Raw genomic sequence first — 51593 nt, forward strand, 5'->3', positions numbered from 1 at the left:
CCACCGTGGCGCATTGACGCCTCGGCTGGGGCGAGTCCATCCAATTACAAGGGATGGGTTAGTAGCCGTTGGAGCCGTAATCGACCTGAAAGTCGAACCCGGTCAGGCGTTCCACACCGGTTTCCAGCCGCCCATCCGGCAACAACCGCAACCAGCGATACCCCGGCGCCTGCTCCCCGACCTTGAAGTCTTCGCTGCCCGGTTCGAACTGAATGCAGGTCGATGGCGAGGCGATCAGACGCACTCCGTTACTCAATTGATCGATTTCCTGATGCACATGCCCCCACAGCACGGCACGCACCTGTGGAAAACGATCCAGGACTTCAAAAAACGCTTCAGGATTGCGCAGACCGATCGGCTCCATCCACGCACAGCCGATCGATACCGGGTGATGGTGCAGGCACACCAGATGGTGCCGCTCTGGCGCTTCGCTCAAGGAACGGGCCAACAACTGCAACTGTTCATCCTGCAAATACCCCGGTACCGAGCCCGGCACGGCCGAATCGAGCAGGGTGACCCGCCAGTTGCCAACATCCACCACCGACTCCAGCAAGGCGCTCTGCACCGCGGCCTCGGCCATTATCCGCGGCTCGTCGTGATTGCCGGGAATCCAGCGCGCCGGCGCGTCGAGCTGTCGGGTCAACTCGCGAAACTGCTGGTATGACTCGAGCGTGCCGTCCTGTGACAAATCGCCGGTGGCCAGGATCAGATCGATCCGAGGCTGCTGCTCGCGTACCAAGTCGATGACTTTTTGCAGGCTGTCACGGGTATTCATGCCCAGCAGCATCCCGTCCGCTTCGGCGAACAGGTGACTGTCGGAGAGTTGCACCAGCAACGCCGGATCGGCGGTGGTCAAGTTGGATACGCTCGGCAAGGCGTTCTCCCAGGGCGTGATCGCGGGGTTGGAGGATGGCGCAATTATGCTGGGGGATGATCGAAAAGGGGAATCCGCGAACCTGACGCAGTTCACAAGAACGTCAACGGACCACTTCGTACTCGTGCCCCAACGCCAGGCAATGACTCAACCACTCGCCAAGAAACATGTTCAGCTGGGCCTTTTCGTCGGGCTGATGCATCGAGGCGTTCGGGTAAGGATAGATGCCGCGAAAGCGCCGCGCATGTTCGGCGCTGACCACTTCGGCCATGCACGCGTCGTGATAGACCTGCACTTCCAGTTGCGGCACCGGCAGCCAGGGCAGACTGTGCTCCTGGCGCACCTGCAGGGTCGTGGTGTAGGGACAGACCTGCAGCACCTCCAGCGCCAGCACGCCCAGCATCTGGTCGCCATGGGTCACGGCGATCCGCCGCGCCGCCGGCTCGCTGCGCATGTCCGGCAACAATCGCATCAGGCGCGCGTAGTTCGCCTCGCAGGATGCCTGTAGCCCCACGAGGTCCACCCGATAGCGATCGCGCAGCTTGTTTACGACCATAGCCCCCTCACTTCAACGCGGTTCAGTGCCAGCCATTGCAAGGCAATGATGCTGGCCGCGTTGGCAATACGTCCGTCGCGTACGGCTTGCAGGGCATCTTCGAACGCCCACACCGTGACGCGGATATCTTCAGCCTCTTCCTCCAGCCCATGCAGGCCGCCTACCCCACTACTATCGCAACGTCCCAGGTACAAATGCACGAATTCGTTGCTGCCGCCCGGCGATGGAAAATATTGGGTCATCGGCCACAGCGCCCCGATGACAAGCCCAGCTTCCTCCTGCGCTTCGCGGTGAGCAACTTCTTCCGGTTGCTCATCCTTGTCGATCAGACCAGCGACCAGTTCGATCAGCCATGGATTGTCGATCTTGCCCAGGGCGCCGACGCGAAACTGCTCGATCAGCACCACTTCGTCGCGTTGTGGGTCGTAGGGCAGCATGCACACCGCATCGTGGCGCACGAACAGTTCACGGCTGATTTCGCGGCTCATGCCGCCGGCGAACAGTTCGTGGCGCAAGTGCACGCGATCGAGCTTGTAGAAACCCTCGAAGCACTTTTCGCGCCGAACGATATCCACGGCGGTCGGAATGGCTTTGGCAAAATCAGTCATGACTATCCTCGTATCTGACACCGAGGCTCCAACCTCGACTTCGCGCCATCCTAACGCGCCCGTGAGGTTTGATGCAGCCCCTTTACCTTCATCGAGATGGACGGTGAGGGCGAAACCCACTCTAATTAGCTTAGTGGCGAACTGACTGCTCCGTTGACAGTCGAAGCGGGTAACTTTTCGCCTTTCCCTGTTTTATGAAGGACGCCCATGTCGCTTTTTAAAATTGCCTCCGTGGCCGCTCTCGCCCTGACCCTGGGCGCTTGCCAGAGCCTGTTCCAGCCCAACTATCGCGCGCCGCTGGAAACTACCCGCGACGCCACCGAGCAACTCAAGCCAGGCTGTACGGACCAGGACTGTCCGCTGGTGAACATCGATACCCTGCACTTCCCCGCCGAGCCTGAACTGGACGGCATCATCGAAAAACGCCTGCTGCAAATGACCCGCACCTCACCCGACGCCCCGGTGGCGCCGACGCTGGCGGCCTATCGCGAACAGTTTTTGCGCACCGCAGGTCCGCGCAACAGCATTTACCTGCAGGCCAAGGTACGTGAGCAGCATGACGGACTGGTGATCATCGAGTTGTCCAGCTACCTGGACACCGGCGGCGCCCATGGCACGCCGGGTCGGGGGTTCATCAACTACTCGCGTCAGCAGCATAAAGTGCTGACACTGTCGGACATGCTGGTGCCCGGGCAGGAAGAGGCGTTCTGGAAAGCCGCGCAGGTGGCGCATAACAGCTGGTTGATCAGCACCAAGCTCGATCAGGAACCGGAGTTCGTCAAGAGCTGGCCGTTCCAGAAAACCCAGAACGTGGCGCTGACCTACGGCGGGGTGATCCTCAAGTACGAAACAAGCAGCATCGCGCCTTACGCGCTGGGCCATGTCGAACTGAAGATCCCCTACCCTCGCCTGAATGGCATCATCAAGCCCGAGCTGTTTCCCGGCCGTAACTGAAGGCCCGGCCCAGCACCAGTTGCAGCAGCCCTGCCAGGATCAACGCCGGCAGGGTTGCGCCGATGTCCGGATACAGATTGGCCAGCAAGTGATAGGTGCTCACCCCGCCCAACCAGGCGAGCAGCGCCGGCCAGCGCAATGCGGCTGACGCCACTTGGCCACTGCGTTTGCGCAGGATGAAGTGATCCACCAGCACCACGCCGAACAGCGGCGCAAACACCGATCCGATCAACAGCAGGAAGTTCTGGTACTGGGCCAGTGGCGCCAGCAAGGCGATCAGGGTGCAGATCACGCCAATGGCCAGGGCCAGGTGCTCGACTTTCAGGCGCAACAGGATCCCGCTGGAAACGGCTGCCGAGTGAATGTCGGCAAAGGCGTTTTCCGACTCATCGAGCAGGATCAGCAGCAGCGGAATGCCCAGGCCCGCACCCGCCAATGCCAGCAGCAAGGCATTGACTTCACCGCTCGGCGCGAATGCCAGGGTGTAGGCCACGCCCAGGCTCATCAGCCAGAAATTACCGATGAAGAAGCCAATCGCCGTCCCGCCGAAGACATTCTTCGCACGCTTGCCGAAACGCGAATAGTCGGCAATCAGTGGCAGCCACGACAGCGGCATCGCGATAGCGATGTCGAAGCCCACCGCGAACGGCATCGAACCGTCACCGGCCTGCGCCCACAAGGCAGCCAGGTCGGCTTTGGCGAACAGGTTCCAGGTCAGCCAGATGCACGCTGCCAGCAACAGCCAGATGCCCCATTTACGCAGGATCTGGCGCACGAAGGTCAACGGACCGCTGACGGCCAACAGGGTCGCCAGTGCGCCGAAGAACAGGGTCCACAGCACTGGATTGGACAGTACGCTACCCTCGCTGAAGGCCTTGGCGCCCAACAGACTGGCGGCATCGCGCATGACGATGATCTCGAACGAGCCCCAACCGATCAGTTGCAGCAGGTTCAGCACCGCCGGCAGGCTGGCGCCTTTGCTGCCGAGGCTGAGTTTGAGCGCGGCCATGGATGACAGGCCGGTGTCGCTGCCGATCACGCCGACGGCAGCCAGCAGTAGAACGCCGACCAGCGTGCCGAGGAAAATCGCCAGCAGCGAGCCGGACAGGCCCAGGCCTGGCGCGAGCAGTGCGCCGGTCTGCAGGACCATCAGGCCGATGCCGAGGGAGAACCACAGGGAAAACAGATCGCGGCCGCCGAACACACGTTTGTCGGTCGGCACCGCGATGTCGGGGGAATAAGTACTCGGTTGAATGCTCAAGGGTGTTATCTCAGAGGGACATTTGTTGTTGTGTTGATCGCTATCGCCAGCAGGCTGGCTCCCACAGGGGACTTGTGAAACTCACAGATCCAATGTGGGAGCCAGCCTGCTGGCGATGGGGCCTGTGCAGGCCCCACCCTTTCAGGTCAGATCAAACTTTCTGATACAGCTGACTGCCTTCCTGCTTGAAGCGCTCAGCCTGTTCGGCCATGCCCTGGGCAACATCCACGTCGACCGCCTCGATCCGTTGGTTGGCCGCATACTCGCGGACTTCCTGGGTAATTTTCATCGAGCAGAATTTCGGCCCGCACATGGAGCAGAAGTGCGCGACCTTGGCCGAATCCTTCGGCAGCGTCTCATCGTGATACGAACGGGCGGTATCCGGATCAAGGCCCAGGTTGAACTGGTCTTCCCAACGGAATTCGAAACGCGCCTTGCTCAAGGCATTGTCGCGGATCTGTGCGCCCGGATGCCCCTTCGCCAGATCGGCGGCATGCGCGGCGATCTTGTAGGTGATGATCCCGGTCTTGACGTCATCCTTGTTTGGCAGGCCCAGGTGCTCCTTGGGCGTGACGTAGCAGAGCATGGCGCAACCGAACCAGCCGATCATCGCCGCGCCGATACCGGAAGTGATGTGGTCGTAGCCCGGCGCGATGTCGGTGGTCAGCGGGCCGAGGGTGTAGAACGGCGCCTCGTCGCAGCATTCCAGCTGCTTGTCCATGTTCTCCTTGATCAACTGCATCGGCACGTGGCCGGGACCTTCGATCATGCACTGCACGTCGTGCTTCCAGGCGATCTTGGTCAACTCGCCGAGGGTCTCCAGCTCGCCGAACTGCGCTTCGTCGTTGGCATCGGCAATCGAGCCAGGACGCAGGCCATCACCCAGCGAGAAGCTGACGTCGTAGGCCTTCATGATTTCGCAGATGTCTTCGAAATGGGTGTAGAGGAAGTTTTCCTTGTGGTGCGCCAGGCACCACTTGGCCATGATCGAACCGCCACGGGAGACGATGCCGGTCACGCGCTTGGCGGTCATTGGCACGTAGCGCAGCAACACGCCGGCATGGATGGTGAAGTAGTCGACGCCCTGCTCGGCCTGCTCGATCAGGGTGTCGCGGAACAGCTCCCAGGTCAGGTCTTCGGCGACGCCGCCGACTTTTTCCAGGGCCTGGTAGATCGGCACGGTACCGATCGGCACCGGCGAGTTGCGGATGATCCACTCGCGGGTTTCGTGAATGTGTTTGCCGGTGGACAGGTCCATGACCGTGTCCGAACCCCAGCGAATGCCCCAGGTCAGTTTCGCCACTTCTTCTTCGATGGACGAACCCAGGGCGCTGTTGCCGATGTTGCCGTTGATCTTCACCAGGAAGTTACGGCCGATGATCATCGGTTCCAGTTCGGTGTGGTTGATGTTGGCCGGAATGATCGCGCGGCCGCGGGCGATTTCGTCACGGACGAATTCCGGGGTGATGATTTTCGGCACGCTGGCGCCGAAGCTGTGGCCGGCGTGTTGCTGGTCCAGCAGGCCGGCGGCGCGGGCCACTTCAAGCTTCATGTTTTCGCGGATGGCGACGTATTCCATCTCGGCGGTGATGATGCCCTGGCGCGCGTAGTGCATCTGGCTGACGTTGGCACCCGGCTTGGCGCGACGCGGGTTGTTCACGTGGGCAAAACGCAGCTTGGTCAGCTCCGGGTCGGCGAGGCGTTCCTGGCCGAAGTTGGAGCTCAGGCCGCTCAGGCGCTCGGTGTCGCCGCGGGATTCGATCCAGGGCGAGCGCACATCGGCCAGGCCTTTGCGCACGTCGATGATGACGTTGGGGTCGGTGTACGGGCCGGATGTGTCATAGACCACGACCGGCGCGTTGACCTCGCCACCGAAGTCGGTTGGCGTCACGTCGAGGCTGATTTCGCGCATCGGCACGAGGATGTCCGGGCGAGTGCCCTGGACATAGATTTTTTGCGAGCGGGTAAACGGCTGCACCGATTGTTGATCGACCTTGGCCGAGTCACTCAGGTTGGTGGCGATTTTTGCTTTTGTAGTCATCACGGGCTCTCCAGACAGCATCCAGGCAGTGGAATTTTGTCGGAGCGAACCTGTAAACGAATGGACGCACGGGCGCTGAAAAACCAGCTGTGCTGTGCTCAGTGCTCGAGGGGTGTTCGATTGTCGAACAACATCCCGGACGAAGCACAAGAGGACTCGCCGGGTGACGAGAAATCTTGTTCCCTACGCAGGCGCTAACCTGATCAGGTTCAACGGGATCCGAAATTATTCGATCTCAGCCTCATAGCAAGGCACCCCGACAAGAACCCGGCCAGTCTAGACACAACTGGCAGAGAACGCCAACTCCGTTGCAAACACCGTGATGAATGGCGCAATTAGCGCGATCGCCAGGATTGTTGCCGCTCCAATGCACAACTACACTCGCTACGCCAAGCTGCGCATTGACGTTGCACAGGCAGCGCCTTAGCCTTGGCGCTCAAATTACTTGTGTAATATTTTTACTAGGGAACGCCTATGCTGCGCAAACTCTCACTGGCCCTTGCCGTGTCTTGTGCGTCCAATGGAATGGCCTGGGCAGCAGAAGCGCCCTTATCGACCAGGACCGATCTGGTCAGCGTCTACCAGGAAGCGGTGAACAACAACGCCGACCTCGCCGCTGCCATCGCCCAATATGGCGCCCAGAAGGAAGTCGTGCCCCAGGCCCGTGCCGGACTGCTGCCCAATCTGTCGGGCGGTGCCGATGTTGCCAACGTACGCACGGCGATCGATCAGCCGTCGGCCACGGCCAACCGTAATGCCCATTCGTACCAGGCGACCCTGGCGCAACCGCTGTTTCGCGCCGATCGCTGGTTCCAGTTCCAGGCCGCCAAGGACGTCAACGAACAGGCCGCATTGCAGCTTTCCGCGACCCAGCAGAACCTGATCCTGCAGACGGCCGACAGTTACTTCAACGTGTTGCGCAGCCAGGACAACCTGGCCTCGACCAAGGCCGAGGAAGCCGCGTTCAAGCGTCAGCTCGACCAGTCCAACGAACGCTTCGATGTCGGTCTCTCGGACAAGACCGACGTACTGAACTCGCAAGCCAGCTACGACACCGCACGCGCCAACCGCATCGTTGCCCAGCGCCAGGTGGATGATGCCTTCGAAGCCTTGGTCACCCTGACCAACCGTCAGTACAACTCGATCCAGGGCATCAGCCACAACCTGCCGATCCTGCCGCCCGCGCCGAACGACGCCAAGGCCTGGGTCGAAACGGCGGCCAGGCAGAACCTCAACCTGCTGGCCAGCAACTACGCCGTCAGCGCCGCCGAGCAAACCGTCAAGCAGCGCAAGTCCGGCCATGCGCCGACACTCGACGCCGTGGCGCAATACCAGAAAGGCGACAACGATGCACTGGGTTTCAGCAACCCGAGCGCCTTCGGCCAACCGTACAAGGGCGACGTCGAGCAGACCTCGGTTGGCCTGCAACTGAACATCCCGATCTACAGCGGTGGCCTGATCAATTCCCAGGTGCGCCAATCCTATGCGCAGCTGGACCAGACCGAGCAGCAACGCGAATCCCTGCGTCGACAAATCGTCGAAAACACCCGTGACCTGCACCGCGCGGTGAATACCGATGTCGAGCAGGTGCAGGCGCGCAAGCAATCGATCATCTCCAACCAGAGCGCGGTGGAAGCGACCGAAATCGGCTATCAGGTGGGCACGCGAAACATCGTCGACGTGCTGGATGCACAGCGCTCGCTCTACACGTCGGTGCGTGACTACAACAACACCCGCTACGACTACATCCTCGACAACCTGCGCTTGAAGCAGCAGGCCGGTACGTTGAACCCGGGGGACTTGCAGGATCTGGCACGCTGGCTCAATCCCAACTACAACCCGGACAAGGACTTCCTGCCGCCGGATCTGGCGAAGGCCGCGGCTGAGCAACTCAAGGCAAGGCCTTAAAAGCAAAAGATCGCAGCCTTCGGCAGCTCCTACATTGGAATGCATCCCCCTGTAGGAGCTGCCGCAGGCTGCGATCTTTTTGTTTCTAACGGTCGATCAACCGCCCCAACCCATCCAATAACCGCTGCAGCGCCCCCTGATTGGCGCGCATCACCTTCAACCCCGCTTCCGACATCCGCTGCGCATCGCGCGGCAATTCGAACAGGCGCTGCACCGCCACCGCCAGACCTTGCGCATCCTCAACCTCCTGCAACGCCCCGGCACTGCGCAACTGCGCTGCGATTTCAAGGAAGTTGAACAGATGAGGGCCGCTCAGCACTGGCTTGGAGAGTGCCGCCGGCTCAAGCAGGTTATGCCCGCCATTGGGCACCAGGCTACCGCCGACGAACGCGCTGTCAGCCAGGGCATAGAGAAACAGCAACTCGCCCATGGTGTCACCCAGCAGCACCGAAGTCTTTGCGGTTACGGGTTCGCCCGTGGAGCGACGGACTGTTTCGAAACCCTGCTGACGGCACAATTCGAAAACCGGGTTAAAGCGCTCAGGATGGCGCGGCACCAGAATCAGCAAGGCATCGGGATGGCTCGCGAGCAACTGGCGATGGGCTGCCAGGACCACCTCGTCTTCGCCATCGTGGGTACTGGCGGCAATCCACACCGGGCGTTCCTGCGCCTGCCATTGCCCGCGCAACTCGGCGGCACGCTGCAACAGTTGCGGGTCGATGGTCAGGTCGAACTTGATCGAGCCGGTGACTTCGACGGTTTCCCCCCGCGCGCCCAACTCACGAAAACGCTGGGCCTCGGCTTCGGTCTGCACCGCAAACAGGCTCATCTCGGCGAGCATCGGAGCGGTCAGTTTTCTGAAGCGACCATAGCCCCTGGCCGAACGCTCGGACAGCCGCGCATTGGCCAGCGCCACGGGAATCCCGCGCTTGGCGCATTGATGGATATGGTTGGGCCAGAGTTCGGTTTCCATGATCACCGCCAGTTTTGGCTGGACGCGATCAAGAAAACGCTTGGCGGCGCACGGCAAGTCGTACGGCAGATAGCAGTGCTGGATGCGCGGCTCGTTGGCGAACAACGCCTGGATGCGCTCCGAACCGGTGGGGGTCATGCAGGTCACGGTGATCGGCAGCTGTGGATAACGTTGCAGCAAGGCGCGAATCATCGGCGCGGCGGCAATGCTTTCGCCTACGGACACCGCGTGCACCCAGATTCCTCCGGGTTTCATCGTCGGCATCCCGTAGGAGAAACGCTCGCCGATGCGCTTGGCATAGGCCGGCGCCTTGCGCGAGCGCAGCCACAGCCGAATCGCCACCAATGGCAGCCCCAGGTAAAACAGCACGGTGTAGAGAGTTCTATTCATGGCGGCGGAGTTTATCGGTTTTTTCACCGATCGCCTGCAGATGCACGGCAAAACGTTCCGCCAACCAGCGAGCCGCCGGACCCAGCGGCTCATCGCGCCGCCAGACCAGTTCCACCACCAGGGCCGGCGGGGTCCATTCGCTGACCAGTTCGACCATCAAATCCTGATACGCCGGGTACTGAACTACGTGCCGTGGCAGCCAGGCCCAGCCAAGACCGCGCACCAACCATTCAGCCATCACATAAAAGCTGTCGGCCCGCCAGACCTGCGGGCTGGCCGGTTCGCTGCCGGGGTAGACGCTGGACTGCGTGGACATCAGCAACTGGCGATGCTGCGCCAGTTCCTGGCAGTTCACTTCAGCCTTTGCCGCCAATGGATGCCCGACGCCGCATACCGTGACCATCTCGACACTGCCCAGCACCCGCCGCTCCAGGGCTTCAGGAATTTGATCGTGGTAAAACAGCAAACCCAGATCGGCCCGACGCTCCACCAGTTTGCGCGCCACATCGCCTTGGGCAGCGCTGGTCAGCTGCACTTCAATGCTGGGAAATTTTTCCGCCAGGGCTTCGAAGCTTTCGATGATCGGCTGGTACGGCATCGCCTCATCCTGGGCCAGGCGCAGACGGGCCTCCTGGCCGCGCATCATCGCCAGCGCCCGGCCATTGAGACGCTCACACTGGCGCAGCACCTCCCGCGCCTCTTCCAGCAAGGCGTTGCCGGCCTCGGTGAGTTTCGGCTGGCGGCCGCTGCTGCGGTCGAACAGGCTCACGCCCAGGTCTTCCTCCAACAGCGCAATTGCACTACTGACCGCCGACTGGGCTTTGCGCTGGTCCCGTGCCACGGCAGAAAACGAGCGTTGCTCCGCCACGCCGACAAACAGGCGCAGTTGTTCAAGGTTCCATTGCATCGACAAACCCATCTTCAGAACAGATAGGTAATGACTTTACCGCATCTGGAGAATCTCTAGAATGCCGAACTCAACAAGCAACACTTCATACGAGGATTGACCCATGACCGCTTACTACTACCTGGCCATTGCCATCTGCGCCGAAGTGATTGCCACTGTTTCGATGAAAGCGGTCAAAGGCTTCAGCACCCCGCTGCCGCTGCTGCTGGTGATCGTCGGCTACGGCATCGCCTTCTGGATGCTGACCCTCGTGGTGCGCAGCGTACCGGTGGGCGTGGCATACGCGGTATGGGCCGGCATGGGCATCGTGATGGTCAGCGTCGCGGCGCTGTTTATCTACGGGCAGAAGCTGGATGTGCCGGCGATGCTGGGGATGGCGCTAATCGTCCTGGGTGTCGTGGTGATTCAGTTGTTCTCCAAAACCGCCGGACACTAAGACTCACGCACAATCCAATGTGGGAGCGGGCTTGCTCGCGAATGCGGTGTGTCATCCAGCGTTGAAGCCGACTGACACGACGCCTTCGCGAGCAAGCCCGCTCCCACAATTGATCACCAACAAATCCACGCTTCTTCGAGTCTGTATACTGCGCCCTCGTCTTGAACACTGAGGTCGCCGCATGCCATCCGTTATTTCCACCGACGTTCTCATTGTCGGCGCTGGTGTCGCCGGCCTCTGGCTGAATGCGCGCCTGCGCCGCCAGGGTTTTTCGACCGTGCTGGTGGAAAGCGCCAGCCTAGGCGGCGGGCAGAGCGTGAAGTCCCAGGGCATCATCCATGGCGGAGCCAAATATGCTCTGCATGGCGCACTGACCGGCGCCTCGGAAGCCATTGCCGACATGCCGCGGCGCTGGCGTGAAGCCCTCGCTGGCGACGGCGAACTGGACCTGTCGGGCGTGCGTCTGCTGTCCGAGGCCCACTATCTCTGGTCACCGGGGACCATTGCCGGCAACCTCACCAGCTTCTTCGCCAGCAAGGCCGTGCGCGGTCGCGTCGATCAGGTCAAGGGCGACCAATTGCCACCGGCCCTGCAAGACAAACGCTTCAAGGGCAAAGTCTATCGCCTCGCGGAACTGGTGATCGATGTACCGAGCCTGATCCAGCGCCTGGCAGACCTCGCGGGCGACGGCCTGCTCGCCGGCCAGAAGATCGAGCCGTTGCTCGAGGGTGGCGTGCTGGTCGGCCTGAAGGTGGATGAACGCGAGATCCGCGCCCAACGCATCGTATTGAGCGCCGGTGGCGGAACGGCGGCGTTGCTCGAAGCGCTGGGGTTGACCCAGCCCGCCATGCAACGTCGCCCGCTGCACATGATCATCGCCAAAGGCCCAAGCCTCAAACCGCTGTACGCCCATTGCCTGGGCGGCGGAACCAAGCCGCGCATTACCGTGACCACACACCCGGCGGCCGATGGCCAGTGGGTCTGGTACCTGGGCGGCGACATTGCCGAAGCCGAAGGCGTGGCCCGTGAACCCGCCGAACAGATCGCCACCGCGCAAAAAGAACTCGGCCAGTTGTTGCCATGGATCGACCTCAGCACGGTGCAATGGGCAACCCTGCGCGTGGACCGCGCGGAGCCATTGCAATCGGGGCTGACCCGCCCCGACAACGCCTTTGTGGCCGAGGAAGGTCGCCTGCTGGTGGGCTGGCCAACCAAACTGGCACTGGCGCCGGACTTCGCCGACCGGGTGATCGCCAGCCTCGCCCGCGATGGCATTCAACCGGGCCCCGCCAGCGCATTGCCGCCGCTGCCAAAACCGCCGATGGGCGTCCCGGCCTGGGAGCAACTGCTGCCATGAGCCAACCGACTTTGCACGACCTTCACCGCCCCTTGGGCAGCACTGGCCTGACAGTATCGCCACTAGGCCTGGGCACGGTAAAACTCGGCCGCGATCAAGGGGTGAAGTACCCCAACGGTTTCCAGATTCCCGATGATGACGAAGCGCGCATGCTGCTCAAACTCGCGCGTGATATGGGCATCAACCTGATCGACACCGCGCCGGCCTATGGTCGCAGCGAAGAGCGCCTCGGCCCGCTGCTGCGGGGTCAGCGTCAGGATTGGGTGATCGTCAGCAAGGTCGGCGAAGAGTTTGCCGACGGGCAGTCCCGCCATGATTTCAGCGCCGCCCACACCCGCCTCTCGGTGGAGCGCAGCCTGCAACGCCTTGAAACTGATTTTATCGACCTGGTGCTGGTGCACTCCGACGGCAACGACCTGGCGATCCTCAACGACTGCGAAGTCTACGCAACCCTTGCCGCACTCAAGGCCGAAGGCAAGATTCGCGGCTTCGGCTTTTCCGGCAAAACCGTCGAAGGCGGCTTGAAGGCGCTGGAGCAAGGTGATTGCGCCATGGTCACCTACAATCTGAACGAGCAAAGCGAAAAGGCCGTGATTGACTATGCTGCTGCTCACGGCAAAGCCATTCTGGTCAAGAAAGCCCTCGCCAGCGGTCATGTGTGCCTGAGCCCAGGCGTGGACCCTGTGCGCGCCAGTTTCGAGTTGTTGTTCGAACATCCCGGCGTGGCCAGTGCTATTGTCGGAACGATCAACCCGCTGCACCTCGCCCATAACGTGGCGACCGTTGCCCAGGTCCTACGTAGCCACTGATGCCGCCCCACGCGGCCTAAAGCAGGAGCCGACATGCCGCGTACGCTCATTAGAAAGAACCCGAGCAACTTCAAGACCCTGCCGTTATTCGTCGAAGCGACTCCCGAAGGCCTGAGTTATCAGAGCGTCGGGAGGCCGCTGAATTTCTCCCAGATCCTGCAACGTCGGCGCCCGGTGACCGTCGCCGATACGCAACGCTTTTCCCTGGAATTGGCCAACCTCGGGGTTTCGGTTCGCCTGACACTGCATTGGCAGAATCGCGATTACTGGGTACTGGTGCGCCAACGGCGGCAGGACCGCGGCGACGTGGTGCTCAAGCTGATTTCCGGCTACGTGCCGGCCCATGAGCTGAACCTGCCGTTGCACACGGCCATCCAGGAAATTGCCGAGGAATGCCTGCTGGAAACCCCGGAAGGCTGGCTCGGCGGACGCTTCAACGACACCTGGCTACCCGCGCCCTACTCCAGCGCCCTGCACTACCGCGAAGCCCTGCCGTTTCGCCTGTCGCCGCTGTCCGGCTCGGCACGTCCGGTACGTTGCGCCAACCTGCCATTGATCGAACGGCCACGGGCCTACGTGCACTTGCCGACCGCATCGCTGCAGTTGATCTACGACTTGCGCCTGGAGGTGCCCAAGGAAGCCAAGTCCCTGAGCCTGTTTCACGTCGACGAACGCCTGGAAGGCGATCAATTGGTCGCCCGCCTGGATCGCAAGCGTCCCGACCTGTACCTGATGCCTTTGCAGGATGGCCACCCCCTGGCCGAGCTCTACACCTTGAAAAAGGATCAATTGCACCCGGCGAGCACGCGTGGGCTGTACCTGGCCGAAAGTTTCGCCCGGCAGGAAGGCTGGCTGGTGAAAGATGAGCGGATTCGCTGGAAGGACTGGGTGCGGCAGCAGGGTTTGACGCCGCCGGGGAAGGCTTCGGGATTGGCGCGATTGCGTGGCAAGGCCAGGCAACTGCTGAAGAAGATTGTGCCGCGTAAAAAGGTCAACTCTTAAAAGCAAATGATCGCAGCCTGCGGCAGCTCCTACAGGGTCACGTGCCGCAAGTTGCGATTTTTTTTGGGTTTATTCGGACTTGCGGATCTTCTCGACAATGGCGGTCGTTGAGCTGTTTTCCACCAGCCCCAGCACTTTCACGGTCCCGCCGTAAGCGGTCACGATGTCCGCACCGACCACTTGGTCAATCCCGTAGTCCCCACCCTTGACCAGCACGTCCGGCTTGACCTCGCGCAGCAGGTTCTCCGGTGTGCCTTCAGCGAAACTGATCACCCAATCGACCGCGCCCAGACCTGCCAGCACCGCCATGCGCCGGTCGACACTGTTGATCGGACGGCCGGGCCCTTTCAGGCGGCTGACCGACGCATCGTCGTTGACCGCGACGATCAGGCGATCGCCTTGCGCCCGCGCCTGCTCCAGGTACGTCACGTGCCCGGCATGCAGGATGTCGAAGCAGCCGTTGGTGAAGACGATCTTCTCTTTATGCGCACGCGCATCATCGACTGCCAGCAACAGCTGCTCCAGGCCCAACACGCCGCGCTCGGAGCCTTCTTCACGCTGGATAGCCCGACGCAGTTCCGGCGCGCTGATGGCCGCCGTACCAAGCTTGCCGACCACGATGCCGGCCGCCAGATTGGCCAGGCCCACCGCGTGCGGCAGCTCTTCACCCGCAGCAATCGCCGCTGCCAGGGTGGAAATCACCGTATCGCCAGCACCGGTCACGTCGAACACTTCACGGGCGCGTGCCGGCAGGTGCAATGCCGGATGATCAGGCCGCAGCAGGGTCATGCCGTGCTCACCACGGGTCACCAGCAAGGCGCCAAGGTCCAGGTCGTGCATCAGCTGCGCGCCTTTGCTGACCAATTCGTGCTCATCGGCGCAACCACCGACGATGGTTTCGAATTCGCTGAGGTTCGGCGTGATCAGGCTCGCTCCGCGATAAATGGAGAAATCCTTGCCCTTGGGATCGGCCAGCACCGGAATGCCACGGGCGCGGGCGGCCTGGATCAACACCTGATGGTTTTTCAGTGCGCCCTTGCCGTAGTCGGACAGCACCAGCACCTTGATGCCTTCGAGCAGTTCGTCGACTTGCACGGACAACGCCAGGGAGTCGGTGGCGAACGGTTCTTCGAAGTCGATTCGCAGCAGTTGCTGGTGACGACTCATGACCCGCAGTTTGACGATGGTCGGCTGGTGCGCGATGCGCTGGAACAACGCGCGCACACCGGCCCCCTTGAGGCTATTGACCAGGCTGTCGGCGGCTTCATCGTCGCCGGTGACGCCGACCAGCGAGGCCGGCGCGCCAAGGGCGGCAATGTTCAACGCAACGTTGGCGGCACCGCCCGGGCGGTCCTCGATGTGTTCGACCTTGACTACCGGTACTGGCGCCTCAGGGGAAATCCGTGAGGTACCACCATGCCAGTAACGGTCGAGCATGACATCGCCGACCACCAAGACAGGGGCTTGATCGAATCGCGGCATGGACAACTTCATGGAGCAACCCACATACAAAATGAACAGGGGCGCGATATTAACACAGGGTGGGCACAGGCTTGTGTGACGGCTGCAACGGGATCTTGCGTCAAGGCTTTTTGATCAATTATTGAGCAAGAATCGCGCATGGATTCACTCGAGCGGCGCATTGCACGCCGGCTGAGCTTCAGGGTGAGCCAGGCTCACCCTGAAGTCGGTGTCAGGCGATGTCTTCGGCCGGCGTATCGAGCCCCATCGCATGCAGGCGCGAATAGTAGCCATTTTGCGCCAGCAATTGCGTGTGGGTGCCACGCTCGACGATTTCACCCTGATCCATCACCAGAATCAGGTCGGCCTTTTCGATAGTCGACAACCGGTGAGCGATGACCAGCGTGGTACGACCTTTCATGACTTGATCCAGGGCTGCCTGAATGTGCCGCTCGGACTCGGTATCGAGCGCCGAGGTGGCTTCGTCTAGAATCAGCAACGGGGCATTTTTCAGCAAGGCCCGGGCAATCGCCAGGCGCTGGCGCTGGCCGCCGGACAGCAGTACGCCGTTTTCCCCGACCTGGGTATCCAGGCCTTGCGGCATCTGCGCGATGAAGTCCATGGCATAGGCGTCCGCAGCAGCCTTTTCAATGTCTGCACGAGGTGCGCCAGCCAGGTCACCGTAGGCGATATTGTTGGCGATAGTGTCGTTGAACAGGGTCACATGTTGTGTGACTTGTGCTACGTGCCGACGCAGGTTGCGCAGGCGGTAGTCTTCGATTTCGACATCATCGAGCAGGATCTCGCCGACTTCATGATGGTAGAAGCGCGGTATCAGGCTGGCGAGTGTCGACTTGCCGCTGCCAGAGCGACCAACCAGTGCGATCATCTGCCCTGGCGCCGCAGTGAAGCTGATGTTCTTCAGCACTTCACGCTCTGTCCCGGGATAGGTAAAGCTCAGGTTGCGCACTTCCAGGTAGCCATTGACGCGGTCGCGCTCAACGGTACCGTGGTCGACTTCCGGCTCGACGTCCAGTTGCTCGAAAATGCTTTCGGCACCGGCGACACCTTTCTGAATGGTCGAACTGACTTCCGACAGCTGCCGGATCGGCTTGGGCAGCAGACCCGCCGCCGTGATGTAGGCCACCAGGTCACCGGCGGTGGCATCACCGCGCAGGAACAGCACCAGGAACATCAGCACGGCCATGGCGGTGTAGATCACCAACTGCAACATCGGCGTGTAGACCGCCCCGGTCTTGGTCATGCGCAGTTGCTTGTCGGTATTGCCCTGGCTGGCTTCGGCAAAGCGCCGCTCTTCATAGCTCTCGCCACCGAAGCTGCGCACCACGCGATAACCCTGGATGGTCTCGGACGCCACATGGGTCACATCGCCCATGGCCACCTGGATCTTCTTGCTCTGCTTGCGGAATTTCTTGCTGGTGTTACCCACCATGAGTGCAATCAGCGGCAGGATGGCCAGCATCACGATGGTCAGTTTCCAGTTCATCCACAGCAGGTAGGCAAACAGGAAGACCACGGTAAGGCCTTCGCGAATCACCACCTTGATTGCATCGGTAGCGGCACCGGTCACCATGGTCACGTTGAACGTGATGCGCGAGATCAGATGCCCGGAATTATGCGTATCGAAATAGCGGTTTGGCAGAACCAGCAACTTGTTGAACAACTCGACCCGCAGGTCATGCACCAGCCCCAGCGAAACCTTCGCCAGGTAATAGTTGCCAAGGAAGGAGCCCAGGCCTTGCCACGCCGCGATCAGGATGATCAGCAATGGCACGGCCATCAGCAGCTGCAAGTCCTTCAGATAAGGGACGTTGGGGAAGAGCACCGCTTCAGGATTGCTCAGGCCATCGACGAAATATTTGAGAATCCCCGCCAGCATCGGCTGTGTGGAGGCAAAGATCACGAAGCCCACGATACTCAGCAAGAAAAGGCCGAGATAAGGTTTTACATACCCCAATAGCCGAAAATAGATTTTCAGGCTGGAGTCCTGTCCCGCTTTGGGCGGTGCGTCACTCATCGTAGAGCTCACTGGTTAGGAAGAACGCGAAATTTTATCACAAGCGTCGGGATTGGCCCGCGCCCATACCAAAACACTGGCCAGGCCAATGGGTAACCAGCTGATAAACCATTCGGCCCTCGGTGTCCCGTTCAGGCTGGCGGCATCGAATTGCATCGCCAGGGTAGAGAACAACCAGATGCCGATAATTCCCTTGGCATAGAGCGTTTCCCGAACCTTCCAGGCCTCGCGCAGTACTGCGATCCAGGTCGCCACCCACAACAACAACCCTGGCAGGCCCAATTCGATGGCTACGTGGGTGAACAGGTTATGGGCGTGGTCAAAATGCTGCCCATCGGCGAACACATTGTAGTTACTGCCAAGGCCCAGGCCGCGCCATGGGTGTTCCGCGATCATTTGCAAACTGGCCATCAGGATCTGCGGGCGATAGGAAACACCGCGCGACAGGACCAGGGATTCGAAAAGCCAGAACGCCAGCATCGCGATGATCAATGCGAGCGCCGCGATGACGCAACTGCGCCGGTCACGGCACCAGATCGGCATGGCCAGTATCGTGAGGAACAGTGCCAAGGCAGCGCCGCGACTCTGGCTGAGCAGAACAAATACACCCAGAAGGCACAACGCAACGGCACAGACCACCTGCATCACGCCCGTACGCGGTGTCCAGAGTACCAGCCACACGGCTGCCAGGCCGATGACGTAGCCGCCCAGGATCGGATGGGACAATTCGCCCAGCCCTTCCACGCGTGAAACCCAGACGTTGCCATGCATTCCATAAAATTTGACGATCGCCACCAGCGCCGTGACAGCCAGCCCTATACCTCCCCATTGCATGACGCGGATCACGCGCTCGGGTCGGGCATTGGCGAAAACCGGAAAGAACAACAGGAACACCACGATGTACAGCACGCGCTTGGCTGCGCGATCAGGATCAGGCGTGTTCGACCATGAAAGACTGAGCAGTGACCAGATCACCAGCCCCAGCAACGGCAGGTAGATCCAGCGCTGTTCATGGAACAATTCCCGAAGCCGGGCCCGTGCGGACCAGCAGAGCATGATTGCAGGCAACCAGAGAAACACCACCAAGCCTTGCTGATAGAGCTTGTTGGTAGGCGCAATGGCGATGGCCAACAAAAACCACAAAAGACCTACTGTCATCCATGCTTGCGCCCAACGAGTTTCTTGCATCAAATTGCTCCTGTAAGCGTTCGCTCACCCAACCCGACATGGTTAAAGCTGAATTTTTTCGGCATCATTGCCCGCCATGGCGCCCCGTTCTTCCAACAAGGCTTTCTACGATGCAATGTTCCCGGCTCCCTCAAGCCACCCTGAATCAAATGATTGACGGCGCCAAAGTATTGGAGGCCGACAGTTACGGGCCAAAAGTCTACCTGTTGCAAGACGGGAATATCCTCAAACTGTTTCGTCGCAAGCGTATATTTTCATCCGCCTTGTTTCGGCCTTACTCGAAACGCTTCATCGACAATGCCGTCGAACTGCAGAAGCTCGGCGTGCCGACCTTGCAGGTCCTGCAGTATTACCGACTGCAGGCGCCCGGCATGACAGCCGTGCTGTACCAGCCGCTGCCAGGCCAGACCCTGCGCCAGATCGCCAGCAAGGACGGTTTCAACTGGCCGCAAGCCTTGCCTGAGCTGGCCGGACTGATACGTCGACTGCATCAATCGGGGATTTACTTCCGCTCACTGCACCTGGGCAACATTGTGATCACGCCCGACAATCAAATGGGCCTGATCGATGTGGCTGACATGCGTTTCCTGCGAGCCCCCTTGCCTCGGCATCTGATCAAACGCAACCTGCAACACTTCGCGCGCTATATTGCACGCGAGAACCTGAACGACACCTTTCCGATGCAAGCATTGGAGCAGGCAGTGCTGCCCTCATGAGAGTAGTGCACGGGCGGTCTGGCTGAAGCTCAGCCAGGCTTGATCCGGCCCTAATGCCTGGAACTGATCAGCGGCGACCGCTGCGGCAGAGACGCTGAACGCTCGCAAGATCGCGTCGCGCCAGGCGTTCACGTCATCAACCGGGGCGTACCAGCCACTATCGGCCAGCTGTTCGCGAAATACCGCCAGCTCACTGGACAGTACCGGAACCCCCGCCATGACCGCCTCCTGCATGATCAGCCCCAGACCTTCCTCCCGCGACGGGATCGCGACCCAGTCGAACGCACGATAAAGACGCGCCGCATCATCAAGATGGCCCGGCAGCAAGACTTGCCCATGCAGCCCCAGCTCATCAATACGAGCCTGCAGCGAGGCTCGGGTGCTGCCTTCCCCGACAATGACCAATCTCAGGTCGGGGCGCTCCCGCAATGCCGCCGCAAAAGCATCAAGCAGGCAGCCGAAGCCCTTTTCCGAAACCAGGCGCCCCACCGCTCCCAATACCGGCCCACCGTCCGCAGGCAAGCCCAATCGGGCCCGCGCCTCTTCCCGAGGAAGCAAAGCGCAACAGAAGGCGGCAGGCTCAAAGGCACTGCGCAAGGTCATGACCGGTATTTGCAAGTCACTGCTCAGTGAGGCTGCGAGGGTGTTCGACACTGCAGCCAAGGCCAGCTGGGAAGCCGGGAGCTGTTGAAAGAGCACTCGATCACCCGCATGCAGCCGAGTCGCCCCATGAAAGATGACCACGACGCGGATATGCGGCAAGGACTTGAGTATCGGTAACAGCGTGCGCGCTACGCCCAATCCGTCGAGCAACAACAGTCGTGCGTCGCTGTCCTGGAGGGCGCGGTGAAAGCGGGCTCGCATCCAGGGTTTGGTCAATCGCCAGAAATGCCGCCCTTTCAATCGGGCAGAAGACAATCCCCACTCGCGTATCTCACCGACGTCCACTCCGCATTCGGCGGCGTCTCCCTGGAGCAACCAGGTTTTCACCGGGGCCGAGGGCAAGGCTTGAGACAGTATCTGCTGATGCACCTTGTGGATCGAGGCAAACGGAGCACCACCTGCCCACATCACGTTGAGAATACTCATAGGGCAAGCAGCCAATACAAAAGGTTATGGGGATAAGCTGCGGTGTCGCTACTTGATGGACCAGCCAATGCAGACTCCCAACAACAAAAACAAAACGAACTTGACCTGTTCGCGCCGGCTGCGACGCGCCTTGCGCTGTCGCTCTACAGGCGTTTGCACGTGCAGGCCAAACCCGGTGTGCATGACTGCGTCCGCTTCAAGCGTCAGGGCAGTCAGGTTCAACTGTGCGTATCGCTGTGACAGCGCTTTCTCGCCAGCGTGCCCGGAAAAAGGCGCGCACAATCGATATTCCTTGACCCGTCGCAGGCCTGGGTTCAGCGAGAACCCCTGCCACTCCGGCTTGTCGGAAATCAATGGATGGCAAGCCACTCCACCGACGACTTCACGCGGCCCCAGATGAATGTAGGGGCTGTGAACCCGCAGATCATGAGTATAGCTACGCAACCATACTTGCAGGATTTCCGGGCGAGATTGGAGAACGGTCATGGAGTCCTCCACAAACCCTGGGCGGTAGAATTCCCAGTCATCCTCGCAATGGAAGATATAGCTCGTGCTGACGTGTTCGTACGCCAGGTCGATCGACGCCAGCTGACCCAGCTTGGGTCGATTGACGAAGACCGTACAGTGATCCTTCCAGTGGGCTGGAATCACCGCGTGTACCTCTGCGTCACCTGCATCCTCGGTGATGAACACTTCGCGGATGGGCGCCGTATTGAATCGATCGAAGCTCTCGAGGGTGGTCTTGAGCAGGTCCAGGCGACCACAGCTTGTGACCACCAGCGTGATGTCACTCTCGTGGGAAAAATGCACGGTTGTCTCAACAAAGTAGAAGTGGCCAGCAATATCAATGGCTGGCCAACGCTTGTCAAACACCCAAATTGAGTCGAATTCTTTCCAACAGACTCAACGGCGCGCGAGGGCGCAGTGCAGGCTCAAGTTCTTCGACGATACGTTGGCCGATGCGGGCAAAGCTGAATTGGTTGACCGCCAACTCCCGACCATTGCGAGCGATGCTCTGCGCCAGTTGCGGTTCGCTGCGCAGTCTGGCCAGTTTCTCCTGAAGCTGCGCAATGTCCTGGTAGAACACCACGTTGTGCATGTCCTGCAAGCCAAGCGCCTGGTTTTCCGCTGCGCCCTGATCATAAGCCAGCAAGACACAGCCACAGGCCATGGCCTCGAAATTCTTGATCATGAACTCGCCCATGCCGACGTCGGCACTGACGAAAAAGCGAATGCGGTTGAGCGTATCGCGGTACTCCTCGCCGGATTTGGTGCGAGTCACCACCAAAGGCTCGACGCGACCCAGTTCATCGAGCAAGGCCTTGCGACCGCTGTAGGCGACGCTGTTGGTACTGCCGACGAACGCCAGCTCGATATCCCGCTCGCGCCCCTGATCCGCAAGTTGCGTCTGGTCATAGCCCTTGGGCACGAACACCGCATCGAAACCCTCTGCACGCAGGCGCTCGGTGACAACGAAGCCGGAACTGATGACCCGCGCCCAGGGCAGGCGACGGTAGTGCGCGCTGAACTTGCCGGTGTACTTGCAAGGAATGTAGTTCTGGTAAGCATCGTGTTCGAGAATGACCAGGTTGGGAATCGTGCGGATAAATCCGACCTGGCGGATCTCCTGCTTGAAACGCAGGAAAAACACGATCCGGTCGTATCGGGACACATCGACTTCACGCCGGAAATAACTGCGCAGGTTGCGCTGTTCCTTGCTGCTCAACCACCGCAAGTCGCACTCGCAATGAGCCGCGACCCCGTCGTACAGACGGTCCAGAATGGCCCGCTGATCTTTCTGCACCAGAAATAGAACTTTCATCGTCTTCCTTGCCACAACAGGCAAATGGAGCAACACCTGAATCCGAACCTGCCGCCAGGCAGCCGACCTTCAGGCCCATGACACCTTACAAACGCCAAAACAGTTCCTGGCGTCGCACAGCCTTGCGAAAAAATTCATTATCGCCGTATGGCGAACCGCCCCGCCCCGCGAGCAACCGCTGCAAACCACGCCGCAGGCGACGCTTGAAGGGAGCCGGTGGCTGCAGGTCGTGCATCATTGCCAATGCCATGGCCTTGTCACGCTGCTGCGCCAGGGAAAGCTGCAGACACCAGGGATGCATCTGCTGGCCCGGATCGAACACAGGAGGAAGGGCAATACCGGCTCCGGTGTCACCCATGGGCCAGCGATCGTTGTCGTGCAGGTGATTGGCATACCCCAACAGCGTCGGCTGCCAATCAAGACCCTTTAGCGCTTCGAGCACCGCGGCCTGCGCGCAAATGTGATCGGGATGGGGGTCGAGGGTCGGGTGCGGCAACACGATCACCTCAGGCCGAGCCCGCAGCAGCAGGGCTTGCAGATCCGCCAGCAGGTTGTTCCAGGTGGGCGCGCCATCGACATCGCCCGGCAGGCCAAACGGGTTCAACTGACGAAACAACCGGGTGTCGTCCAAATCCGCTTCCCGCGAGCCTATCGGCTTGGCGGGCGATGCCTGCATGGCCGCCAGTTGCAGGCAGAAATAGCCCAACTGCACGCAATGGGCTTGCGGTACACCGGCCCAGCGCGGCACGGCGATGCTGTCCCAGGCGCGCAACCGGCCTTTGAGGCGCGCCGCCTCGACCTTGTCCATGCCCATGCGCTGATAATGTTCGGCTTCGATTTCACCGGCGGTGAGCGTCACGATCCAGGTCTCGTCCGCCTGGCTGTACAAACCGTAGGCCGCCAGCTCGGCATCATCGGCGTGCGGGGCGATGACCATCACCCGTTGCCGGCGAAAGTCCGGATGCTCGAATGCCCACAGGACCGGCTCGCCCACCAGCCGGCAGAAACGCCCGCGCAGACGCAACTCACCACGCGACAGCACCTGAGCCTGGCCACTGAGATTGAGGTAACGCAGGCCGTTCACACCCCGCTCGAAGGTCTGCCGGTCCGGGTTATCGCCACCCAACAACTCGACCATAGGATCGAAGAAGCGTCCCAGCCACGTGCTTTTTACCTTCAGGGCCAGCACCAGCGTCGCGTCGTCGACCAGCATGACACCCTCGTCCAGGCGCAGATGCTCCCCGTTCAGGTGCACCTTGGGCTGCGGAGTGTAGGGAGGAAAAGTGTATTGATAGTGGTCGTTCGGCGAATAGAACAGGTGATCGGCAAACCAGGCTTCGTGGACCACCCAGCCCACCACCGCCAGCACCAGCGGCAACCACCACGCCACCAGGATGCCGCAAAGGATCAACAGCACCAGTGCGACCAGCAGACCGATGCGTTTGTTGCGCCGGTGGCGCTTGAGCAATTGCTGTTTGCGGTTCATGGGCTGACTCATACGGTGTAGACCGGCACAGGGTTGCACCAGCGATCCTTGTATTCCCGGTCGGCGCGGCCAAAGGAAAAGCGCAGGGGCTTGTCCAGTGCCCTGGCGTGCTCCCAGGCGCTTTGGGTGTTGAGAAAACTCAGCACGCTACCGGGGCTGAACTCGCGGGTTTCGGGGTCGACACCGCCATTGATGTATTCGACGCTGATCCACTGCGGCGTCTCGACGCGGTACACCAGTTGAATGGCAATGGGGGCATCGTTGAGGAAAATCACCGAACCGATCAGCAGCTCGCGCAACAACTCGATGACCTCGGCCATGCGCTCGGCACCGGTCGCCGGGAACCCCCAGCGGCGCTGGAACAGATCGCAATAGATCGCCCCCAGCTCCTGGCTGGAAAATTCGCTGACCGGTCGTACTACGCCGCCTGCCTCTTCCAGCAACCTGAGTTCGCGGCGCTGGTTGTAGCGAAACTTCTTCGACAACTCTTCGGGCGTGCGGGCCATGGCCAGTTGCTCGGCCTGCAGCCGGATGCCGGTGAAACGGTTTTCGTTGAGCGCCGACAGGTAACGCCCGCGATGGCGCAAAGGTGCCTGGGCATCGGCCGCAGCCGGCAGGATGATCTCGGCATTGCCAAGGTCGAACAGGCCCTTTTTGCCGTTACGCTTGAGCACGTCCTTGGACAAGGCGAGGTCGCGCCCCCAGGTCGGGATTGCGGCCTTGATTTCGCCGTCCTGCTCCCAGGCCAGGTATCGCACGGGGATACCGGCCAGCTGCGCCAGGCGCTCGACCACCAGTGGGTGAGTGGCGACGCTGCCGCCATAACGCTGCCAGGCCTGGGCATAGGTCGGGGCATCGGAGAGCGACCAGCCACGTTCGCGCCAGCCTTGAAATCGGTTGAGCATCAGCCCCTCTGTGCCAGTTCGGTAACGTGCGGCAAGTGCCAGAAAGCATCGCGCACCGCGCGGTCGGAGAAGCGTTCGCGCAGGCGCTCGAGCATCAGCTCGGCACACTGGCGACGTTGCTGCTCGTCCATTGCGGCCAGATGTTGCAGGCCTTGAGCCAGGTGCTCGGCATCGCCCAGCGGGAACAGGATGCCCACGCCTTCGACCACTTCCTTCGCGCCGCCACACGCCGTTGCAAGCAACGGCACGCCCGCCGCCATGGCTTCGAGCAGCACCATGCCGAAAGGTTCATGATCGGAGCTCAGGGCAAACACATCGAATGCCTTGAAATACCGTCGGGCCTCAGGGACCTGACCAAGGAACAGCACGCGGTTGCCAATCCCCAGCTCGCGCGCCTGGGCTTTCAGATCCTGCTCCAGTCGACCGCTACCGAGGATCACCAGCTGGCTGTTGGCCGGTAACCCGGGCAGCGCCTGGGCAAAACCGTCCAGCAAGGTGGCCTGGTCCTTGTCCGGATGCAGGCGCCCGACGTTGCCGACAATCCAGGCGTCCTCCGACAGGCCGAGGGTCTCGCGCGCCTCGCGAACCGATACCTGGCTTGCCTGCAAAGCCGGCACGTCGATCCGGTTGTACAGCGTCTGAATCCGTGCCGCCGGCCACTTCGGCAGGCATTGGCGCATGTCATCGCGCACCGCATCGGACACCCCGAGCAGGCTCAGGCGCTTGCGGAAAACCTGCGCGAAGAGTTTGCGTGTGCCGCGTTTGTAATCGTCAAACGCATGGTGCACGCCAATCACCGGCAACGAGGTGCCGAGCAAGGCGATGTAGATGGGCTTGAAGCGATGGGCAATGCAGAAACTGAAATTGCGCGAAGCGGCGATCTTGCGCAGATCGCCGATGGCGCCCAGCTTCAAGCCACGAATGGCCTTGGAGCTGTATTCCATGAACAACACTTCATCGGAGGCGCAACCGGCGGCAACCTCGGCATCGGCGACCCCGGTCAGGAACACCGTGGTCACCCGGTAACCGGTCCCCGCGAAGAGGCTGGCGTACTGCCGCGCGCAGTCCAGGAACGGCCCGTCATAGCCGTGGCAGAACTGCAGCACATGGCGTTCAGCCGAGCGTGTCATAGGTGTCCGCGCCCTCTTTGACCACCAGGATGTCTTCCATGATCAGATACTGTAGATCGGAACCGAAGAACATGTTCAGCGCGTCGGTCGGTGAGCAGATCATCGGCTCGCCACGACGGTTCAGCGAGGTGTTCAGCGACACACCATTGCCGGTGAGGACTTCCAGCGCCTTCATCATGTCGTAGTAGCGCGGGTTGTATTCGCGCTTGAGCACCTGGGCACGGGAAGTGCCGTCTTCGTGGACGACTTCCGGCACGCGGGTTTTCCACTCCTCAGCCACTTCGAAGGTGAAGGTCATGAACGGAGCCGGGTGATCGATCTTGATCATCTGCGGCGCCACGGTGTCGAGCATCGACGGGCAGAAAGGCCTCCAGCGCTCGCGGAACTTGATCTGGTGGTTGATGCGGTCGGCCACGCCGGGAATGCTCGGGCAACCGATGATCGAGCGACCACCCAGTGCACGCGGACCGAACTCCATGCGGCCCTGGAACCAGGCCACCGGGTTACCATCGACCATGATCCTGGCGATCTGGTCCGGCATGTTGTCGAGCTTGCGCCAGGTCGGCTTGTTCTCGTGACGGGCGCAGGCCGCGATCACGTCTTCGTTGCTGTACGACGGGCCGAGGTACACGTGTTCCATCTTCTCGACCGGGACGCCACGGGCGTGGGACACATAGGCTGCCGCGCCCACCGCGGTACCGGCGTCACCGGATGCAGGCTGGACGAACAGTTCCTTGACGTCGTCGCGGGCGATGATTTTCTGGTTCAGCTTGACGTTCAACGCACAGCCACCGGCGTAGGCCAGCTTGCCGGTTTCCTTGAGCACGTCGCCCAGGTAGTGGTCGATCATCTGCAGCGCAATTTTTTCGAACAGCGCCTGGATGCTCGCGGCGTAGTGGATGTACGGCTCGTCGGCGATGTCGCCTTCGCGCTTCGGACCCAGCCACTCGATCAGCTTCGGCGAGAAGTAGTAACCCTTGCCCTTCTCTTTGTAGCGACGCAGGCCGATGACGTTGGCATAGTCGGTGTTGATCACCAATTCGCCGTTTTCGAACGAGGCCAGGCGCGAGAAATCGTATTTGCTGGCGTCGCCGTACGGCGCCATGCCCATGACCTTGAACTCACCGTCGAGCATATCGAAACCGAGGAACTCGGTGATCGCGCCGTATAGGCCACCGAGGGAGTCCGGATCGAAGAATTCCTTGATCTTGTGGATCTTGCCGTTTTCGCCATAACCGAAGAAGGTCGTAGCGTACTCGCCCTTGCCGTCGATCCCGAGGATCGCGGTTTTCTCTTTGAAACCGGAGCAGTGGTAGGCACTGGAAGCGTGGGCCAGGTGGTGCTCGACCGGCTCGATCTTGATCTTCTTCGGGTCGAAGCCCAGTTGCTCCAGGCACCAGACGATCTTGTTGCGATAGCGTTTGTAGCGACGGTTGCCCATCAGGATCGCGTCGAGTGCACGATCCGGGGCGTACCAGTAACGCTTGGCGTACTGCCAGCGGGCCTTGCCGAACAGGCTGATCGGCGCGAATGGAATCGCTACCACGTCAACGTCGGAAGGCTTGATGCCGGCCTGTTCCAGGCAGAACTTCGCCGATTCGTAGGGCATGCGGTTCTTTGCATGTTTATCGCGTACGAAGCGCTCTTCTTCCGCCGCCGCGACCAGCTTGCCGTCGATGTACAGGGCTGCGGAAGGATCATGGCTAAGGGCGCCGGACAGGCCAAGAATCGTCAATGCCACAGGGGTCTAGCCTCTTTAGTCTGCGTGCAGGCGCAATGCGCCTCAATAATTAATGTGCCCTCGCAACGGGCGAGAGACAGCTAAAGGGCGGGATTATAGCTTAAAGATGCCGGGAATGACCCTACGGTTATCAGCCTCGGGCAGGCCGCCAGTAAATACGGATGTTGCCATCCGTGCCCTGCCGGTAAAGGGTGTAGGGCAAGACTACGGTATCCAGCGTGCCGGACAATGCCAGGTCCAGCAAAATGACTGGAACGAAGATACCCGTTGGATCGGGAGGCGCATTCAATACGCAAAAATCGTAGGCCAGGCCGCTGTAGACCCGTGGAATGGACTGACAATAAGTTTTTTGCCGCCGAAGCGCCTGGGCCGCGTCGGCATCGTCCTGCAAGACCGTCGAGACGGTCCCGCACCCTGTCAAAGCCAGTGAGATGACACCTGATGTGACTGCCTTTTTGATCGTCAAAGCTTGCCCTCCGTGAACGTCAGGCAAGCTAGCATCGTGGTCATTCAGGCCACAGTTCATGGCTTCCCAAGTTCCTGTAGGACGATGCTTAAGAAGTTGTCCCTTATCTTCGCTGGCTGTTCCGGCCCCTTCGCGAGCAAGCCCGCTCCCACATTTCGACCGCTTTCATCTATGTGAACGCGGTTGAAATGTGGGAGCGGGCTTGCTCGCGAAGAGATTCAGACTGCGCTGGAGATATCTTTCGGAAGACGCTGATCGATGACCTGATAAAGCGCACTACTCTCAGGCCAGTTGCGCATGAACCGCGCCCGATCCCGCGCATACGCCGGGGCGAAATTGGCGAGCGAGCCGTGCTGGCACATAGAATCCAGATCGATCAGCGCCCAGCGATCCTGCTGCCAGAACAGGTTGTGACCCTTGAAGTCGCCGTGGCTGATGCGCTCGGCAATCAATTCGGCAAACAGGTGATCCAGCGCCAGCAACTCGGCTTCAGGCGCATCACCACTCTCGATGTACGGTGCGAAACGCTCGATGATGTCCGGCCCCGACAGATGTTCGGTGATCAGATAGGCACGGCTGCGCAACCAGAGAAAACGCTTCTCCAGCACCGCCAGGGGCTTGGGCGTGGCGATGCCGAGAAATGCCAGGCGATTGCCTTCGCGCCAGGAGTGCCAGGCACGGCTCGGGCGCCAGAAGCGCTTGAGCCAGTGGGCGAAACCCTTGATGTTGTAGCGCTTGATCACCAGCGTTCGGCCATCCACCTCGACCTTGCCAACGCTCGCCGCGCCGCCGGTCTTGTACAGGTGCCCCTGATCCAGCAAGGCATCGGCCTGGGCCAGTACGGGCAGCATGGCCGTTTCTTCTTCGCGACGAATCGCCCGCAAGCCGAACGCTCCGCGCTGGACGCTGAACAGCGTGCATTCGCGACCGACCTTGATCAGGAAGTCCTTGAGGCGCCAGCTGCGAACCTTGTCGACCTGTTTCTGCAGCGCCTCCATGGGCAGGGCATGCTCGCCGTTGCTCAGCAGGTAGTACACCAGCAATTCTTCGGTGAACGGCTCCAGCGACTTGGGCAACTGGGCGAAAAACACCCCGAGATTTTCCAGGACCTTTTGCCGCGAGAGCGGCTGGCCTGGCGTTTCGCTGCAGATACCGGCGCCATCGATCAAATACAGTCGATTGCCCTGGCGCAGCAGGTTGTCCAGGTGCAGGTCTTCCTGCCACAAACCTTTGCGATGCATTTGACCGATTGCGCCCAAGGCTTGCGCCAAAACGGCTGACTGCTCATCGGCCAGCACCGGCAGGCCTTCCACCTGCTGCCAGGCATCCCCCAGGCTTTGGGCGCCCTCAAGGAATTCAAACAGCAGCCAGCCACCCTCGCCATCCTTCAGACCGTCAGCCAACAGCAGCGGCGTGGTCAGGCCCTGGGCGGCGAGCAGTCGTACACCGTCCAGCTCGCGCTGGAAATGCCGCGCCGCCTTGCTGCCAACCAGCAACTTGGCCAGCACGGGCCGACCGCGCCAGACACCCGCACCGACATAACGCTGCCCGGGCAAGACCCGCAACAGGGTCAGCAACTGTAGCTGCGCCGGCCCGGCAGCATCGGCCAGTGAAAGACTGAGCGGCAGGCTCGGGTGACGGCCAGCGCTTTTCAGTTCGGATAAACGCATCAGCGCTTCTCCTTATGGCTGCGCCGCGCGGTCAGGCGCGTCAGCCAGGTGTCGATCAACGAGCTGTCCTGGGGTTGATCCAGATAAGCGCCCAGCAGCACCCGCAATTGCCCTTCGCTCCACTCGGGCGCCCGACGCAGCAACGGCTCCAGGTCCTTTACGCGGTCGCGCAGCCCGAACAACAGGTGCCGGGTCTTTTCCAGGTCGATCAGCTGCGCCTGATACCCGTCGCCGGTGGCCCGCAGGAAAATATGCTTGGGGTAGAAGCAGCCATGCACCTGGCGCATGCCGTGCAGACGCTGCGCCAGGTGCCCGCAAGCTTGCAGAATGGCTACCTGCTGCGCCTCGCCGAGATCCGTCCAACGATGCAACAGCGAATCCAGATCATCCCAACCGTCGAGGGCACGCGTCAGGAGAATGGCCCGGGTTTCACCGTCCACCTTGCGCTCACCGAAGAACACCGCCTTGAGCGCCGGTATGCCGAGCTTTTCGTAACGGCTGATGTTGCGAAACTCCCGGGCAAAACTCGGCTCGCCAAACGGCGCATGCAAGGTATGCATCTGGTAGTTGCTCTGGCGCTTGAGGTAGTAGCCACGACCTTCCAGTTCCAGTCGAAACACGCTGCTCCAGCCACCCCGCAGGGTGTTGGGTTCGTCCACGGCATCGAGCTGCCGGGCCCAGAGCGCGTCGAACGTGCCGAGGCCGTGACGCTCAAGCAGCGCACGGTCTTCAGCGGCCAGAAAATCAGTCATTCGCGTCCCTCGAAAAATCTCACCACGTGCCGGATGCGTTTTTTATCGGCGGCATTGAGCCGGGTCCGTTGGCGGTATTGCAGGTAAAAGCGCAGGCGCTGGGTGGCCGACAGTTGATACTTGGCGACCTTGTCCAGGCAGGCCAGGTCCTTGGTGATTCGGTACTTGAGCCAGAAACCTCTCCAGAAATCACCGTTGGGGCAATCGATCAGGAACAGTCGGGCCTGATCATCGACCAGCAGGTTGCGCCACTTCAAATCGTTATGGGTAAAGTGATGCTCGTGCATCGTGCGGGTGTAATTGGCCAGTTGTCGGCTGATGCTGTCGACCCAGGCGCGGTCCGCCAGTTTCGCATCGTGCCGCTCGGCCAGGGCCGACAAATCTTCCGTATGTGGCAGTTCGCGGGTGATCATCGCCCCACGATCATAGGCTGCACCGCGACGCTCCAGCCCCCAGGCCACCACCTCGGCGGTGGGGATGCCCCACTTGGCAAAGCGCTTGAGGTTCTGCCACTCCATCTTCACCCGTGGCTTGCCCAGGTAGCGGCGCAAGCCCTTGCCTGCCCCCACGTAGCGCTTGACGTAATAGTTGACGCCATTGCGCTGGACGCGAATGACCTCCGACAGCGGATCGCGGGTCAGGCGCTCGCCCTGCAGCGCAAACACGGCATCAAGGCTGCCGAAGTCTTGTGCCAGATCGCGATAAGCAGGCTCCAGTCTCCAACCCGCCATCAGAGCGCGTCTCCGTACCGCTGTTTACGCTCGTAAAGCTTGTTGGCCTTGCCTTCGAGCCAGCTCAGCAGCCCCGCTTCTTCGCCCAGGATCTGGCGTAGCGGCCGCTGGAAATAACCCTTGAGGAAACGCAACTTGTCGCGCCGGGTCAGGCCGATGTCCAGGGCGGAAAAATACAGCGCCGCCAGATCCTTGTTACGCCAGCGCGAGGTGATCGTCGGACGGGTCTGGGCGCGGTGCAGGTCGATCACCGAGAGTTTGAAATCGTCTGCGGTCACCGGCTTGTCGGTGTGCAGCAGGAAGTGGCAGATGTAGCAGTCACGATGGTTGACCCCGGCGCGGTGCATCATGCCGGTCATGCGCGCCACTTCAGCGATCAGCGCGCGCTTGAGTTTTGGCTCCGGCGGCTGCTTGGACCAGTTGATGCTGAAATCTTCAAGGCTGACGGTCGGCGCCAGCTCTTCGGTGACGATGAACGAATGCTGGTCCGCCGGGTTGCTGCCTTTTTCGCCATAGGCGACGGCGGTCATGGTAGGCACGCCGACTTCCTGCAGGCGCTGGATGGCCTTCCACTCCTGGCCGGCACCCAATACCGGCAGCTTGGCGGTGAGCAGGTTCTTGAAGATCTCGCCCCAGCCGATGCCACGGTGGATCTTCACGAAAAACCCGTTGCCGTCCACCTCGGTGCGCAGGGTACGGCGAGCTTCGAGCTCACGGTACACCTCGCCCTGCAATCCCTCGACTTCGGCGAACGGGTCGCGTCCGGCCCAGAGGCTCTTGAACGGTTCAGCCAGCATCAACTTCATTTAAGCGTGCTCCGCCAGAATCACATCGGCCGCATGCTGCGGCATGCTGTAGAGGTCGGCCGTCTCGGCGAAGGCCACACCGTTGCGACTCCAGGCCGCCCTTGCTTGAGCGTCGTTCAACATGCCGGTCAGGTACTGGGCCAGCTGGGCTTGATCGAACGGCTCGTCCAGCACCAGGCCAGCGTCGGCCTCGGCGATGTAATGGGCGTACCCGCAGACCGCGCTCACCAGCACCGGCAGCCCGGCCACCAGCGCTTCGAGCAGCACGGTACCGGTGTTTTCGTTGTAGGCCGGGTGGATCAACAGATCGGCGCCCAACAGGAAACGCGGAATATCGCTGCGGCCCTTGAGGAACGTCACGTTGTCGCCGAGCCCCAGCGTGGCGCTCTGCATCTGGAATAACTTGGGGTCGTCCTGGCCAATTACAAACAGCCGGGTGCGCTTCTTCAGATCAGCGGGCAATGCCGCCAAGGCCTTGAGGCTGCGATCCACACCCTTGGTCTTGAACCCGGAGCCGATCTGCACCAGCAGCAAGTCATCGTCCTTGAGATTGAATTCAGCGCGGAACCCGGCGCGAATCTCGTCCGCATCCGCCGGCCGACGACGATCCTGTGCAATGCCTGGCGGCAGCAGGTGGAAGCGTTCCAGCGGCGTGCCGTAATGCTTGATGAACAGCGGTTGCTGGACCTCGGAAATCATCAGCACTTCGGTCTTCGCCTCTTTGGCGAACACCGCCCGCTCGTACTCGGCGAAGTGGCGGTAGCGGCCCCAACGTCGGTACAGCGAGTTGCGCAGGTTCTGCGCCTTGTCTTCGAAGCAGCCGTCGGCGGCGTAGTAGACATCCAGGCCCGGCATCTTGTTGAAGCCGATCAAGCGGTCCACCGGACGCTTGGCCAGGTCCGCTTCCATCCACTCGCTGAGCTTTTCGTTGCGTCGATGGTTGAAGAAGGCCTTGACCGGCGCCACCAGCACTTCGAAACCCGGCGGCACCTCACCTTCCCAGATCAGCGTGTAGACGCGGATCTGATGGCCGCGCTTCTGGCACTCCAGGGCGATGCGCATGAAATCGCGCTGCAGGCCACCAAAGGGAAAATACTTGTACAGGACAAATGCCAATTGCATCAGCGCAGCTCCTCAGCCAGTAATAACGTGCTCAGTCGGCTCGCGACACGCTCGGGATTCAGACGCGTGAAGCACAATGGCCACTCGCGTTTCAGGTCAAACTGACGGGCATCTTCGGCCGTCGGTTGATAGGTGCATTTCTTTTGCAGGCACGGCGCGCAGGGGAAGTCGCTGGCCAGGTGTATCTGCGACTTGCCGTAGGCCCCGGTCAGGCCCGGATTGGTCGGGCCGAACAGCGACAGCGTCGGCACATCCAGTGCCGCGGCCAGATGACCGAGACCGGTGTCCACCGCCACGCAGGCTTGCGCGCCAGCCAGGACTTTACCGACCCCGGCCAGATTCAACTTGGGCAATACCTCGGCGTGTTTGAAGCCGGCGGCGATGCGCTCGGCGCGGGCCTTCTCCGCCGCGTTGCCCCACGGCAGTTTCACGCCCACCCCGAGATATCCGACCCGTTCGGTCAGCTCGCGCCAGTAGGCTTCGGGCCAGTGCTTGGTGTCCCAGGTGGTGCCGTGCAGGAACACCACATACGGATTCTTGCGCGGCAGCTCCACCAGGCGTTCGACGTTCAGGCCGTAGTCGCCCAGGCCCTTGGGCAGGTCATAACCCAGGGCGATGGCGAACAGCTGACGCACCCGCTCCACCGCATGCTGTCCGCGGGCAACCGCCAGGCGACGGTTATAGAACCGCGCGGCGACGGGCTCGCGTGCCGAACTTTTATCGAGACCCGCCACCGGGGCTTTCACATACCGGGTGAGCAGAGCGCTTTTCAGCAGGCCCTGGGCATCGATGACCAGATCATATTTGGAGGCGCGGACGCTTTGCTTGAAGCGTTTCCACTCGCCACTCTTGATGGTCTGCCAGATGTTCTTGCGCCAGCGACGGATCGCCACCGGAATCACCTTGCCCACCGCCGGGTGCCAGCTCGGAATTTCGGCGAAGCCTTCCTCCACCACCCAGTCGAACGTGATGCCGGGGATGGCCCGCGAGGCGTCGGTCAGCGCCGGCAGCGCATGAATCACGTCGCCCAGCGATGAAGTCTTGATCAGCAGTACCCGCAAACTATTTGACCTCGACCACAGTGCCCTGCAAACGCTGCAAGGCTTCGTTCACCGCTTGCGGCATCAGCTGGCGCAGGCAGTTGTAATGGCCGAAACGGCATGTGCGGTCGAAGCATGGGCTGCATTCAATGCCCAGGCGCACGATCTCGACATGCTCGGCCAGCGGCGGCGTGAAGCCCGGCGACGTCGAGCCGTAGACCGCCACCAGCGGGCGGTTCAGCGCAGCGGCAACGTGCATCAGGCCAGAATCGTTGGACACCACGGAATCGGCGCAGGACAACAAATCGATGGCCTCGGCCAACGAGGTGCCGCCACTGAGGTTCACCGACTCTTCACGCAAGCCGGGGATCAGCCGCGAACGGATGTCTTCACCCACGGCATGATCGTTCTTCGAACCAAACAGCCAGACTTGCCAGCCTTCGCGAATCTTCGCTTCGGCGACTTTGGCGTAGTGCTCCGACGGCCAGCGCTTGGACTCGCCGAACTCGGCACCGGGGCACAGGGCCAACACCGGACGGTCGAGGGCCAGGCCGAACTTGGCCAATGCGGCCTCGCGAGTCACCGGATCGATCCGCAGGCTCGGGCGCGGGTAAGGCTTGGGCAGTTCAACGCCCGGCTCATAGGCCAGGGCCATGAAGCGCTCGATCATCAGTGGGTAACGTTCTTTGTCCAGCGTGCGCACATCGTTGAGCAGGCCGTAGCGGAACTCGCCACGCCAGCCGGTGCGCTTGGGGATGCCGGCAAAGAACGGCACCAGTGCCGACTTCAGGGAATTGGGCAGCAGGATCGCCTGGTCGTACTGGCCGCCCAGGGATTTTCCGATGCGTCGACGCGTCGCCAGTTCCAGTGCACCGTGGCCGAGCGGAAAGCTCAAGGCCTGGCGAACTTCGGGCATGCGCTCAAGAATCGGCCGGCTCCACTCGGGGGCCAGCACGTCGATTTCGCATTGCGGGTGGCGTTGCTTGAGACACTGAAACAGTGTCTGCGCCATCACCATGTCACCGACCCAACTGGGCCCAACGATCAGAATTTTCATGTGGCTTCCATAAACGAACCGGGGAGGCCTACGCCTCCCCGCCTCGAGAATCACTGTAGGAGCAAGGCGGCTTGCGATGGGTCATCACCTCCAACATTGCTGTCGACTGTCACTCCGCTATCGCGAGCAGGCTCGCTCCCACATTGGGTATTGGTGTACCTCGACCTGCATGACACTGCAGATCTACTGTGGGAGCGGGCTTGCTCGCGAAGGGGCCATCACATCCAACATTGATGTTGCCTGACACTCCACTTTCGCGAGCAAGCCCGCTCCCACATTTGAATCCAGTCGCTCCGACAGGCGCGTTTCAGCTTAGCCCCAGCTCACGCCAGATCCGCATGACCTGTCGCCGCTCGTCCGCGAACTGGTCGCCCGGTATCACCCCGGCATCCTTCTGCAAAGCCTGCCGGTGGGCGGCGGAGCGGTAGGCTTTATAAGCCTCACGCAACAGGCTGGCATCCTCGACGGGCATCAGCCCTGCCTTCTCCAGCTCTTCCAGAATGCGGATGTTGTCCGTCCAGCGCAGCAGTGGCGGGTGTGTTTCGGACCACGCCAGGGCCGCGTATTGCACCATAAATTCAATATCGACGATACCTCCGGCGTCCTGCTTGAGGTCGAAGGGCGCCGTGGCCTCGAAGGCATTTGCCCCGGTGCCGGCCGCGGTACTCTTGCTGCCCAGGTTATCGCGCATCTTGGCGCGCATCTCGCTGACCTCCTGGCGCAGGGTCGGCAAGTCGCGCGCCTTGCCCAGAATCGCCGCGCGAACCTGCTCGAACGCCCGACCGACATCCTCGCTCCCCACCAGCACCCGCGCCCTGACCAGCGCCTGATGCTCCCAGGTCCAGGCTTCATTTTCCTGATAGCGGGCAAAGGCCCCCAGCGAACTCACCAGCAGCCCCGATGCACCGGACGGCCGCAGGCGCATGTCGACTTCATAGAGCTGACCGGAGTTGGTCTGCGCCGTCAGCAAGTGAATGATCCGCTGCCCCAGCCGGGTGAAAAATTGCGCGCCATCGATCGACTTCGGCCCGTCGGTTTCTGCCTGTGGATCGCCATCATGGATGAACACCAGGTCCAGGTCCGAACCATGCCCCAATTCCAGGCCACCGACTTTTCCATAACCGACAATGATGAAGCCGGGATCGCACAAGGTGCCATCGGTGCGCAGCGGTGTGCCGTACTTGGCGACCGTTTGCCGCCAGGCCAGGGCCAGCACTTGCTCCAGGATCGCTTCGGCGAGCCAGGTCAGGTAATCGCTGACTTTCATCAACGGCAGGCTGCCGGCGATTTCCGAAGCGGCGACCCGCAAGCGGTGCGCCAGCTTGAAATGACGCAAGGCTTCCATTTGCTGCTCGAGGTCGTCCTCGGGAATCCGCGTCAGGCGTTCGCGCAACTCGGCGGCCAACTCCGGCGCCAACGGCGGCTTGAACAATCGGCCTTCATTGAGCAACTCGTCGAGCAACAGCGGAAAACGGGTGATCTGTTCGGCGATCCACGGGCTAGCCGCGCACAGGGTCAACAAGCGTCGCAGTGCGCCGGGGTTTTCGGTCAACAGCACCAGGTAGGCAGAACGACGCGCCACGGCTTCCACCAGTGGCAATACCCGTTCCAGCACCAGATCCGGATTGGCATGCTCTACGGCCTGAGCCAGCAAGCGCGGAATAAAGGCATCGAGACGTTCGCGCCCCAGACGCTGCATGGCGCGCAACTGCGGGCTGCCACGCAAGTTGGCCAAGGCCTTCAATGCTTTGCTGGCATCAAGGAAGCCGCCCTCCTGCAACTGACGGCAGGCGGCTTCCTCATCCTGGGCTTCCTCCCACAACGGCAGCCATTCACCGCCCACCACCACTTCGCTTTCGGCACCCTGCTCTTCATCGGGGTCGGCGATCACCTGACCGAAATGCCAGGCCACACGGCCACGCCAGTACATCAATTGCTCATGGAACGCCGACCAGTCGGCGAAGCCCAGCATGAAGGCAATGCGCGCCTGGTCCTGGACACCGTCGGGCAGCATTTGCGTCTGGCGATCGGCAATCGCCTGGATCGCGTGTTCGGTATAACGCAGGAATTCGTAGCCTTCGCGCAGTTCACTGATCACCGCTGGCGGCAGGTAACCTTGACCCTCCAGCGTACTCAGCACTTTTAATAATGGACGCTGCTGCAGACTCAGATCGCGACCGCCATGAATCAGCTGGAAGGCCTGGGCGATGAACTCCACCTCACGGATGCCACCGGAGCCGAGCTTGATGTTGTCGGCCATGCCCTTGCGCCGCACTTCCTGCTGGATCAGCTGCTTCATGGTGCGTAGCGCTTCGATGGCGGAAAAGTCCAGGTAGCGCCGGTAAACGAAGGGGCGCAGCATCTCTTGCAGCTGCGCACCGGCCACTTGATCGCCAGCGACCACCCGCGACTTGATCATCGCGTAGCGTTCCCAGTCACGACCCTGGTCCTGGTAGTACTGCTCCAGCGCGTTGAAACTCAATACCAGCGCGCCCGACGATCCATAAGGTCGCAGGCGCATGTCGACGCGGAACACGAAACCGTCGACGGTCATCGGGTCCAGGGCCTTGATCAGGCGCTGGCCGAGACGAATGAAGAATTCCTGGTTATCCAGCGAGCGTTTAACGCCGACCGTTTCGCCGCCTTCGGGGTAGGCGAAAATCAGGTCGATATCCGACGACAGATTCAGCTCAACGGCACCGAGCTTGCCCATGCCAAGGACGACCATCTGCTGCGGCTCGCCGCTGCGGCGGCCGGTCGGCACGCCGAACTGCTGACAGTGCCGCGCGTATAGCCATTGATAGGCTTGATCGATGCTGGCGTCAGCCATGTCCGAAAGGTCGCGGCAGGTCTGGATCAGATCAGCCTGGCGGGTCAGGTCCCGCCAGATGATTCGCACTTGGTGGCGCGCCCGTTGGCGGCGCAACGCCCGACCGAGTTGATCATCGGTTTCGGCCAGGTTCACGGCTGCCGCAATTTGCGCGCACAACTCGCCGGAGGCAAAGCTTCGGTCCAGCTCGCCGGACTGCACCAGTTCCAGCAGCATCCGCGGATCACGCACGCTTTGTTCAGTGACGAAGTCGCTGGCAGCGGTGACGCGGGCAAATTGCGCCCAGCGTTCAGGTGTCCACGCGGACAGGCGATGGTCGTCATCCAATGCCTCGACGGCAGTACGGAACGACTGCTCGGCGCGAGTGACAAACGGCAACAGAATGGCGGGCAGGTCGGCAAGCGGGGGCAGGCTCATGGTCTATCCTTGATCGGCGTGTGACGGTCAGCATGTAGTGAATCTCGCAAACCCACTACCTGAAGGAGTGTCGAACAAAGGTTAGAAATAGCTGAAAATTCTTTTTTATCGGCAGCGAACATCAAGCTTTCACCTTTTTCGGTTGGCAAAATACCAACCTTAACGATTATTCTCACAACGCAGCCGGGGGCCACAAGCCGCTCATCTGTAGTTTTACTACTCGTATATACATTAGCAAGGCTGAAATGCCGGATGATTTGTAGTAAAACTACACACCGCCGGACCAACCTATCGGCAATCCAAGAATTCATAACGTCTGCCCACAAGGCCAGTCGCTAACTCAGGCAACCGATTCTGGTAGCCTTTCCGCCCTGGAGCAAGCCATGCAAGACCTCGATCCCGTCGAAACCCAGGAATGGCTGGACGCCCTGGAATCGGTTCTCGACAAAGAAGGCGAAGACCGTGCTCACTATCTGATGACCCGTATGGGTGAACTCGCAACCCGCAGCGGTTCGCAGTTGCCTTACGCCATCACCACGCCTTACCGCAACACCATCCCGGTAACCCACGAAGCACGCATGCCTGGCGACCTGTTCATGGAACGCCGCATTCGCTCGCTGGTACGCTGGAACGCGATGGCCATGGTAATGCGTACGAACCTGAAAGATTCTGACCTCGGCGGTCACATCTCCAGCTTCGCTTCCAGTGCGACCCTGTATGACATCGGCTTCAACTACTTCTTCCAGGCCCCGACCGACGAACACGGCGGCGACCTGATCTACTTCCAGGGCCACACCTCGCCAGGCGTTTACGCCCGTGCGTTCATGGAAGGCCGCATTTCCGAAGACCAGATGAACAACTTCCGTCAGGAAGTGGACGGTCAGGGCCTGTCGTCCTACCCGCACCCTTGGCTGATGCCTGATTTCTGGCAGTTCCCGACCGTATCCATGGGTCTGGGCCCGATCCAGGCGATCTACCAGGCGCGTTTCATGAAGTACCTGGAAGCCCGCGGTTTCATTCCTGCCGGCAAGCAGAAAGTCTGGTGCTTCCTGGGCGACGGCGAGTGCGACGAGCCGGAATCCCTGGGCGCGATCTCCCTGGCTGGCCGCGAGAAGCTGGACAACCTGATCTTCGTCATCAACTGCAACCTGCAGCGCCTCGACGGCCCGGTTCGCGGCAACGGCAAGATCATCCAGGAACTCGAAGGCGTGTTCCGCGGTGCCCAGTGGAACGTGACCAAAGTCATCTGGGGCCGTTTCTGGGACCCACTGCTGGCCAAGGACGTCGACGGCATCCTGCAACGTCGCATGGACGAAGTCATCGACGGCGAGTACCAGAACTACAAAGCCAAAGACGGCGCGTTCGTGCGTGAACACTTCTTCAACACGCCAGAACTCAAGGCGATGGTCGAAGACCTGTCCGATGACGAGATCTGGAAACTCAACCGTGGCGGCCACGACCCGTACAAGGTCTACGCGGCGTACCACGAAGCGGTCAACCACAAGGAACAACCGACCGTCATCCTGGCCAAGACCATCAAGGGTTATGGCACCGGTGCCGGCGAAGCGAAGAACACCGCGCACAACACCAAGAAGGTTGATGTTGAAAGCCTGAAGCTGTTCCGCGATCGCTTCGACATTCCAGTTAAAGATGAAGAGCTGGAAAACCTGCCGTTCTTCAAACCGGAGCCAAACAGCGCCGAAGCCCGCTACCTGAGCGAGCGCCGCACTGCACTGGGCGGTTTCGTGCCACAGCGTCGCGCACAAAGCTTCAGCGTACCGACGCCGCCACTGGATACCCTCAAGGCTATCCTCGACGGCTCGGGCGACCGTGAAATCTCCACCACCATGGCCTTCGTGCGCATTCTCGCGCAACTGGTCAAGGACAAGGAAATCGGTCCGCGCATCGTGCCGATCATCCCGGACGAAGCCCGTACCTTCGGTATGGAAGGCATGTTCCGTCAGTTGGGCATCTACTCGTCCGTCGGCCAGCTCTACGAGCCAGTCGATAAAGACCAGGTGATGTTCTACAAGGAAGACAAGAAGGGCCAGATCCTCGAAGAAGGCATCAACGAAGCGGGCGCCATGAGCTCCTTCATCGCTGCCGGTACTTCGTACTCCAGCCACAACCAGCCGATGCTGCCGTTCTACATCTTCTACTCGATGTTCGGTTTCCAGCGTATCGGCGACCTCGCGTGGGCCGCTGGCGACAGCCGTACCCGTGGCTTCCTGATCGGCGGTACCGCCGGCCGTACCACCCTGAACGGTGAAGGCCTGCAACACGAAGACGGTCACAGCCACCTGCTGGCCGCGACCATCCCGAACTGCCGCACCTACGATCCAACCTACGGCTACGAGCTGGCGGTGATCATTCAGGACGGCATGAAGAAGATGACCGAAGAGCAACAGGACGTCTTCTACTACATCACCGTGATGAACGAGTCTTACCAGCAGCCAGCCATGCCGGCCGGTGCCGAAGAAGGCATCAAGAAAGGCATGTACCTGCTCGAGGAAGACACCCGCGAAGCGGCGCACCACGTCCAGCTAATGGGCTCCGGCACCATCCTGCGTGAAGTCCGTGAAGCAGCGAAGATCCTGCGTGAAGAGTTCAACGTCGGCGCCGACGTGTGGAGCGTCACCAGCTTCAACGAACTGCGTCGCGACGGCCTGGCCGTTGAGCGCACCAACCGTCTGCACCCTGGCCAGAAGCCTAAGCTGAGCTATGTGGAAGAGTGCCTGAACGGCCGTAAAGGTCCGGTCATTGCCTCGACCGACTACATGAAGCTGTTCGCCGAGCAGATCCGTCAGTGGGTACCGTCCAAGGAATTCAAAGTCCTGGGCACCGACGGTTTCGGCCGCAGCGACAGCCGCAAGAAACTGCGTCATTTCTTCGAAGTTGACCGTCATTTCGTGGTGTTGGCAGCCCTGGAAGCACTGGCTGACCGTGGTGACATCGAACCTAAGGTCGTGGCTGAAGCCATCGCGAAGTTCGGTATCAACCCGGAAAAACTCAACCCACTGGACTGCTGAGGAGAGATTCTGTGAGCGAACTCATTCGCGTACCTGACATCGGCAGCGGTGAAGGTGAAGTAATTGAACTGTTTGTGAAGGTCGGCGACCGTATCGAAGCCGAGCAAAGCATCCTGACGCTGGAATCGGACAAGGCGAGCATGGAAGTGCCTGCGCCGAAGGCCGGTATCGTCAAGAGCCTGAAAGTTAAGCTGGGCGATCGCCTGAAAGAAGGCGACGAGTTGCTGGAGCTTGAAGTCGAAGGTGCCGCTGCTGCTCCTGCGGCTGCAGCTGCGCCTGCTGCTGCAAAAGCAGAAGAGAAACCGGCCGCTGCACCAGCGCCGGCCGCTCCTGCTGCTGCGCCTGCTGCCGCTTCGGTTCAGCAAGTGCACGTGCCGGACATCGGTTCGTCGGGCAAGGCACAGATCATCGAGATCCAGGTCAAGGTCGGCGACACCGTCGCAGCTGATCAGTCGCTGATCACTCTGGAGTCCGACAAGGCCAGCATGGAAATCCCGTCGCCTGCCGCTGGCGTGGTCAAGGCCATCAGCGTCAAGCTCAACGACGAAGTCGGCACCGGCGACCTGATCCTGGACCTGGAAGTGGCGGGTGCTGCGGCACCGGCTGCTGCCGCTCCGGCCCAGGCTGCCGCTCCTGCTGCCGCTGCTCCTGCGCCAGCCGCTGCCGCTCCGGCTGCTCCGGTTGCTCCGGTTGCCGACAGCGTCCAGGACATCCACGTTCCGGACATCGGTTCGGCGGGCAAGGCCAAGATCATCGAAGTGTTGGTCAAGGCCGGCGACACCGTTGAAGCCGACCAGTCGCTGATCACCCTGGAATCCGACAAGGCGAGCATGGAAATTCCATCGCCTGCCGCTGGCGTGGTGGAGAGCGTCTCCGTCAAGCTGGACGACGAAGTCGGTACCGGCGACCTGATCCTCAAGCTGAAAGTCAAAGGCGCTGCCCCGGCCGCTGCTGCGGCACCTGCCGCTGCCGCTCCGAGCGCTCCTGCGCCAGCCCCTGCGGCTCCTGCTGCCGCTGCACCTGCGGCTGCCGCACCGGTTGCCGCTCCAGCCAGGCCTGGCGCCAAGGTTCACGCCGGCCCTGCCGTGCGCCAACTGGCCCGCGAATTCGGTGTCGAGCTGAGCGCCGTTGGTGCCAGCGGTCCGCACGGTCGCATCCTCAAGGAAGACGTGCAGGTCTACGTCAAAGCCATGATGCAGAAGGCCAAGGAAGCACCGGCCGCTGCTGCTGGCGCTACCGGTGGCGCGGGCATCCCGCCGATTCCGGTCGTGGACTTCAGCCGCTTCGGTGAAATCGAAGAAGTGCCGATGACCCGCCTGATGCAGGTCGGCGCTGCCAACCTGCACCGCAGCTGGCTGAACGTGCCGCACGTGACGCAATTCGACTCGGCGGATATCACCGAGCTGGAAGCGTTCCGTACCGCCCAGAAAGCCGTCGCAGAGAAGGCCGGCGTCAAGCTGACCATCCTGCCGTTGCTGCTCAAGTCCTGCGCGCACCTGCTCAAGGAACTGCCGGACTTCAACAGCTCGCTGGCGCCAAGCGGCAAAGCGATCATCCGCAAGAAATACGTGAATATCGGCTTCGCCGTCGACACTCCGGATGGCCTGCTGGTACCGGTCATCAAGAACGTCGACCAGAAGAGCCTGCTGCAACTGGCTGCCGAAGCTGCTTCCCTGGCTGAAAAAGCCCGGACCAAAAAGCTCTCGTCGGACGAGATGCAAGGCGCCTGCTTCACCATTTCCAGCCTCGGGCACATTGGCGGCACCGGCTTCACGCCGATCGTCAACGCGCCGGAAGTGGCGATCCTCGGTGTTTCCAAGGCAACCATCCAGCCAGTCTGGGACGGCAAAGCCTTCCAGCCGAAACTGATGCTGCCGCTGTCGCTGTCCTACGATCACCGTGTGATCAACGGCGCCGCTGCTGCACGCTTCACCAAGCGTCTGAGCGACCTGCTGGCGGACATCCGCACCATCCTGCTGTAACACCGGCCGGCCCTCCCTTACCGGAGGGCCTGTCGCGTTTCACGTTTTCCGAGCGCCACGCTCGTACCTCAACCCCGCCAATTTGGCGGGGCTTTTTTTGCCCGGTGTTTTTTACTCATTAGATGAGTTCCTACATTTGTGGCTGATATCCCCCACAAGTCGAGTCCATTTCAGCCCGGTATTTTTCAAGGCCAAATAACTAGCCTGCTTGCACGGCCATTTAAAGCCGATTGCTCGTTAATACCAACCGAATGGATTCGAACATGTTTAAACCTACAGTCGGGCCAATCATTGGCCACACCACAACTAACCACGCACGCATCTTTTTGCGTGGAGAGGCAAATAAAGACGCACGTGCATTTGCCGGCATTCGTTATCGGCGCCTCGGTGACGAGAACTGGTCAAAGGGTACTTTCGCCGAACTCGAGAAAGCCCGTGACATGTCCGCCGTCCTGGTTCTCAACAACCTGACCGCCGACACCGTGCATGAATATCAAGCCGGCTGGTTCAACCCGATCAAGCCTGTTTCCTCTGTAGAGACAATCCAGGAACTGCCCTTGCAGTGGCCTCGGCAAATCCATCGACTGCGCACCCGCTCAAGCCAGGCCGCACAACCCAAGGCCTATGTCACGGGCTCTTGTCGCTATCTGCGGCTGACCGCAGGCATTGCGGCCGAACCGCATCTGGGTGACAGGATATTCGCGTCAATAGCAAGACTGGCCGAGCAGGCCGATCCGCCTGTCAGTGCAATGCTGATGACCGGTGACCAGATCTACGTTGATGATTTGAACTTCATTGCCCCAGACCGCGAACTCAAGGATATTCTTCGCAAATATCGCGTGGCCTTTTCACAGCCACATATCGCAAAGTTAATGTCAGCCCTGCCAACTTATATGACCCTCGATGATCATGAGATCGAGGACAATTGGCCAGCCAACAGAAACAAGTCCGATGACTTTCTATATGCCAATGCGATGAACGCCTATGAGTTATACCAGGCCAGCCATGGCCCGGCATACGAACTCTGCGCCGATGGGCAAATCAACCGAAAACTGGACAAATACTGGTACCAGTTCACCGACGGTGATATCGAATGGTTCGTCACCGACACCCGTACCCGACGCAATCTTGCAGCCAACGACCGACGCATCCTCGATATCGAGCAGGAGCAGGCCTTGTGCGAGTGGCTGATCAACAGTTCGGCCCGGGTCAAATTCGTGGTCACCAGCGTCATGTTCTACCCCGACAACAAACGCCCGGACAACGACGCCTGGCAAGGCTTTCCCGCGCAACGACTACGGCTGCTTGAAACGATTCGCACATACGCCATCAAAAATGTCTTCATCATTTCAGGCGACGTCCACGGCTCATTGACCAGCCGTCTGACCCACAGCACGGACCCGAGCTTCGAAGTGCATACCATCGTCTCCTCGCCCCTGTGCAACAGCAAGCTGCTGCCCTATGCCAAGGCCTCCACCTTCATCCTCGATAAACCCCTGGCCCGAACCGCTGGGGGCGATTACCGACACGCGCTGACCAGTGATGTGATCAGCCAGGATAACTTCGCGCACCTGATCGTCGATTCGGAGCAGGTTCATGTGCGCTATCACGACCGGGATGGCGGCCTGTTACAGGCGGTCAGTATTTTGCTGCGTTAAACGCAAAAGATCGCAGCCTTCGACAGCTCCTACAGGAGTACACAACCCCCTGTAGGAGCTGCCGAAGGCTGCGAACCTTTCGGCCTAATACAATCTTTCAGTCGTGCGCTGGAGAAATCTTCACTGCTGCCGACATATTCTTATAGCACTTGGCCTTCATCTCTCTTGTCAGTCAGTGTCGCAATGATGCAACCTTGCCGCAGGCAACAGTAAAGAGGGCGAGAGCCCGGCGCGATCAGCATATTCGAAGCGAGTTTCCCTCCATGAAAAGCCAACCCGATGCCGCCAGCCGTATGGTGGCCGAGGTAGTGACGCAGCTGCCTGTGCCCTCGCGGCTCGGCATGCTGCGTTTCGAACGGCTGAATGAACCAAGCTGGGCGCTGCTGTTTCTCGACCCCAATTGCGAACGCCAGTTCGGCCTGCCGGCGGTGGAGCTGTGCGCCCTGGTCGGCTCGCCCTACGCCAGCCTGATGGAGCCGGAAGCTCGCTATCAGCTGCACGATGCGATTCAGGCGCAGTTGAGCGAAAGCACCCACTATCTGATCCGCTACACCCTGCACACCGCCTCTGGCTCGCTGAGCCTGCTGGAACTGGGCGAAGCCTACAAACAACACAATCGACACCTGTTGCGCGGTTACCTGCTGGTCATTGACGGCCTGTTCGAGGATGACCCGCTGCTGCCGGCGCTGGACCTCGAAACCCAGAACTCGCGCCTGCAAATCGCCCTGGAGCTCAACCAGCGCGCCCAGCAGGAGCAACTGCAACATCTGGACCGGGCGCGTGCCCAGCAGGACCTGATCCTGCTGCTGACCCGCCAGCGCTACAGCAGCAACAATTCCCTGCGGGAAGCCGCCGAACTGATCACGCGCAGCGCCTGCGAGATTTACCAGATCGACTGCGCCAGCCTGTGGCACCTGGAAGGCTCGATGCTGGCGCCCATCTCGGCCTATCACCGCTCGACCCAGGAATACCTGTTGCCGGCGCCGATCGACGTCAGCATATTCCCCGATTACCTCGACGCCCTGCATACCGGCCGCGCCATCGATGCCCACAACGCCATGCGCGACCCGCGCACCCGGGACATGGCCGAAAGCCTGCGCCCGCGGGACGTCAATGCGATGCTCGATGCCAGCATCCGTGTCGACGGCCAGGTGGTCGGCGTGTTGTGCCTGGAACAAACCGGTGCGACCCGCGCCTGGCAGTCGGACGAAATCGCCTTTGCCGGCGAGTTGGCGGATCAATTCGCCCAGGTCATCAACAATCACAACCGACGCACCGCCACCAGCGCCCTGCATCTGTTCCAGCGGGCGGTCGAGCAAAGCGCCAACGCCTTTTTGCTGGTCAATTGCGATGGCATCGTGGAGTACGTCAACCCGAGCTTCACGGCGATTACCCAGTACACCACCGAAGAAGTCCACGGCCAGCGCCTGGCGGAATTGCCGGCACTGGAGAACCTCAGTGAACTGCTGTTCGACGCGCCCTCCGCGTTGGCCAAGAGCAACAGCTGGCAGGGCGAATTCAAGAGCCGCCGCAAAAACCTCGAACCCTACTGGGGCCAGCTGTCGATCTCCAAGGTCTATGGCGACAACCGCGAGTTGACCCATTACATCGGCATCTATGAAGACATCACCCAGACCAAGCTCGCCCAGCAACGCATCGAGCGCCTGGCCTATACCGACAACCTGACCAACCTTGGCAACCGCCCGGCCTTCATTCGCAACCTCGACGAACGCTTCGCCCGCGACAGCGACGCGCCGATCAGCCTGTTGCTGGTCGACATCGACAACTTCAAGCGGATCAACGACAGCCTCGGCCATCAGACCGGCGACAAGCTGCTGATCAGCCTGGCCCGGCGCCTGCGCAACAGCCTCAACCCGGGTGGTAGCCTGGCGCGGTTTGCCAGTAACGAATTCGCGGTGCTGCTGGACAACACGGGCCTTGAACTCGGGCAGCAGGTCGCCAACCAATTGCTCACGACCCTCGACAAACCGATGTTCGTCGACAACCAGCTGATCAGCGTGACCGGCTCGGTCGGCCTGGCCTGTGCCCCCTTGCATGGGCGCGACCCGCAGACCCTGATGCGCAACGCCGGGCTGGCCCTGCACAAGGCCAAGGCCAACGGCAAACATCAGGTGCAGGTCTTCACCGAAGCCCTGAACGCCGAGGCCAGCTACAAGCTGTTCGTCGAAAACAACCTGCGTCGCGCCCTGACCCAGAACGAACTGGACGTGTTCTACCAACCCAAGCTCTGCCTGCGCAGCGGACGCCTGCTGGGGATGGAAGCGCTGTTGCGCTGGAATCACCCGGAAAAAGGCATGATCCGCCCAGACCAGTTCATCAGCGTCGCGGAAGAAACCGGCCTGATCATACCGATCGGCAAATGGATCGCCCGCCAGGCCTGCCGCATGAGCAAGGCGCTGACGGCCGCCGGCCTGGGCAACCTGCAGGTGGCCATCAACCTGTCACCCAAGCAGTTCTCCGACCCGGACCTGGTGGCGTCCATCGCCAACATCCTCAAGGAAGAAGCGCTGCCGTCGCGCCTGCTGGAGCTGGAACTGACCGAAGGCCTGCTGCTGGAAGCCACCGAAGACACTCACCTGCAGCTCGACCAGCTCAAGCGCCTGGGCCTGACCCTGGCGATGGACGACTTCGGCACCGGTTACTCGTCGCTCAGCTACTTGAAAAAATTCCCCATCGACATCATCAAGATCGATCGAAGCTTCATCCACGAGATCCCGGATAACCAGGACGACATGGAAATCACCTCCGCGGTGATCGCCATGGCCCACAACCTGAAGCTCAAGGTCGTGGCTGAAGGCATCGAGACCGCCGAGCAGTTGGCCTTCCTGCGTCGCCACCGTTGCGACGTTGGCCAGGGCTACCTGTTCGACAAACCGATCCCGGGCCTCGACCTGATCGACAGGCTCAAACGCTATCCGCGCGGCCCGATCGCCTGACAGCGAGCCAACACTCGGGCACACTGCATCTCTAACTATTTCAATGACTGAGAGGACTGAAGATGGTTCTGCGCTCGGAAATTCTGGTGAACAAAAACGTGCTCCCTACCAAAGAACAAGCTCTGCCTGGCCGTGAAACCCCCATGACCGTGCCGGAAAAACACTTCGTCCACGACGCGCCGCTGCTGGGCCCGTTCGCGATGGACGTGGATTTCGCGATCTTCGGCCTTGGCTGCTTCTGGGGCGCGGAACGCAGGTTTTGGCAGCGTGAAGGCGTGGTCAGTACGGCCGTGGGTTACGCTGGCGGCTTCACCCCGAACCCGACTTACGAAGAAGTCTGCTCTGGCTTGACCGGCCATAGCGAAGTCGTGCTGGTGGTCTACGAGCCGGCAAAAGTCAGCTACGAAGCGCTGCTGAAGATGTTCTGGGAACTGCACAACCCGACCCAGGGCATGCGCCAGGGCAATGACCTCGGCACCCAGTATCGCTCGGTGATCTACGCGACCAACCCGAGCCAACTGGAAGCCGCGAAAAAAAGCGCGCAGGTGTTCCAGGTCGAACTGACCAAGGCCGGCAAGGGCATCATCACCACCGAAATCGACGAAGCGCCGACGTTTTTCTTCGCCGAGGCTTATCACCAGCAGTATCTGGCGAAAAACCCGGAAGGTTATTGCGGGATTGGCGGTACGGGCGTGACTTGCCCGATCTGATTTGACGCAAAATCTTTTGTAGGAGCTGGCTTGCCAGCGAAGACGGCCGATAGATCACCACAAGGTTTACGGGCCCCTTCGCCGGCAAGCCGGCTCCTACAGGCCGAGCATTACTCGGCAATCAACCAATCCATCCGCCACCCGCCCTGCGTCTGCCCAAGCTTCTCGGACAACCACGGCAGCAACTCACGCAACTCTTCCTCCAGCCCCCACGGCGGATTGGCAATCGCCAAACCGGAGCCGTTCAGGCTGTTAGGCGTATCCAACGGATGCACCAGCAACTCGACCCGCAACAACTTCGGCGCACCGGTACCGGCCAGGTCCTGATAGAAACGGCGCAATGCGCGCTGATCCTTCACCGGGTACCAGATCGCCGCCACGGTCTGGCGCATCCGCCCCACAGCCTCTTTCAAGGACGCTGCACAGCGCTGCATCTCGTCGAGCTTTTCGAACGGCGGATCGATCAACATCACCGCGCGCTTCTCGGGCACTGGAAGCAACGCCCGCGGCACATGCCAGCCTTCACCAAGATGCACCTTGACCCGCCGATCCCCGGCCATATTGTCCTTGAGCAACACGCCGTCTTCCGGGTGTTTCTCGTTGAGCAACACACGGTCCTGCGCACGCGTCAGGCGCCGCGCCAACTCCGGCGACCCCGGGTAATAGCGTAACTGTCCATCCGGGTTCATCTCATGCAGCACCTGCATGTAATCAGCCGTCAGGATCGGCAGATCCGGCTGATCCCACAAACGCGCGATGCCTTCCAGGTACTCACCGGTACGGCTGGCCTGATCGCCTTGAAGGTCGTACAGACCAATGCCGGCGTGAGTGTCGAGATAGGCAAACGGCTGCTCCTTGCGCGACATCAGTGCGATGAGGCGGGTCAAGGTCAGGTGTTTGAACACATCGGCGTGATTGCCGGCATGGAAGGCGTGGCGATAATTCATGGTTGCTCCTGCGAAGGCCGGCAAGTTTACCTTTTACCGGCCAGCAAGTCAGGGGTTGGGGGCTGAGTGGCCCTCAACGTCAAAAGATCGCAGCCTTCGGCAGCTACAAGGATCGCGCAAGATGGATCTGACACCTGTAGGAGCTGCCGAAGGCTGCGATCTTTTGATCTTGATCTTGTGACAATACCTACCCCCGCGCCGAAGACCGCCCCCGCAACTAGCACCCACTTTGTCCAAAGAGAACATCCATCTTGGTATAGCCCCCCCCCGCAGCCCCCAGCCGCTCTCGGTATAGATTTTGTGTGTTTCAGCTAAGCACTCCTGACTTTTCTATTATGACCAGCAATACCATTGCAGCGATAAGTCCGATAAAACTCCATTGCAGCATTACAAGCTGCTGCTTAAGTTTTAGCGGGAAGCTGTCTATGTCCTCAGCGCTGGCCAGACCTCGTTCAAGGAAAAATCCGGGAAATGTAAGAATGCTAGAGATGTTCCCTATCAACTGTATCCTGCCATAAAAACTTGAACGCCTATTTATGCCGAAGGTCAGGAGGAAGGAGCTGTTTTGGAAATGCTCGGACAAGACGTCACCCTTGGTGTAACCCAAGTACAGTGCGACTCCAAAAGCAACAAGTGCCCCACCAAAAAACTACCAGTCCTGATGCTAGGAATAGTGCGTCTGCAACGCTTTATGCTCATTGAGTGATCTCGAAAAATCCTCGCCAATTTTCTAGCTAATCTAGTATTCCTGACCAGCCTAGACAGGCTAGTAACGCCATAGAGATAAAAACCCCTATAAAGCTCCATTGCAGCGCTATAAGCTTTCGTTTGTAGTGCAAGGGGAAGTTTCGAGCATCTGCAGCATCGAGGATTCCGTGCTTTAAAAAAAACCGAGGAAATGTCACCACAAAAGAAATTCCTCCCACAAGCTGTATTTTTCCGTAAGGGCCTGAGTGTCTATGCGTCGCACTAGTTATACTTGAAGCACTATTCTTGAAACACTTAGACATCTGCTCACCTTGGGTATAACCCAAGTAAAGGGCAATGGCGATGCAAATGAAAAGACCAACGCCTACGAAACAACTCAAAATACCAACAACAATTCCTGCGGTACTCATTTCGTCGCCTCATACACCACCTCACCAATTAGTTCACCAAGCTTTCCACCCATTTCGCCACCTGCGTAAGCTCCAGCGCCAGCCACGACGATGCTGCATGCCAAAGTGCCTATCCCGCCTGTAGGCACCCCTAATCCAATACACAGTGCACCGACAACTGGGGCACTTAACATCCAGCCGACCCCCATACCGCCGCCGACACCAACAACAAAACTTCCTGTTTCAGTAAATCTAACCCGTTCGCATGCCTCGGTGTTTCCCGCAGTACACACTTCTCGAACCTTCGAGACAGATGCTCCTCCGCCGACGGCTGTCCCGAGCCAACCGCCGTATTTGACGTATTTAGAAGCCTTCGCCACACCTTCAAGATGGGTGACATGACCCGGTATTTGCCCCGCTGGACTGGCATTGGTCCAGTGGTGGACCAGGCTTTGGCTGGAAATACCCAACATTTTTTTCAAGTTGATATGGTCAGGGAATCCAATGCCCTTGCGGGTCAGTGCCGTCATATGGCTGTTCAGTTGTGCAAGCAGACGCTGGCGCTCTGCAAAGAATGCTGGCGAGCGCAGGTGCCCATCTCTCTGCAGCGTATTCTGTTGCAACGCTTCAATATCCCTCAAGGCATTGCCTACGTTATCCAGGTTGTTCT

Annotated in this window: 41 protein-coding genes, 1 pseudogene and 1 riboswitch; of the genes and pseudogenes, 12 read left to right on the top strand and 30 right to left on the bottom strand. The window is 60.6% G+C overall.

Translation table 11 applies throughout. The features are described from left to right. Positions 1-58: 58 nt before the first annotated feature. The 3 genes from cpdA to SOP95_RS26945 all read right to left on the bottom strand — a co-directional run bounded on the left by cpdA (position 59) and on the right by SOP95_RS26945 (position 2038). Positions 59-874, bottom strand: coding sequence for a 3',5'-cyclic-AMP phosphodiesterase (gene cpdA, locus SOP95_RS26935; RefSeq protein ID WP_323608913.1), 816 nt, complete (start codon positions 872-874; stop codon positions 59-61). 103 nt (positions 875-977) lie between these two features. Then, positions 978-1430, bottom strand: a complete 453-nt coding sequence (locus tag SOP95_RS26940) for a DUF1249 domain-containing protein (protein ID WP_008063540.1) — start codon at positions 1428-1430, stop codon at positions 978-980. After that, complete coding sequence (locus SOP95_RS26945) at positions 1421-2038, bottom strand: NUDIX domain-containing protein (RefSeq protein WP_274076011.1); 618 nt, start codon at positions 2036-2038, stop codon at positions 1421-1423. The genes SOP95_RS26940 and SOP95_RS26945 overlap by 10 nt, the downstream gene beginning before the upstream one ends. Positions 2039-2245: 207 nt before the next feature. Here SOP95_RS26945 and SOP95_RS26950 point away from each other — a divergent pair, with 207 nt between their 5' ends. Then, positions 2246-2992: an RsiV family protein gene (locus SOP95_RS26950; protein ID WP_323608915.1), complete on the top strand. Its 747-nt coding sequence runs from the start codon at positions 2246-2248 to the stop codon at positions 2990-2992. On the opposite strand, the gene cytX is transcribed toward SOP95_RS26950, so the two are convergent. Continuing rightward, positions 2961-4253 carry a putative hydroxymethylpyrimidine transporter CytX gene (gene cytX, locus SOP95_RS26955; protein ID WP_274076013.1) on the bottom strand — a complete coding sequence of 431 codons (1293 nt, stop codon included), beginning with the start codon at positions 4251-4253 and terminating at the stop codon, positions 2961-2963. The genes SOP95_RS26950 and cytX overlap by 32 nt on opposite strands. A 151-nt stretch (positions 4254-4404) precedes the next feature. Next, positions 4405-6294 (bottom strand): phosphomethylpyrimidine synthase ThiC, encoded by a 1890-nt coding sequence (thiC, locus tag SOP95_RS26960; RefSeq protein WP_034148712.1) that lies wholly within the window; start codon positions 6292-6294, stop codon positions 4405-4407. 163 nt (positions 6295-6457) lie between these two features. Further along, a riboswitch (TPP riboswitch) is annotated at positions 6458-6563 on the bottom strand. Between the two features lie 205 nt (positions 6564-6768). On the opposite strand from thiC, the gene SOP95_RS26965 reads away from it, so the two are divergent. Next, complete coding sequence (locus tag SOP95_RS26965; RefSeq protein WP_274076014.1) at positions 6769-8202, top strand: TolC family outer membrane protein; 1434 nt, start codon at positions 6769-6771, stop codon at positions 8200-8202. Positions 8203-8287: 85 nt separating this feature from the next. On the opposite strand, the gene waaA is transcribed toward SOP95_RS26965, so the two are convergent. After that, entirely contained in the window at positions 8288-9565 is a 1278-nt protein-coding gene (waaA, locus tag SOP95_RS26970) for a lipid IV(A) 3-deoxy-D-manno-octulosonic acid transferase (protein WP_274076015.1), read from the bottom strand. Beyond that, positions 9558-10472 carry a LysR family transcriptional regulator gene (locus SOP95_RS26975; protein WP_274076016.1) on the bottom strand — a complete coding sequence of 305 codons (915 nt, stop codon included), beginning with the start codon at positions 10470-10472 and terminating at the stop codon, positions 9558-9560. The genes waaA and SOP95_RS26975 overlap by 8 nt, the downstream gene beginning before the upstream one ends. Positions 10473-10575: 103 nt before the next feature. On the opposite strand from SOP95_RS26975, the gene SOP95_RS26980 reads away from it, so the two are divergent. From SOP95_RS26980 to SOP95_RS27000, 4 genes are all read left to right on the top strand, one after another. Next, positions 10576-10908, top strand: a complete 333-nt coding sequence (locus tag SOP95_RS26980) for a DMT family transporter (RefSeq protein ID WP_008004867.1) — start codon at positions 10576-10578, stop codon at positions 10906-10908. 181 nt (positions 10909-11089) lie between these two features. Next, positions 11090-12265, top strand: a complete 1176-nt coding sequence (locus tag SOP95_RS26990) for an NAD(P)/FAD-dependent oxidoreductase (RefSeq protein ID WP_274076017.1) — start codon at positions 11090-11092, stop codon at positions 12263-12265. Further along, positions 12262-13074: an aldo/keto reductase gene (locus SOP95_RS26995; RefSeq protein WP_274076018.1), complete on the top strand. Its 813-nt coding sequence runs from the start codon at positions 12262-12264 to the stop codon at positions 13072-13074. The genes SOP95_RS26990 and SOP95_RS26995 overlap by 4 nt, the downstream gene beginning before the upstream one ends. Before the next feature lie 33 nt (positions 13075-13107). Then, complete coding sequence (locus tag SOP95_RS27000; protein ID WP_274076019.1) at positions 13108-14076, top strand: metal ABC transporter ATPase; 969 nt, start codon at positions 13108-13110, stop codon at positions 14074-14076. 69 nt (positions 14077-14145) lie between these two features. Here SOP95_RS27000 and hldE read toward each other — a convergent pair whose 3' ends face one another. The 3 genes from hldE to SOP95_RS27015 form a co-directional block, all read right to left on the bottom strand. Further along, positions 14146-15570 carry a bifunctional D-glycero-beta-D-manno-heptose-7-phosphate kinase/D-glycero-beta-D-manno-heptose 1-phosphate adenylyltransferase HldE gene (hldE, locus tag SOP95_RS27005; RefSeq protein ID WP_274076020.1) on the bottom strand — a complete coding sequence of 475 codons (1425 nt, stop codon included), beginning with the start codon at positions 15568-15570 and terminating at the stop codon, positions 14146-14148. Between the two features lie 199 nt (positions 15571-15769). After that, a complete protein-coding gene (gene msbA, locus SOP95_RS27010) occupies positions 15770-17575 on the bottom strand; it encodes a lipid A export permease/ATP-binding protein MsbA (RefSeq protein WP_274076021.1) in 1806 nt (601 codons plus the stop codon). 15 nt (positions 17576-17590) lie between these two features. Continuing rightward, a complete protein-coding gene (locus SOP95_RS27015; RefSeq protein ID WP_323608917.1) occupies positions 17591-18763 on the bottom strand; it encodes an O-antigen ligase family protein in 1173 nt (390 codons plus the stop codon). 110 nt (positions 18764-18873) lie between these two features. Here SOP95_RS27015 and SOP95_RS27020 point away from each other — a divergent pair, with 110 nt between their 5' ends. Further along, positions 18874-19479 (top strand): toluene tolerance protein, encoded by a 606-nt coding sequence (locus SOP95_RS27020; RefSeq protein WP_274076131.1) that lies wholly within the window; start codon positions 18874-18876, stop codon positions 19477-19479. Here SOP95_RS27020 and SOP95_RS27025 read toward each other — a convergent pair. From SOP95_RS27025 to glnE, 16 genes are all read right to left on the bottom strand, one after another. Continuing rightward, positions 19474-20568 (bottom strand): glycosyltransferase, encoded by a 1095-nt coding sequence (locus tag SOP95_RS27025; RefSeq protein ID WP_323608918.1) that lies wholly within the window; start codon positions 20566-20568, stop codon positions 19474-19476. The genes SOP95_RS27020 and SOP95_RS27025 overlap by 6 nt on opposite strands. A 48-nt stretch (positions 20569-20616) precedes the next feature. Next, positions 20617-21378: a glycosyltransferase family 2 protein gene (locus SOP95_RS27030; RefSeq protein ID WP_274076024.1), complete on the bottom strand. Its 762-nt coding sequence runs from the start codon at positions 21376-21378 to the stop codon at positions 20617-20619. Positions 21379-21433: 55 nt separating this feature from the next. Next, complete coding sequence (locus SOP95_RS27035) at positions 21434-22390, bottom strand: glycosyltransferase (RefSeq protein ID WP_323608919.1); 957 nt, start codon at positions 22388-22390, stop codon at positions 21434-21436. An 85-nt stretch (positions 22391-22475) separates the two neighbouring features. Beyond that, positions 22476-23876, bottom strand: a complete 1401-nt coding sequence (locus SOP95_RS27040; protein WP_323608920.1) for a PIG-L deacetylase family protein — start codon at positions 23874-23876, stop codon at positions 22476-22478. A gap of 8 nt (positions 23877-23884) precedes the next feature. Beyond that, complete coding sequence (locus tag SOP95_RS27045; protein ID WP_274076027.1) at positions 23885-24781, bottom strand: antimicrobial resistance protein Mig-14; 897 nt, start codon at positions 24779-24781, stop codon at positions 23885-23887. Continuing rightward, the gene (locus SOP95_RS27050; RefSeq protein WP_323608921.1) at positions 24781-25911 is read right to left on the bottom strand and encodes a glycosyltransferase; all 1131 of its coding nucleotides are present in this window, start codon (positions 25909-25911) and stop codon (positions 24781-24783) included. Before SOP95_RS27050 ends, SOP95_RS27045 begins: the two co-directional genes overlap by 1 nt. Continuing rightward, positions 25895-27652 carry a carbamoyltransferase family protein gene (locus SOP95_RS27055; RefSeq protein WP_323608922.1) on the bottom strand — a complete coding sequence of 586 codons (1758 nt, stop codon included), beginning with the start codon at positions 27650-27652 and terminating at the stop codon, positions 25895-25897. Before SOP95_RS27055 ends, SOP95_RS27050 begins: the two co-directional genes overlap by 17 nt. Positions 27653-27782: 130 nt before the next feature. Further along, positions 27783-28118, bottom strand: coding sequence for a YceK/YidQ family lipoprotein (locus SOP95_RS27060; protein ID WP_323608923.1), 336 nt, complete (start codon positions 28116-28118; stop codon positions 27783-27785). 218 nt (positions 28119-28336) lie between these two features. Next, entirely contained in the window at positions 28337-29788 is a 1452-nt protein-coding gene (locus SOP95_RS27065; protein ID WP_323608924.1) for a lipopolysaccharide kinase InaA family protein, read from the bottom strand. After that, the gene (locus SOP95_RS27070) at positions 29788-30540 is read right to left on the bottom strand and encodes a lipopolysaccharide kinase InaA family protein (RefSeq protein ID WP_274076032.1); all 753 of its coding nucleotides are present in this window, start codon (positions 30538-30540) and stop codon (positions 29788-29790) included. The genes SOP95_RS27065 and SOP95_RS27070 overlap by 1 nt, the downstream gene beginning before the upstream one ends. Next, a complete protein-coding gene (locus tag SOP95_RS27075) occupies positions 30537-31271 on the bottom strand; it encodes a lipopolysaccharide kinase InaA family protein (protein ID WP_274076033.1) in 735 nt (244 codons plus the stop codon). The genes SOP95_RS27070 and SOP95_RS27075 overlap by 4 nt, the downstream gene beginning before the upstream one ends. Beyond that, complete coding sequence (gene rfaP, locus SOP95_RS27080; protein ID WP_274076034.1) at positions 31271-32077, bottom strand: lipopolysaccharide core heptose(I) kinase RfaP; 807 nt, start codon at positions 32075-32077, stop codon at positions 31271-31273. Before rfaP ends, SOP95_RS27075 begins: the two co-directional genes overlap by 1 nt. Continuing rightward, entirely contained in the window at positions 32078-33199 is a 1122-nt protein-coding gene (locus tag SOP95_RS27085) for a glycosyltransferase family 4 protein (RefSeq protein ID WP_323608925.1), read from the bottom strand. Then, a complete protein-coding gene (gene waaC, locus SOP95_RS27090) occupies positions 33199-34260 on the bottom strand; it encodes a lipopolysaccharide heptosyltransferase I (RefSeq protein WP_323608926.1) in 1062 nt (353 codons plus the stop codon). The genes SOP95_RS27085 and waaC overlap by 1 nt, the downstream gene beginning before the upstream one ends. 1 nt (position 34261) lies before the next feature. After that, entirely contained in the window at positions 34262-35296 is a 1035-nt protein-coding gene (waaF, locus tag SOP95_RS27095; RefSeq protein ID WP_274076037.1) for a lipopolysaccharide heptosyltransferase II, read from the bottom strand. 307 nt (positions 35297-35603) lie between these two features. After that, positions 35604-38543 (bottom strand): bifunctional [glutamate--ammonia ligase]-adenylyl-L-tyrosine phosphorylase/[glutamate--ammonia-ligase] adenylyltransferase, encoded by a 2940-nt coding sequence (gene glnE, locus SOP95_RS27100; protein ID WP_274076038.1) that lies wholly within the window; start codon positions 38541-38543, stop codon positions 35604-35606. Between the two features lie 383 nt (positions 38544-38926). Here glnE and aceE point away from each other — a divergent pair, with 383 nt between their 5' ends. From aceE to msrA, 5 genes are all read left to right on the top strand, one after another. Further along, a complete protein-coding gene (gene aceE / locus SOP95_RS27105) occupies positions 38927-41572 on the top strand; it encodes a pyruvate dehydrogenase (acetyl-transferring), homodimeric type (RefSeq protein ID WP_274076039.1) in 2646 nt (881 codons plus the stop codon). Positions 41573-41583: 11 nt separating this feature from the next. Continuing rightward, positions 41584-43554, top strand: a complete 1971-nt coding sequence (aceF, locus tag SOP95_RS27110; RefSeq protein ID WP_323608927.1) for a dihydrolipoyllysine-residue acetyltransferase — start codon at positions 41584-41586, stop codon at positions 43552-43554. A 263-nt stretch (positions 43555-43817) separates the two neighbouring features. Beyond that, positions 43818-45212, top strand: coding sequence for an alkaline phosphatase D family protein (locus SOP95_RS27115; RefSeq protein ID WP_323608928.1), 1395 nt, complete (start codon positions 43818-43820; stop codon positions 45210-45212). 263 nt (positions 45213-45475) lie between these two features. After that, complete coding sequence (locus tag SOP95_RS27120; protein ID WP_323608929.1) at positions 45476-48169, top strand: putative bifunctional diguanylate cyclase/phosphodiesterase; 2694 nt, start codon at positions 45476-45478, stop codon at positions 48167-48169. A gap of 62 nt (positions 48170-48231) precedes the next feature. Beyond that, positions 48232-48879, top strand: coding sequence for a peptide-methionine (S)-S-oxide reductase MsrA (gene msrA / locus SOP95_RS27125; RefSeq protein ID WP_323608930.1), 648 nt, complete (start codon positions 48232-48234; stop codon positions 48877-48879). A gap of 110 nt (positions 48880-48989) precedes the next feature. Here msrA and SOP95_RS27130 read toward each other — a convergent pair whose 3' ends face one another. The 4 genes and pseudogenes from SOP95_RS27130 to SOP95_RS27145 all read right to left on the bottom strand — a co-directional run. Next, positions 48990-49826 carry a 23S rRNA (adenine(2030)-N(6))-methyltransferase RlmJ gene (locus SOP95_RS27130; protein WP_323608931.1) on the bottom strand — a complete coding sequence of 279 codons (837 nt, stop codon included), beginning with the start codon at positions 49824-49826 and terminating at the stop codon, positions 48990-48992. 307 nt (positions 49827-50133) lie between these two features. Next, positions 50134-50433: a hypothetical protein gene (locus SOP95_RS27135; protein ID WP_323608932.1), complete on the bottom strand. Its 300-nt coding sequence runs from the start codon at positions 50431-50433 to the stop codon at positions 50134-50136. Between the two features lie 127 nt (positions 50434-50560). Then, positions 50561-50944: a hypothetical protein gene (locus SOP95_RS27140; RefSeq protein ID WP_323608933.1), complete on the bottom strand. Its 384-nt coding sequence runs from the start codon at positions 50942-50944 to the stop codon at positions 50561-50563. Beyond that, positions 50941-51593 (bottom strand): annotated as a pseudogene (locus SOP95_RS27145) (PAAR domain-containing protein); the annotation flags it as partial. The gene SOP95_RS27140 and the pseudogene SOP95_RS27145, both read right to left, overlap by 4 nt.

This window comes from Pseudomonas sp. YuFO8 (assembly GCF_035065025.1).
GTDB lineage: Bacteria > Pseudomonadota > Gammaproteobacteria > Pseudomonadales > Pseudomonadaceae > Aquipseudomonas > Aquipseudomonas putida_AE.

What these genes read in the sequence shown, in the direction of transcription:
- SOP95_RS26940 (WP_008063540.1), bottom strand. Translation starts at nt 1,430, where the DNA reads ATGGTCGTAAACAAGCTGCGCGATCGCTATCGGGTGGACCTCGTGGGG.
- SOP95_RS26945 (WP_274076011.1), bottom strand. Translation starts at nt 2,038, where the DNA reads ATGACTGATTTTGCCAAAGCCATTCCGACCGCCGTGGATATCGTTCGG.
- SOP95_RS26950 (WP_323608915.1), top strand. Translation starts at nt 2,246, where the DNA reads ATGTCGCTTTTTAAAATTGCCTCCGTGGCCGCTCTCGCCCTGACCCTG.
- thiC (WP_034148712.1), bottom strand. Translation starts at nt 6,294, where the DNA reads ATGACTACAAAAGCAAAAATCGCCACCAACCTGAGTGACTCGGCCAAG.
- SOP95_RS26965 (WP_274076014.1), top strand. Translation starts at nt 6,769, where the DNA reads ATGCTGCGCAAACTCTCACTGGCCCTTGCCGTGTCTTGTGCGTCCAAT.
- waaA (WP_274076015.1), bottom strand. Translation starts at nt 9,565, where the DNA reads ATGAATAGAACTCTCTACACCGTGCTGTTTTACCTGGGGCTGCCATTG.
- SOP95_RS26975 (WP_274076016.1), bottom strand. Translation starts at nt 10,472, where the DNA reads ATGCAATGGAACCTTGAACAACTGCGCCTGTTTGTCGGCGTGGCGGAG.
- SOP95_RS26980 (WP_008004867.1), top strand. Translation starts at nt 10,576, where the DNA reads ATGACCGCTTACTACTACCTGGCCATTGCCATCTGCGCCGAAGTGATT.
- SOP95_RS26990 (WP_274076017.1), top strand. Translation starts at nt 11,090, where the DNA reads ATGCCATCCGTTATTTCCACCGACGTTCTCATTGTCGGCGCTGGTGTC.
- SOP95_RS26995 (WP_274076018.1), top strand. Translation starts at nt 12,262, where the DNA reads ATGAGCCAACCGACTTTGCACGACCTTCACCGCCCCTTGGGCAGCACT.
- SOP95_RS27000 (WP_274076019.1), top strand. Translation starts at nt 13,108, where the DNA reads ATGCCGCGTACGCTCATTAGAAAGAACCCGAGCAACTTCAAGACCCTG.
- hldE (WP_274076020.1), bottom strand. Translation starts at nt 15,570, where the DNA reads ATGAAGTTGTCCATGCCGCGATTCGATCAAGCCCCTGTCTTGGTGGTC.
- msbA (WP_274076021.1), bottom strand. Translation starts at nt 17,575, where the DNA reads ATGAGTGACGCACCGCCCAAAGCGGGACAGGACTCCAGCCTGAAAATC.
- SOP95_RS27015 (WP_323608917.1), bottom strand. Translation starts at nt 18,763, where the DNA reads ATGCAAGAAACTCGTTGGGCGCAAGCATGGATGACAGTAGGTCTTTTG.
- SOP95_RS27020 (WP_274076131.1), top strand. Translation starts at nt 18,874, where the DNA reads ATGCAATGTTCCCGGCTCCCTCAAGCCACCCTGAATCAAATGATTGAC.
- SOP95_RS27025 (WP_323608918.1), bottom strand. Translation starts at nt 20,568, where the DNA reads ATGAGTATTCTCAACGTGATGTGGGCAGGTGGTGCTCCGTTTGCCTCG.
- SOP95_RS27035 (WP_323608919.1), bottom strand. Translation starts at nt 22,390, where the DNA reads ATGAAAGTTCTATTTCTGGTGCAGAAAGATCAGCGGGCCATTCTGGAC.
- SOP95_RS27040 (WP_323608920.1), bottom strand. Translation starts at nt 23,876, where the DNA reads ATGAACCGCAAACAGCAATTGCTCAAGCGCCACCGGCGCAACAAACGC.
- SOP95_RS27045 (WP_274076027.1), bottom strand. Translation starts at nt 24,781, where the DNA reads ATGCTCAACCGATTTCAAGGCTGGCGCGAACGTGGCTGGTCGCTCTCC.
- SOP95_RS27050 (WP_323608921.1), bottom strand. Translation starts at nt 25,911, where the DNA reads ATGACACGCTCGGCTGAACGCCATGTGCTGCAGTTCTGCCACGGCTAT.
- SOP95_RS27065 (WP_323608924.1), bottom strand. Translation starts at nt 29,788, where the DNA reads ATGCGTTTATCCGAACTGAAAAGCGCTGGCCGTCACCCGAGCCTGCCG.
- SOP95_RS27070 (WP_274076032.1), bottom strand. Translation starts at nt 30,540, where the DNA reads ATGACTGATTTTCTGGCCGCTGAAGACCGTGCGCTGCTTGAGCGTCAC.
- SOP95_RS27075 (WP_274076033.1), bottom strand. Translation starts at nt 31,271, where the DNA reads ATGGCGGGTTGGAGACTGGAGCCTGCTTATCGCGATCTGGCACAAGAC.
- rfaP (WP_274076034.1), bottom strand. Translation starts at nt 32,077, where the DNA reads ATGAAGTTGATGCTGGCTGAACCGTTCAAGAGCCTCTGGGCCGGACGC.
- SOP95_RS27085 (WP_323608925.1), bottom strand. Translation starts at nt 33,199, where the DNA reads ATGCAATTGGCATTTGTCCTGTACAAGTATTTTCCCTTTGGTGGCCTG.
- waaF (WP_274076037.1), bottom strand. Translation starts at nt 35,296, where the DNA reads ATGAAAATTCTGATCGTTGGGCCCAGTTGGGTCGGTGACATGGTGATG.
- glnE (WP_274076038.1), bottom strand. Translation starts at nt 38,543, where the DNA reads ATGAGCCTGCCCCCGCTTGCCGACCTGCCCGCCATTCTGTTGCCGTTT.
- aceE (WP_274076039.1), top strand. Translation starts at nt 38,927, where the DNA reads ATGCAAGACCTCGATCCCGTCGAAACCCAGGAATGGCTGGACGCCCTG.
- SOP95_RS27115 (WP_323608928.1), top strand. Translation starts at nt 43,818, where the DNA reads ATGTTTAAACCTACAGTCGGGCCAATCATTGGCCACACCACAACTAAC.
- SOP95_RS27120 (WP_323608929.1), top strand. Translation starts at nt 45,476, where the DNA reads ATGAAAAGCCAACCCGATGCCGCCAGCCGTATGGTGGCCGAGGTAGTG.
- msrA (WP_323608930.1), top strand. Translation starts at nt 48,232, where the DNA reads ATGGTTCTGCGCTCGGAAATTCTGGTGAACAAAAACGTGCTCCCTACC.
- SOP95_RS27130 (WP_323608931.1), bottom strand. Translation starts at nt 49,826, where the DNA reads ATGAATTATCGCCACGCCTTCCATGCCGGCAATCACGCCGATGTGTTC.
- SOP95_RS27140 (WP_323608933.1), bottom strand. Translation starts at nt 50,944, where the DNA reads ATGAGTACCGCAGGAATTGTTGTTGGTATTTTGAGTTGTTTCGTAGGC.